This is a genomic window from Sulfurimonas sp. (genome assembly GCF_026991475.1).
In the GTDB taxonomy this organism is placed as follows: domain Bacteria; phylum Campylobacterota; class Campylobacteria; order Campylobacterales; family Sulfurimonadaceae; genus Sulfurimonas.
Genome location: NZ_JALXBK010000107.1, coordinates 1 through 56,985, shown reverse-complemented (window position 1 = coordinate 56,985; position 56,985 = coordinate 1). Strand labels below are relative to the sequence as shown.

Sequence of the window (56,985 nt, the reverse complement as noted above, 5' to 3'; positions counted from 1 at the left end):
ACAGCATCAATTGGAGCAAATGACTCTTCTGTAGTTTCAATTTTATTAAGAGTATTAGAGTTAGAGATTTGCACGGCAATATCTTCTAGTGAACCTCTATTATTTTGTGTATACTCTTCAATCGCCAAACTAATAATAAAGTGCCAAACATCAACAACTTCTATTTGATGATTTTCCCAATCTGGCTCTGCCGTAATTGCCTTCCAGTGCTTCCAAGGAAAGCTGTCTACCATCTCTGCACACTCCATATAAATACAACGACGCCAATCAATTTTCTTGCCATTTTTTGTTATACCTTTTGTCCACTCTTTACCATTTGTCGCATCATTGAGTCCATTTTGTAGCTCAATCATCATTAATATTTTATTATTCATCTATTTTTATCCTGTAAAAATTATTTTTACTAATTTTACCTAATAATGTTAAAATAAATCATGAAAAGAATTAATTGTAGAAAATGTGAATACTATTTTGTCACTTGGGAGCCGAAACAGCCTCATGGATGCAGGGCCTATGGCTTTAAATCAGCACAAATTCCATCTATGGTTGTATTGAGAAGTAGTGGGAGTGAATGCTCACTATTTAAAGAGAGGTGTACTCATAAATAATCTTTTTGCCAAATCCAAGTCTGTTATCTGTCAATTTAAATCGGCTTACCTCTATTTGCCATAATTTTGGAAGAAGTGCTAAAGCATAAGGAAATCTTTTAAAGTAAGATTTTTTCAGCCTTTCATCTTCTAAAGCTTGCATCTTAGCAAAAAACTGTAAACCTTGAATTTTCCCAATCTCTTTGGTCTCAAGTAAAATATTTCCTGCTACATTTTTATTTACCTTTACCTGTTTTATATGTAAAGTCTCTTCACTACTAGCAATAACAAACGAGTGACTTTGAGCATCATAAATATAAAAAGCAGAACAGACACTCGGCAAATTATCGAGTGATGTTGCTAAACTTAAAACATGATGCTGTTCTATAAACGCAGTGATTTTTTCTAAATCATTACCCATTACTAAGCCTTAATAATGAAGTTTCCAATCTATTTATGATTTGCAGCATTGTAGTAGAGCTTACTGCAAAATTCAAACGCATATAAGCACTTCCCTCTCTACCAAAAGCAAGCCCAGCATTGAGCCCTAGTTTTGCATCTTTTATAAAAAACTCTCGAAGCTCTTTGTCACGCATTCCCATCCCTCGACAATCTATCCATGCCAAATAGGTCGCTTCAATAGGTGTTATTTTAATAAATGTAGCATATTTATCACTCAAATTTTTTAAAAGCATATAGTTATTGTAGAGATGAATTTTCAACTCACTCAACCACTCCTTACCTTCTGTATAAGCCGCTTCAAACGCAACATGAGAAAGTACACTTCCTTGTGCATAATGCACACTTTCATAAGCTTTTTTAAAGCGTTTTCGCAAGTTTTCATCTTCTATAGCTACACTACTGATAGCAAAGCCTGCCATATTAAATGTTTTTCCAACACCTATGGCAGTAAGTGTGAGTGTTTTAGCCGCTGCGTTTAGCGTAGAAAAAGAGATATGTTTGTTTGGTAAATAGACTAAATCAGAGTGTATTTCATCAGAAAAGACAACAATCTTATGCTCCAAGCAGAGCGCTAAAATTGCTTCAAGTTCTTCCCTTTTCCAAACTCTTCCTACGGGATTATGCGGTGAACATAACAGCAGTAATTTTGTCCTTTTATTAATTTTTGCTCGTAAATCTTCTATATCAAAAGTGTAGCTGCCATCTTCACATCGACGCAAAGGATTTTTGACTACTTTTCGATTTAACTGCGTTACACTATGAAAAAAAGGTGGATAGACAGGAGTTTGCACTATTACACCGTCACCCTCATCTGTAAACGCAGCAATAGCACTCCCCATGGAGGCAACAACAGAGTGAGAATAGAACATATCTTCTCTCTTAAACGCAGTGCCGTGCTCTTGTTGCATCCATTTTATCTGTGCATCAAAAGCAGAATCGGGCATCTCTTCATAGCCGACAATGGGATGATCTAAGCGCTTTTTAACTGCGTTTAGTACAAAATCTGGTGTGTTTATATCCATATCTGCAACCCATGCAGGAAGCACATCTTGTGTACCAAAAAGCTCCTCTCTTAGGGTATACTTTTCAGCATTTGTATCTTCACGATTGGCAGCTGTGATAAAGTCATACTTCATCGCTTTTTCCAAATAGTAACTTGTGAAATAGTATGCTGGTATTTTCGTGCTGTCTCTTTAATGACAAACTCCAGATCTTCTACGCCAAGGAGTTCAAAGTTATTCTCTAAAATTCCTTTTAGAGTATCAAGTGTTCGCACTTCATTACCATGTTCATCCTTATATCCACCAAGCCAGAACTCTTTTTTCGTAGAACTCTCCTGCCAAGTATATGGGGATGTCAGTATCAAAATCCCATCTTTATTAAGCCTTTCAACTACACTCTCTAAAAAGAATTTAGGATTATAAAGCCTGTCAATAAGATTTGTCGCCATTATTAAATCATACGAATTAAAATTTGCCTTGAGATTACAAGCATCTCCTTGCCAAAAAGAGACTCTCTTGCGCAAATTTTCATAACCAAGTTCTTTTATGCTTATCTTTTTATTTTGTGTAATGTCACCCTCAACTCTATCAACAAAGGCTACATATCCTTCATCTTTAAGTTTTGAGCCGACCTGAACAAAACGCACAGAAAAATCTACTCCCTCCACCATGTCAAAAGTTTTTGCAAGTTCATAAGTAGCCCTACCCGTTGCACAGCCTAAATCTAGTGCTTTTTTTGTGTTGATTGCATAACGAGCAGCAAGTTCAGCACAAGAGAGGGAAAAGTTTTTCACACCAAAATGTGTATCTCCATACTGAAATTCACAATACTGCGATATAAGTGCATCACTCTCATAAATATCTTCACTCTTACTCTCATTTGCAGAAATTACATAACGAAAGCCTGCATTTTGAAAAAAGTGTTTACGAAAAGCATAGCGAGAATGTTTCATAATTAAATTTCCACTACTAGCCCACGAAGAACCCAAAATCAAGGAGTGTTTATCATCAAAAGTAGGAGTTGAAAAATCATCATAAGCCTCATGAACTTCAAAGCCTTTAAAGCCTCTTATCGGTGTGCGACTCCACTGCCAAACATTACCGATAACATCATATATGCCATTAAAACTAAACTCATTAACAGGACAAGATGACGCATAATGATAAAAATTAAGATTTGCCCGACTCTCATGCAACTGAGGCACATCTTTAATATTTGAATAATTATAAATTACTCCATACTCTCCCTCACTCGGCAATCTATACTCTAAGCCCTCTTTTTGACTCTTATATCTACAAAAAGCTTCTGCCTCAAGTGCATTCACATCTACTGGCCAATCTTCAGGCATCTCAATAACATTACTTAGTGCTCTGTAGAGAAATTTATTGCCCTCTTTCACCCAAAAATGAGGATATTTTGCACCGCTGCGTTTAAGGAACTCCTCTCCTTCTTCATCCCAGTACTCAAGCTTTTCATACCCTTCATCTTTAACAAATTCCATAAATTCACCATTACTGACAAGGTATTTTGAGACTTTAAACTCTTGAACATTCTCTTCTTGGCGACCATATTCGTTATCCCAACCATAAAGGTGGTGCAATCTCTTTTTTCCAAGTATCACATCTTCACCCGCAATGGCTATCATCTCATTTTTAGGACTTCTTGCCGAGTGAGTACAGAGGTTAAACGCAGCGACCTCTTTTACAAATTCTATAGGCATTTGACGGTGCAGAACCAGAGATGTTTCAATATGTATTCGCTCATGTTCTATACTCATCAGTATTATCCACATCGCAGAACTATCATCTATGGGCAGAGTAAAATCGAGTCTCATAATTAACTCATTTACAAGAGTTCGTACGCTATTTCTATACTCTCGAACTTCTGAAACTTTTGGCCACTCATAATGTGTCTCATTCAAATCATCCCAGCTCATTTCATCAACACCAACAGCAAATATTGACTCAAAAGAGGGGTTTATACGCTTCTCAATTATCTTCATATTGATGAGTTTATTTATAAAAAAAGTCGCAGTATGTCCAAAATAAAATATCATAGGATGACGCGATGGTTCACTCTTTTTATAAAAGACGCTCTCATCTTTTAGGAGTTCAAAAACCTTTTCAAACAAATCAAAAGTGTTATTAAAGTACTCTTTTATCTCTACTCTTTTGTTCTCTACACTCTCACCATCCAAGGTTATTGGATACATACTTAATCTGCTCACAAATACTCTCCATCCATTATGTTATAATCATTATATGAAATTTTATCAAAGTAAATTATTAAATGCATTCTCTGACATCAGACACTGTTACACAACAAAGCATAGTAAAAACCTTGCCTTTCATGTTAATGATAAAATAGAAGAAGTCATTGCCAATCATCAACACTTAGCACAAGAGCTAAAATATGACTGTAAAACAGTCGTTCATATGAAGCAAATTCACTCAAACGCAGTCAAAATCATCGATGAAAATGACAGCTTTGAAACGCCTCCTACTTGTGATGCCCTTGTCACAAATAAAAAGAACATACCTTTAATGGTTATGGTAGCAGACTGCGCACCCCTGCTTTTTTATGATAAAGAGAAAAAAACTATTGGAGTAGCCCACGCAGGTCGTGCAGGTGCATTTTCTAATATAAGTCAAAATGTTGTAGATGTATTTGTAAATAATTTTCACGCAAAACCTGAAAACATCTATGTAAGTATCGGTCCAAATATTCATCAATGTTGTTATGAAGTAGGAGAAGAGATATTTGATGAAACAAAAAAATTAGATCTTGAATATGCCATCCAAAAAAGAGATAATAGCTACTTTTTAAATATTCAAAAAATACTCCAAACGCAACTTTTAAACGCAGGCATACAAAAAGAAAATATAGAAACAGCACCACTTTGCACTGCCTGTAACACCACAAACTTCTACTCCTACCGAGCAGAAAAAGAGACAGGTAGGTTTAGCGGTATTATTTTTCTAAAGGATTGAAGCTTTTACTCGCTGTGCAAGTTGTATAGGGAGCAAAGCAAGAGACTCTTCAATCACTTTTGTATTTCCATGCGTAATAAACGCATCATCATACTCAAAACTCTCCACAGAAACATCCATTATTTTCTCTTTTGCTAAGAACTCTAAAATAGCAGAACCAACACCGCCACTTTTTGCCGTGTCACTAAAAACAAACCATTTTTTCTGTTTTTGTGCAAGAGTTTTCAGCATCTGCTCATCAAGTGGTTTTACAAAACGTAAATCAAGTAGAGCAACTTTTTCATCCAACTCTTTAGCAGTTTCATATGCACGCCCTACTCCATTGCCATATCCTATAAAGAGAATATTGCTATCATTTTCTACAAGCAGTTGTGCTTTTGCAAGCTCAAACGCAGCAGATTCTGGCAAAACACTCTCTATAAAAGAACCTCTTGGATAACGCAAAGAACAAGGATGCTCGTACGTCGCAGCAAACGCCATTGCCTGATGAAAACTTTTTTCATCGCGTGGAGCAAAGAGTGTCATATTTGGAATAGCTCGTAAAAAACTAACATCAAAAACACCCTGATGTGTTTCACCATCTTCTCCAACAATTCCAGCACGATCAAGTGCAAAAACAATTGGCAGATCCATTATACAAGCATCATGAATAACCTGATCATAAGCACGCTGTAAAAATGTAGAGTAAATCGTACAAAATGGTTTAAATCCCTCTTTTGCTAATGCTGACATAGATGTTACCGCATGTTGTTCTGCAATTGCTACATCCCAAAATCTATTAGGATATTTTTCCATAAGAGGAGAAAGCCCTGTACCACTTGGCATTGCCGCTGTTACACCTACGATTTTATCATTATGCTCACACAAATGCAAAAGAGACTCTGTATATATTTGTGTCGCACTTTTGAGAGAAGCTTTTTTAAGAGAGTGTCCATCTTTTATATCAAAAGGACCAACACCATGCCACTTCTCTTCGTGTCCCTCTGCTATTTCATAACCTTTACCTTTGAGTGTTTGCGCATGAATGAGTACAGGTTTTTTCAAGCTCTTTGCCGTCTGCATAATATCAATCAGTTGTGTAAGGTTATGCCCATCCACAGGACCAATATAATCAATTCCCATCTCTTCAAAGAGGACACCAGGAGTAATCAGCTTAAATGACTCTTCCATACGCTTTGCCAAATAACGCGCACTCTCACCAAAATTATCTACAAAACTTTCAGTATTTTTCTTAAAACGCTGGTAAAGTGGCGAAGCCATTGCTGAACTTAAGATTCTACTCATAGCACCTATTGGTTTTGATATACTCATCTCATTATCATTCAAAATGATAATCATAGGGTATTTTCTATCACCTAGCTCATTTAAAGCTTCATAAACCATCCCCGCAGTCATAGAACCATCACCAATAAGTACTACAGGAATCCTAGAATCTTCTTCTCCTTTTAGTGCTATCGCCTTTGCTGCACCAACACCTAAAGAGATAGAAGTAGAACTATGCCCTGCTACAAAATAATCATCACTACTTTCACTTGGCTTTGTGTAGCCGCATATTCCATTAAATTGACGAAGAGTTTCAAACTCATCCCATCTGCCTGTAAGCAATTTATGCGCATAAGACTGATGAGAAACATCAAAGATAAAGGGATCTTTTTGGGAATCAAAAACTTTGTGCATGGCAACTATTATCTCAGTTGCGCCCAAAGTAGAACTTAAATGCCCACCATTTTTACTTACAACTTTTAAAATTTTATCTCTTATATCACTACAAAGTTCTTCTAACTCTGCTGGTGATTTTGTTTTTACATCAACTCTTTTACTCACCTAAAGCTGCCTTTTTTACTCTTTGGAATCGTTTTGATATTTGTGCATCTATATTTCCAGCATCACTCATCACAATAACACCACCCTCACTTACTGCACTATCTGAGAGAACTTTTACATTTTGTAGTGATCCTAAATGTTCTGACACTGATGCATAATCTTTTGGATTTATTTTTAATTCTATTTTTGAAGCTGACTGCAGTTCTTTAATAAGTTCATCAGAGAGAACCTTTGCCACCTCTGCAGAATTTTCACTCAATTCTACCTTGAGAACCTCTTTAGAAATATCAAGTGCTGCAACTACCAACTCATTTTTAATTCCCTCTAAGGCACTCGCAAACTCTTGGGCACTTGTATCTAATTTTTTAATGGAATCTTCTAAAAGAGTCAATTTAACATTGAGATTTTTATCAATATCTTCCATCGCCTTTGCTTCTCCAGCTTTCATACCTTCAGCAAAGGCCTCTTCTTTTGCTTTTTTTAGCTCATTTACATGCTCTTCTTCTTTTGCTTCAAGCTTCATTTGCAGTTTAATAAAATTTGATGACATATCATCAGTCTTTTGCATTAATGACTCAATAAGAGAATCTTTAGAACTTTGTGAAAGTGCACTAGAATCTACATCTGTCACTCTTGCTTTTGGATGATTCTCTGAAGTATATTGTGGACTCTGCTCAGCCTCATCATTTGCACCGAGTGCAATTACCTTAAAATTATACTTATCAACATTGTGTTTTTCGATTGAGTCGCCTGTAATTATAGTTGCCATTTTACTACTCTATCATCTCTTCGGTTGAACCCATTTGGATTGTTCCTGCTTCTGCAAGTTGATTCACAACTTCAACAATTTTTCTTTGTGCCGCTTCAACCTCTTTCATTTTTACAGCACCAAGGAATTGCATCTCTTCAATGAATGCTTCACGTGCTCTCTCACTCATAGCAGAGAAAAATTTCTCTTTCAACTCTTCTGGAGAAGATTTGAGTGCTAACATCAGTTCTGCTTTATCAACAGCTTTAAGCGTCTCTGTAATTGCGGTCTTGTCAAGCGAAACAATATCTTCAAATGTAAACATCATCTCTTTAATTTTCGTCGCCAACTCTTCATCTACCTGCTCTATATTTGCAAGTGTCGCCTTAGAGTTTTTCGCGCCAAGACGATTGAAAATATCTGCAACAGCTCTCGTACCACCAACTTCAACTTTATATGAAGCAAGAGATTCAAGTTTTGATTCAAGAACTGCTGAAACACGCTTAATAACTGAAGGAGATATATCTCCAAGTTTTGCCATACGCATAGCCACTTCACTTCTAAGTTCATCTGGAAAATATTGTAAAGTATCAGCCGCTTCAGTTGGATCCATATGTGCTAGAATAAGCGCAATTGTTTGAGGATGTTCATTCACAATAAAATCTGAAAGTTGTTGTGGCTTAATCTTAGAAAGATAGGCAAAATTTTGTGTATTTTGCATACTTTTTGAGAGTTTGTCCAAAATCTTTTTTGCCTCATCCTGTCCAAGTGTTCTATAAAGTAATTCTCTGGCATACTCCATACCACCAGAAGTAATAAACTGCCCAGATTGAAAAATTGCATGAAACTCTTCAAGAACAGCAGTAGCAATCGCTTTATCTATTGTCGTATTTGTTGCAATATATTTTGATATTTCTGTAATACTATCAACACTCATATTTGAAAAAATAGCAGAAGTCGCATCTTCACCAAGCTGTAAAAGAAGAATAGCAATCTTCTCTGCGATAGACATTTCATCAAATGAAGCTTGCAGTTGTGGGGTCAATGTAGCCATTATTTTTTCTCCGTCTTACTATTTGAAGTAGGAATCTCTGCTTCTTCGCTCAAAAGCGCTTCTAAAAGTGATGCTACCTCTTCAGGAGCTTCTTCTGCCATATTTTTAACTTTTTCCAGTATAACCTCATGTTTGAGACTATCTTCATCAAAATTAGAGTTCATACCTAACTGGTCTTCAACTTTTTTACGCATAGCCTGCACTTTTTCAACCAAATCATCTTCCTCATCATCTTCAATATCTAATGATGGAGCTTGCAGTTCTTCATCTTCTTTGGAGACTTCAAGCATTTTATCTGCAAATGGAGCAATAACTTTTTTATAAAGAATTAAGAGTAAAAGCAAGACAAAAATATACTTAAATAGCTCAGAGAATGGTGCAATATAAGTTTGTGTAAAGGTGAGCGCTTCATCTACACTATTTGGTTTTACACTGTTTCCTCTATCAAACTGTAAATTTTGAACAGTTATTTTATCGCCCCTGGCTTTATCTATACCAATTGATCTACTTGCAAGTGCGGTAAGGGCATCAATATCGGCTTTATCAAGAGGAACATATTCTAACTCACCCGTAGATTTACCATCTTTACCTATTTTTGTTTTATATTTACCATCTACCACCACTGCTGCTGTAATTCTTTTCACACGTGCAAATTGGCTTTTCGTTGTGCTTACTGTTTTACCCACTTCATAGTTTGTAGTGCCTGTACTTTTTGAGTACTTTTGGATACTTTTTTTAGCATTTAGCCCTTGTACTGGACCAATATTACTTACAGTACCAGGAACTCCTCCAACCTGTTTTGGAGAAAAGCCTTCTCTCTTTACCTCACTTGTCTGTTCACTTCTTACAACATTTTCAGGGTCATAACTCTCTGAAGTAGAATTTTTAACAGAAAAATCAAACTCAATACTTACCTGTGCAACAACTTTTTTTCTACCACCAACAAATGGAGCGATAACATCAATAATTTTTTGCTGTTTTTTACGTTCTTCTTTGAGTTTATAATGCTGTTGTACAACAGAGAGTTCATCCATTTGAGAGAGTTCATCATCATCACCTAGTGTCAGACCATCACTACTTACTAACATTACATTTGAAACTGTAAGTCTTGGTACCGAGGCAGCAACAAGATTTTTAATACCACGTATCTGTTTTCTACTCAATGTTCTGTCTTCAACAAGAGTAACCATTACTGAAGCAGTAGGATCAGCTTGTTTTTCAACAAAAAGTGTCTCTTTTGGAAGTGCCAAGTTTACCGTTGCATGTTCAACTGGAGCAAGTGCAGTAATTGTACGAGCAAGTTCACCCTCTAAGGCACGAAGTTTTTTAATATTTTGATCAAAACTCGTTGCCCCAAACTCTTGTTTATTAAAAAGTTCAAAACCGACACCATTATCTTTTGGAATACCTTGTGCTGCAATTGTTATTCTCTCTTTATAAACAACATTTTTAGGTACTTTTATAGTATTATTATCTCCTACCTTATAAGATATACCATCTTTTTCAAGTTGTGCAATAACTTTAGCAGCATCTTTTGAACTTAAAGAATCAAATAAAACTTTATAATTATCATCTGCACTCTTCTTTGCAGTATAAACAACCAAAAAAATCAAAAATGCGACTATACCAACAATAGCAGCAGCTATAATCATTTTTTGTTGTTTCGTAAGCTTTGCATACAAAACTGATAACTGTGAAAAAAGTACTTTAAAATCCATTAATTTCTCATATTAAATTTATAATAATTCAGAGCAAAGGGCAAAAAAGCGATCATTTTGTTCTTTTGTTCCAACTGTTACACGAATAGCATTCATTCCATAGCCTTTAAGATTTCTAACAATCATACCTCGTCTTAAAAGTGCATCAGAAAGTGTAGTAGAGTCTTGGTCTGCATTTAGAAGAAGCGTAACAAAATTTGTATAACTCTCAATTATATCTATTTTTTGCTCTTTTGCAAACTCTTCATAGCGTTTCATCTCCTCAAAACTTAAAGCGATACAATTGTTTACAAATTCTTCATCTTCAAGTGCTATGCTGGCCGCTTCTAATGAAAGTGTTGTAATATTAAAAGGAGGTCGTAATTTGTAAAGTTCTTTAATAATATTTGCACTTGAAATACCATACCCTACACGCATACCACCAAGTCCATACGCCTTAGAGAATGTTCCCAAATAGATAACATTATCAAATTTTTCTATAAGTTCTTTTGGTGAAACACTTTTAGACTCATCTTTAAATGCCCCATATTCCATATAAGCACCATCAACTACTACAAGTGTATCACTGTCAATTTTTTCTAAAAATTCCATCATATCTACTGCGTTTAGGGCATCACCTGTCGGATTATTTGGTGTACATAAAAAGATAATATCTGGATTTTCTTTCTTATAAAGAGTGTAAAATTCATCCAAATTATGCTCTTGTGAAGTTGTACGAATAACCTCTGCACCAACATGTTTTGCATAAATCTCATACATAGCAAAAGTAACACTATTTATAAGTATTTTTGCATTTTCATCTGCTTTTGCATGCATAATAAACTCAATTACTTGATCGCTACCACTTCCAATAATAAGATTTTCATCTAAAATATCATATTTTTTTGTAAGTGCATTTTTCAATTTCATCATAGAGTCATCAGGATAAAGTGCCATATTTTGCACTATATCACCAACAGCTTGCTGTACCTTTATAGAACATCCATAAGGATTCTCATTTGAGGCAAGCTTTACTATATCTTTTGGCTCTATACCAAACTCACGAACTACTAGCTCTATTGGCTTTCCAGCTTCATAAGTCTCAATACTCTCTAATTTTGTATTAAATTTCAATCTTCACCCTTTACATAACTTCCAAGCCAAGTTACTTCCTCAGCATGTTTTTCTACTATTTCTTTTATTCTCTTCTCATCAATATGACCATAAAAATCTATATAAAACCAATATCCAAAACCATTTTTATCTCGAGAAGGTCTCGACTCTATTTTAGATAAATTTATATTTTCTCTATCAAAATCTTGTAAGAAATGCACCAACGAACCAGCCTCAACAGCATCTTTTAAACGCACTAAAATAGAAGTTTTATCTTCACCACTTATCGCATTTTTAAAATCACTTAAAATGACAAAACGGGTTGTATTATCAACCGAGTCTTCTATATTTGCAAAAAGAGTAGGCACACTATAGAGTTTTGCAGCAATATGAGAACAAATTGCTGCTGCGTTTTCATCTTGTGCTGCTAAAATTGCAGCCTTTGCCGTGGACTCTACAGGAATCTGTTCAACATCTACAAAACCATGTTCAGACAAAAACTCTCGACACTGCCCAAATCCTTTGTCTTTAGAATAAATTTTCTTAATATCTTCAAGCTTTTGTGCCTTAGTAGCAAATGAAATATGTATAGGCATATATAATTCTGCTACAATTTTTACAGAACTTTTTGCAAGCAGATCAAGCGTCTCGCCCACAATGCCATCACGGGAATTTTCAATAGGCACTACTGCAAATTTTGCACGCTTTGACTCTAAAGTTTTAAAAACAGATGCAATGGAATTAAGCGAAAGATAATCACTCATAGCACCAAAACGGCTCTCTGCTGCTTGATGGGTAAAACTTCCCTCTGGTCCAAGGTAGGCAATGCGTTCTGGTAGTTCTAAGTTTCTTGCAACAGCAAAAATCTCTAAAAATATCGCTTCAATAGCACTTTTATTTAAAAGACCTTTTTGCTCTTCATTGAGCCTGTTAAGACGCTCAATAATTGCTTTTTCTCGCTCAGGTCTATAAATTGCGCCGCCTGTCTCTTTTTTTATCTCTCCAACACGCTCAACAACACTCATACGCTTGTTTAGCAACTCTAGCATCTCATTATCTAAGGCATCAATAGCTACACGGCATTCATCTAAAGTTTTCATATGCTTACTCCATTTATACTTTGCAAAACATCATACATATCTGTTTTAATCAAATCTGGTTTGAGGGCATCTTCGAGCGAAGGAACTATCTCTTGTGCATTTTTATACTTTCCACTTGTCACAAAAAGAGTTTGCATACCAAGCTCTTTTGCGCCACCTAAATCACCAGTCACATCATCACTAATGATTGTAATTTTCTCAAACGCAGCACCCTTATCTTGAACTCGTAAGCGCCTTAGTGCCTCTTCATAAAAGCTAACGCTTGGCTTGCCAACAACTTCATAAGAACAAGACGTAGCAAATGCAAGCATTTTGAGTATTGCACCTACACCAGGATAGCGTTTGTTGTTTTTTGCATAAATTGATGTCTCATGCATACCAACAAGCTTCGCACCACTAAGTAAAAAATCTATCATCTGCGCATATTCATCAGCACAAAAATCCTCTTTAATTGCAATAAGCACCGTTTTTGGATTTTTATAATCTAAGAGATAGCCCATTTTTTGCAAAGTATTTAAAAATTGCGTTGCACCATAAGCGGCAACTGCCTCTTTTTGGACACGCGATTCAAGTATCATTAAAGGATCAAGATACTTCTCATAAGAGAAATTAAAACCTATAGATTTCAAATACTCATAAAAATCAAGCGACGCACATTTGGTGTTATTTGTAATCACCATATAGGGAATATTTTGAGTATTAAGATACTCAATAAACTCTATACTTCCATGTATTGGAGATTTATCTTCATCGCTGATAAGAGTACCTTGAACATCTATAAAATACAAATTTAATCCTCTAAAAATTCTGTTTCAAGCGCTATGAGGTCTTCAAAATTTTCTCGTCTTCTAATGAGCCTTGCTTGAGAGTTTTCAACTGCGACTTCAGCACTTCTACCACGTGTATTATAGTTGCTTCCCATACCAAAACCATAAGCACCAGCACTTTTAATAACAAGCAGTTCACCACCTTTAAGCGGAGGCAGTGCATAATCTTTTGCAAAAAAGTCTCCACTTTCACAAACAGGTCCAACGATGTCTACCTCTCTTAGCTCCTCTTTTGAATCACTTAACGCTTTTATTTCATGATATGCACCATAAAGAGAGGGACGGAGTAAGTCATTCATTGCGCCATCAACCACTACAAATTTCTTCTCACCATTTTGTTTTTCATATAAAACTTTTGTTACAAAATAGCCTGCATTTGCAGTTAAAAATCTTCCTGGCTCACATAAAATAGTCAAATCAAGTCCAGTAAGTGTTCCTAATATTGCCTGCGCATAATCATAAGGCTCAATGGTCACTTCATCATCATACTTAATACCAAGTCCACCACCAACATCAAAGAATTTTAACTCTATATCAAGAGCTTCAAGTGAACGGATTAAATCTGCCACAATCTCTGCTGCTTCTCGGATTGGTTGGAGCTGTGTAAGCTGCGAACCAATATGAAAATGGATACCTACAGGATCTAAATTTTCAGAATTATTTGCTTGAATATACATTCGTTTTGCAGTTGAGAGATCCACTCCAAATTTATTGTCATGTAATCCTGTAGAGATATAAGGGTGTGTTTGAGGGTCAATATTTGGATTTACACGAATACTTATCCGTGCTTTTGTATCTAACTCTATTGCTATTGCTTCAACTCTTTGAAGTTCTGCATCACTCTCAACATTAATATATAAAATATCTTTCTCAATTGCTTCGCGAATCTCTTCATCACTCTTTCCTACACCAGAAAAAATAATTTTATATGCAGGAATACCTGCCATGAATGCACGACGCACTTCTCCAATAGAGACACAATCTGCCCCACTACCCATCTTTGCAAAGTGCTTGATAACACTAAGGTTTGAATTTGCTTTAACGGCATAGGCAACAATGGATTTTCGTCCACGAAATGCCTCTTTTAATTTTGTGTATTGTGCGCTCATATAGTCAAAATCATAAACATAAAGAGGTGTACCATACTCTTTTGCTAATGCTTTAAAATCAATCATATTAAAATTCCAAATCTTTTTTATTGATTTTAACTAAAATGTGCTTATAAGTGCCTGACTAGGTAGTAGGTTTTCTATGACGATGCCATTGCCATGCAGCCACTAATCCAAGTAAAATTATAGGCAAAATCACTCCTACTTCACTTGGTATTGTTTTATTAATAGAGAGTTCTATTAATGCGAATAATACACCCCAAATTAGCAAAGTGGATAAAATTGCCCCAAAACTAAAGAGTGAAACATTTAAAAATCGAACACTCATTGGAACAAAAAAGAATATAATAATAATCAATAAAGGAGCAAAGAATGGGTAAACAAATATCTTGTAAAGAGCACCTTTAATTGTACTTGTATCAATATTTTGATGATCTAAAAGTAAAATGGCATCAATGGCATTTTTAATTGTAAAATTGACCTTTCCCTCATACACTTGATCAAGCATTTTAGGCCTAAATCCCTTTAATATCTCTAAATTTTTAGCTGCGTTTAGCTTAATTCCATGAGATGAAAAAGTCATATTGTCTGGTTTTGTAATAATATCTGCTTTTTTAATTTGCCAAGCATTTCCCCTATAACTCGCTGATTTTGCTTCCAAAATTGACTTAAGAGAGTTGTTTTTTACACTAAAAACACGAATACCAATTGCCTTTTCCTGCAGTGGTAATAGCTCTTCAAAATAGACATATTTACCTTTATAAGCAAAGAAAAGATCTTTTGTGGGATTAAGATATTGTTGTGTACTTCTAATGTTGTTAGAAAACTCATCTGCTCGTGCAAATTTTGACCAACCATGGAGTGAAATAAAGAGTAAGGTAATTGAAACGGAAACAACAACAAAAGGACGTAAAACATCTACCCTTGAATAACCTAAAGAGTAGAATGAAACAAGCGCATTTGAGCGAATAAGAAATATTTTTGTAGAGATCATTCCAAACACAAGAGCAAGAGGAAGTAACATATCTATGGCAAAAAATGCTTTATAAACAAGATAAATGAGTAAAAGGTTGGCTGAAATCGAGAGTTTTGCACTGTTTCCCATATAATCAAAACCGACAAAAAAGAGTGTCAATGCAAGTAAAATAATAAGAAAATATTTTATATAATGGAGTGCAATATAGTTAAATTCTAACATTGCTAAGAGACCTTAATTGAGTATTTTGCCCGAGTATCTTCTAAGGAGTGTGTAAGTAAAAAGTCCAAAGAGTCACAAGTATGTTCTATTAATGCAGGAAGTTTTTCTAACTGTTCTTGGCTAAATTCACCTAAAACATATGAGACAACTTCACCCTTATGTTCAGGTTTACCAATACCAAGTCGAACACGAATATACTCTTTTGATATATGAGCATCAATAGATTTGAGTCCATTGTGACCACCATGCCCACCACCTTTTTTGAAACGCAGCGTTCCAAATGGAAGATCTAAATCATCATGTATTACAACAACATCTTCAATTTTGTAAAAATTTTTCACTTTTACAACTGATTCACCAGAGAGATTCATATATGTCGATGGTTTTAATAAAAAATGATTTTGAAATTTATAGAGTTCACCTTTAAAAGATGAAGAAGAGAGTTTTATTGCTGCCTTGCGTTTAATAAATGCATCAAGAACCATAAAACCAATATTGTGACGCGTATTTGCATAGTCGGAACCAGGGTTCCCTAGTCCAACTATTAACATATTTAACTACTTAGCTTTAATGATACTTAGTACAGATACACGATCTGAATCTGTAAATGTAACATTTTCAGTTGCATCAATATCACGAATAAGTTTAGAATCTCCAACATCCATATCAGTTACATCAATAGCAATTGTTTTTGGAAGATCTTCAATTTTTGCTTTTACTCTTAATCGTCTTTTTGCAATATTAAGAAGCCCTTTATTTTTAAGTCCAATAGCTTCACCAACAGCTTCAACTGGAACCATATAGTGAGTTGTAAGACCTGGTTGTGCTACCATTAAATCTACATGTAAAAGTTTTCCTGTAACAGCGTGTGACTCATATGATTGAACTACAACATTCATTTCATTTCCATTAATTGAAACTGGAAACGCCAATGTCTCTTTATTACGAACAGCACGGATATACTCATTATCTTTAAACGCAGCATTGATATTTTCAAGCCCTTTTCCGTAAATATTCGCAATTAGATAACCATCACGGCGAAGTGCTTTTGTGCCCTTTTTGCCAATACTCTCTCTAACTATACCTTCTAACATATGAAGTCCTTTGTTTTTTAAAATAGACGCAATATTATCTTAATTTTAATTAATTTCTACTTTAAATCAAAAATATCATTATCATTTATTTCAAGAGTAACATTTTCTGACATTGCTCCACTTGTAAGTCCATTGATTTTAAGCTCCAAATCAGATGCACTTGTAGCATTGTCTAGTGCCTGTTTCCTAGATATAACACCCTCATTATAAAGGTCTAAAATAGCCTGATCAAAACTTTGTGATTTATAATGCTCTTTTCCGGCTTCAATTACATCTCGTATTTCATAATCTCGATTTTCCATAATAAGTTTTTCAATCGTAGGAGTTCGTACAAGTACTTCCATAGCAGCACGTCTCTTTCCATCAACAGTTGGAATAAGCCGCTGAGATATAACACCCTGCAATACACCTGCTAGTGACATACGCACGCGGTTTTGCTCATCCGTTGGGAATTGCGCAATAATACGGTTCACCGTCTCTTTTGCATCAATTGTATGTAAAGTAGAAAAAACCAGATGTCCAGTATCAGCTGCATGCAACGCTAGATTTATCGTCTCTCTATCCCTCATTTCTCCTACAAGAATAATGTCAGGGTCTTCACGAAGTGCAGCACGAAGTGCAGCACCAAATGAGTTCGTATCTTGTCCAACTGAGCGCTGGTTTATAATGCATCCCCTATCTTTATGGACAAATTCAATCGGATCTTCAATGGTAATAATATGCTTTTTACGAGTAAGATTAATAGAATTCACCAAACATGCTAAAGTCGTTGATTTTCCACTTCCTGTTACACCAGTAACAAGAACCAAGCCTCTCTCTTTAAATGCAAAATCTTTTACAACGTCAGGAAGATGCAACTCTTGGGCACTTGGTATTTTAACGGGAATAACACGAAAAACTGCAGAAACCCCTTCCATTTGAAAAAAGATATTAACACGAAAACGGTTATTTTCATCAAAAGGATAAACTAGGTCTAGCTCTTTCTTTTCTACAAATTCAGCAAATCTTCCGCGTAAAAGTTCCTTGGCAAAAGTAAGTGCATCCTCTTTTGAGAGAATACCACCAGAAAACTGTTTTATCTCACCATTTATACGAGCACGGATTACGGAGTTTGCTTTTATATGAAGGTCACTTCCTCCAACTTCAATCATCTTTTTCAGGTGTGCTCTTACCTTTTTCAACTCTTCAAAAGTAAGTTTACTCACATCTACTTCAACATTCATAATGCCTCCAATATTTCCTTAAATGCATCTTTAAATGCCTCTAATCCATCTTCTATCTGCTTATTTAGCACCTCATCTAAATTAATACCTGCTGCTTGTATATTTTTAAAATGAGACTCTATAACTTCAATAGAGATAGGCAGTGCTTTATCTTTTTTTGCATCTTTATCAAATGCTTTTATTGTGGCAATAGGTGCTGTATTTACTGTATTGTACGCTAAAAGTTGTTCCACATAATAGTAAGGAGGTAACGAGTCGTCTTTTACACCTGTACTAGCAAAAAGAGCCCTGCAACGAGGAACTTTTAGTGCTTCTATCGCTTCGTATATCAAGGCAGTGTTATAGATACCAGTAAGTGCCGTTGGTAGACCTTTTTCTTGTAATATTGCATCAATAGCACGGTCAATTCTACTCACAAATATACTTATTACACTATCCACACTTTTACCAGCTTTCGTTATTCCTCTTGTAAACGCAGTGGCACAGCTCAGTGCCTGCTCCTTTTTAAATATAAGCGTTGCGTTTACAGGTATGCCTACAGCGATTAACTCTTCCATTGCAATATAACCAGCATCTGTAGCAGGTACTTTTATCATTACATTTTTTCGCTCAATTGCCTTAAAAAGACGCTTACCCTCTGCCACCGTCGCCACAGCATCATCACAAAGAAAAGGATCCACTTCGATGCTAACATACCCGTCATCACCTTTTTTATATAAAGGTTCAAGAACATCAGCTGCTTTTTGAATATCAAATATAGCGACTGCTTCATATTTTTCTTTTGCAGATAGCGTCGCATCTAAAGAGGACAACTGTTGTTTATATGCAGGTGAACTTAAAATGGCATTTTTAAATATTGCCGGATTTGAAGTAGCTCCATTTACAATTTTTTTCTCTATTAACTCTTTAAATTCATTTTCAAGATAATCTCTTTCAATAAAATCTGCCCAAAGTGAAAACTTCAAATCTTCTATATACATTTATCAATCGTCCTTAATTTTTAATTATTATAACCCAATAAATATAAAACTAAGATAGTGTTTTTGGAACTCTAATTTTAAAGACCGTCGAACCATCCTTAGAAAAAACTTCAATATGGGTATGAAACTGCTTCTGCATTATCATCTGGGACATATAAAGACCTAAACCTGTTCCATTTTTTCCTTTTGTACTAAAATAAGGCTCAAAAATAGATTCAATATTATTTTCATCAATACCACCAGCATTATCATGCACTTCAATAAGAACATTATCTTCCTCATTTAAAATCCGAACAACAACTTTAGGAGTTTGAACTTTCATCGCTATAAACTCATCTATTGCGTTATTTAGAATATTTAGCAGTACCTGAATTATTTCATTTACATATGTTGTAATAATTATTGGTTTTTCTACATCAATTTTTATTTCAATATTCGTATCTTTCACTCTTGGCAAAGTAAAATTAATGACCCTTTTTACTAAATTTATAACATCTATTTTCTTTAGCTCTTTTTGAGGATTAAAATAGGTCTGAAAATCATTTATGGTATCTGAGAGATAGACGGCGGTATCACTTATATTATTTAACACCCTGTCAAGTTCTTCGTCACTCAGCTTTACGTTTAGTGCCCGTTTTACCTGAAAATTTGAGATATTAAGCGTGACACTCGAGAGAGGCTGTCTCCACTGATGCGCTATCATACTTATCATTTCACCCATTACTGCCTGTTTAGACTGAATTGTAAGTAGCTTATCTTTTTGTTTCAACTCCTCAAGTTGTTTTTTTAAAATATTTTGTTGTGACAAAATAGTAGAATGGGCTTCTTCCATTCTTCTTTTATAAAAATAGACAATTATACTCACAATTACCAGAACAAAGGTAAAATAAAAAAGCTGAAAGAATGTATAGTGTATAGCAATAAATGGCTGTAAGGGTGCCAGCAGAATCATAAAAATCAAAAAGAAAAACCAAACAAAGAAAATTTTAATTTTAGGCATATAGAGCATTACAATCGGATAGGTGAAAAACCAGAGAAGCTTCATATCTTCAGGGGTGCTTATATAAACCAATAAAATAAGTAAAATAGAAAATTGAGTTGTTGCCAGTGTAGAAACAAGATTATAAAACTGTTTATCTTTTCGCAATAGAAATAGTAAACAGATATTTATACAAAAAAGAAGAAATTCAAAACTTCCCAATGCATGATTATCTCTTACTAAAAAATTTATAAATACCCCATACAGAACAGCAATTGATGATAAAACAATAGCAATATTCATCATCTGAAATCTATTTTTTAATGCATCATCATCCACGAAGTGCCAACCACTTGTAAAAAAATTCTCTTGAATACTCACTCTACTCTTCCTTATGGCAAATATATTTTATCTAACATCTCTTGATACTCTGATTCTGCGCTACTATCAAGCGTTACACCACCGCCACTTTTGTAAAAAAACTTCTCTTCTCTTTTTTCTATAAAGCGTATCATCACGCCACTATCAAATGATTTTCCATCATAAATACCAAAAACCCCACTAAAAAATTTTCGCTCATACCCTTCAATCTCTTTAATAATTTTGAGCGTACTCTTTTTTGGTGTTCCACTGATACTTCCAGCAGGAAGCAAAGATTTCAAAATATCACCCAAGTGTTCATGCCAATCTTGTGCTAGTTTTGCACTTATTTTAGAACTTACTTGGAGTAGTTTTTTCTCGCCTGCATCTATCTTTGTAATATAGCGAAATTTTTCAACTTGTACCTCTTTTGCAACTATTGAGAGATCATTTCGTAATAAGTCCACTATCATAACATGCTCTGCCATCTCTTTTTCATCTGCTAAAATCTTCTCTTTAGCATTTTTAATAGAAGAGTCAATAGTCCCCTTCATAGGAAAAGTTGCTATTGTATCACCTTGAATATGAATAAACGTTTCAGGAGAGAAGCAGGTAAACTCATCTTTATAGCGTAACTTATAGTGTGCATTTGCAAGTGTGTACATCTCCTTTAAAGAGAGATTCTTCTCAAGTGGTGTCTCTTGGGTGAGATTTAAAAGGTAAGTCTCCCCTGATTTTATTTTTTCAATAACATAATCAAATTTCTTTTTGTACTCTACAAAATCTATAGCTCTTAAACGCAGTCGATGGGGATGCTCAGATACAATATAATTTGCATCAATTGTAAACTCTACATCTTCACTCTCTAACTCATTAAGAGGAATAACTTCAATATTTTTCGCCTCAAAATCACTAATAAATAAAAAAGGCTCTCTTTTTGATGCTAGAGAGTTAATCCGCTCGAAACTCATTGGACTCTTTTAAGCAATAAGCTTTTTTAAAATAGCCATACGAATATTTACACCATTTGTCACTTGTTCTAAAACCTTACATCTTGGATCTTCAAGCATAACATCAGAGATGTCTATATTTCTATGCACTGGCCCAGGATGCAGAAGTATGATGTCTCTGTTGCCCACTAACTCTTCTGTAATACAAAAATCACTCGCATAATCTTTCAAAGAGGCATAACTTTGAGAGGAGTGTCTCTCTGTTTGTGTTCGTAGACTCATAATAGCATCCACTTCATCAATAATATCTTCGATGTAATGTGTAAAACGCAGTGAAGTTTTTGGCAAGAAATGAGGTGGAGCGACAAGAATGACCTCCATTCCAAAACGAGTTAAGAGTTCAATATTAGAGTTTGCAACACGGGAATTTTTTATGTCACCCACTATAGCAATCTTTTTACCACTCACATCTCCAAAATGTTCTTTAAGTGTATATAAATCAAGAAGTGCTTGTGAAGGGTGAGCATGTGCGCCATCTCCTGCGTTTACAATGCTAGCTTTTGTATGTTTTGATAAAATTTTAGGAACACCTGCATTTTGATGACGCACAATAATAGCATGAGGGCCCATAGCATCAAGATTCATCGCGGTATCTACAAGCGTTTCACCTTTTTTGGTTGAACTCTTTGCCACATCAAGATGAACTATTTCTGCACCAAGACGCTTCGCTGCTATTTCAAAAGAGCTTTTTGTACGAGTGGAGTTCTCAAAAAAAAGTGTAATAATAATTTTATCTTGTAAAATTCTTTCAAAATGCCCATCACTAAATCGCTTTGCATCTTCTAAAAGCGCTTCTATCTCTTCTACACTAAAGTCATCTGTACGAATTAAATGCTGCATATCACAATCCTATCAAATATTTTAGAGATTATACAGGACATCACAAATTGTGTCAATGTCCTTATCTACTTTTAAAACTTCTTGTTGCTTTTTTATAAAATAAGGCTCACTTACTTTTGCAAAATTTTCGTCATTATCACGGCAGTTAAACGCAAGTACACTATTAATATTCTTTTGCTCAAGAGCCTGCAGACTTAGCAGTGTATCATTTATACAACCAAGAGAGCAGTGAGTTACAAGAAGCGCAGAAGCATTAAAAAATCCAATAAGATCTATCATCATAAAACTGTAATCAAGAGGAACCAAAAGTCCGCCAGCACCTTCAAGAAGCAAAACATCACAACGCTCCTCCATCTTCTCTATCGCAGATGTAAGCGTATCAAAATCAAGCATAGCAGCACCAGAAGCGATATAGGGTGCAGCAGGGAGTTCATAAGAGAGGGGAACAACATCTGTAATCTCTAAATCTAAACATTCTGCGTTTAGCTCTTTTAAAGTAGATAAAAGCAAATCACCATCAGGGTAAACGCCAGAAACAACACCCGTTTCTACCAGTTTAATAGCCCCAACACGCAAGCCCTTAGAAGCATACTCTCGTAACATTTTGATGGTAGTATATGTTTTGCCTATATCAGTATTTGTAGCAGTTATAAATATTCGCTTTACCATATTTTTCTTTTTTAATAGATTGTAGCACTAATCAAGAGGGGTGATTAAGCCCTCTTTTTTGCTAATAAAGACGAATGCTAAATACAAACATCAAAATTAGCATGATTAGTACCAATTTTTCATACAAAAAGTTTTCCTTGTATTGAAATCCCTCCCAACACAACCCACTAAAAATTTAGCAAAAAAAAAGGGTAACTGAAAAATCCAGCTACCCTTTACATCTCAATAACTGTGGTAATCAATCACAGATACATAAGGAGACCTCTTGTATAAAACAAAATTATACCATAAAAAAACTAATCTTAGTTTTCGTCTTGGTTAACGATTTTATTTGCAGAAATCCATGGCATCATGTCACGAAGTTTTACACCAGTTTGCTCAATAAGTGAAGCACGAGCATTTGTACGCTCTGCGTTCATACGAGGATAACCAGCTTGACCTTCTAAAATGAAGTCTTTTGCAAATCTACCATCTTGAATCTCTTTTAAGATCTCTTTCATAGCAGCTTTTGATTCATCATTAATAACACGTTTACCAGAAACATAGTCGCCATACTCAGCAGTATTTGAGATTGAGTATCTCATATCAGCGATTCCACCCTCAAACATCAAGTCAACAATAAGTTTAAGTTCGTGAAGACACTCAAAATATGCCATTTCAGGAGCATAACCAGCTTCAGTTAATGTTTCAAAACCAGCTTGAACTAAAGAAGATACACCACCACAAAGAACAGCTTGCTCACCAAAAAGATCAGTTTCAGTCTCATCTTTGAAAGTTGTTTCAATGATAGCAGTACGACCACCACCAATAGCAGAAGCGTAAGAGAGAGCTAACTCTTTTGTATTTCCAGAAGGATTATTTCCAACAGCGATAAGGTCAGGAATACCACCACCACGAACAAACTCAGAACGAACAGTATGTCCAGGAGCTTTTGGAGCAATCATAGTAACATTGATGTCAGCAGCAGGAATAATACTTGCATAGTGAATGTTAAAACCATGACCAAATGCAATAGTGTCACCAGCATTTAAGTTTGGCTCAATCTCATTTTTATAGATTTCTGCTTGATTTTCATCAGGAAGAAGAATCATAATAACATTAGCTTTTGCAGTAGCTTCTGCAACTGTTAGTACTTCAAAACCTTTTGCTTCTGCTTTAGCCCAAGATGACCCACCTTTACGAAGACCTACAACAACTTCAACACCACTATCTCTTAAGTTTTCTGCGTGTGCGTGTCCTTGAGAACCAAATCCAATCATTGCTACTTTTTTGCTTCTGATTAGGTCTAAACTTGTATCTTTATCATAGTAAACATTTAATGCCATTTCATTTCCTTGAGCTTTAGAGGTTTTTCCTCTAAAAAATTTGTCGCATTATACTAAAGTTTTGGTAAAATTATTATTAGAGTAAGCTTAGAAGTTTTTAGAAATCTCTTCGCTTAATTTCATTCTCTGTATAATATGGAAAAAATTCGAGGCAATCATGAAAAAATTCAACCTGTTTAAAGAGATTATTACTGTAAATAGACAAGAACTGCTAAACGCAATCAACACAACAAAAGAGTTTGCAATTAATATTAAAGGTAAAATAAAATTTGCACCCTTTGCAGACAAAGAGATTTTAATCTACAAAGGAGCGCATACTCCCCAAGCTACTAATGCACTGACTCCAACTAAACCAAAAACTCTTAACGAAATTTTAGGAGACAACTATCAAGTTGTAGAAGATGATGATAGAGTTCTACTTAAAGCATTTTCAAACTGGCAAGAGCTAATAAAAGTAAATACACCTCGTGCATCTTATGATGACACGACAGGCGATGGGGTCGATAAGTTTGCAAACGCAGCGCTTGAAGATATTGGATGGAATGCAACAGAATTTGATATAAGTTACAGAAATTTAGTGGAAATACTCGAAACAGAGTGTAGTGGCACGCTTTTATGTATTGAACAAGAAGAACCGTACCAGTTTAGTGGTCTTGGTTTTTTAGCTGATGATGAAGAGGCACAAAAAGTTCTCTTTACTTACTGCCACGAAAAAATTAAAAAGATGATACAAGAGAATCCTCTCTACTCAAAAGATAATCTAAGCGATGATGAAGAAGAGGCTGCAGAGTTTTTTAAATGTCTATAAATAGACAAAAAATTTCAATAGAGTACCGATACAGAGGCTCTATTGAATTTCCAGATACCACTGAAGCTAAAGATATTTTTTTTCGAGTTAAACAAGCCTACGCAAACCATGAAAAAATGAGCATAGCCCTTCTTTTTACAAAATCAAAATTATTAAAACTAAGGAACTATCAAAAAGGTGCATCACAAAAAGAGTTGTTGAATTTGGATTTTTATATAGAACTCGGGGAAATACTAGGGTTTAATACCAACGATGCACAGAAGCTCAAACGCGCAATATTACTAATAAATGACACAGCCTACAGTAGCTTTAACATCACAAAACGCCTTAAACTTATCAATAAAAAGCATAAATCTAAAACAGATAAAAATTATCTTTTTTGGGATATAGAAAATTTTTCCAACATCGCTTCTATTTTTAATGATATTATAGAACCCTACGAAATCGATGATGCACATATCTATCTTGCAGCAAATCCAGATTCGCTATACCTCAAAAAAGCAGAATGGGAAGCAAATCTTTATGACTATTCAAAAACGCTGCACTCTTTTAATTTTACAAAATGTGAACATGGAAAAAATGTAGCAGATGACATTTTACTACAGACATTTGAAGAGTTAGCACTTAAAAATGCAAATGTCTTTTTACTGACTTATGATAGAGAACTCAAAGAGAGATTTACTCAGGCTACTGCAAAAAGCAATAACCTCTTTATTTTGGGAAAATAGTCAATATCTATCATCTTTACAATTTCAACAAACAATCTTTTTTTGTTGTAAAAATCGTTGTAAGATGACCATAGCAGAGATGGAATCCACACGTCCATCACGAATGTACTTTATTTCGCCTTTCATCATATTTTCAGCTTCAAGAGAACTACCTGCCTCATCTTGGTAAAAGACTTCGCCTTTGAAATCCACAAGATTCATAAAGTGTGCAATGCGTCTTCGCATCTCATCTTCACTACTTCCGCCTAACGGTATACCCACGACTACAACATCCACTTCCCATTCATCTATGACTTTTTTCACCTCACTTGAAGCTTGATTACGGTTTTTTCGTATCACTGCGTTTAGGGGAGTTACTATATCTTTATGTGCTGAATATGCAAGACCAATGCGTTTAAGTCCCAAGTCTATTGCAATATATTTCAACACTATTTTCCCAGACAAAAAGAGCCGAACATTTTATCCAGCATCTCATCATTTTCAAAAGGTCTTGTAATACTTGCCATCTCTTTTACAGCCTCATTAAGATGAAAAGAGAAAATTTCCAACTCCTGAAATTCAAGCGGTTCATACGCCTCTTCAATGTTTTTCATTGTTGCTTCTACAGCTGCAATTTGACGTTCAGAAATAAGCATAATTTCATCACTACCATTACTTTTGTCCATAATATCTTCTAGTTTTTCTACAAGCATACTAACATCATCTTTTGAGTTAAGTTCCAAATCAAAATTGAGAGTATCACAAGAAAATGTTTGTGGTAAGTCTATCTTGTTTTTAATCACAATAAGTTCTTTGTTTTGTCCATTTTCTTCTAAAAGCCTGATGATTTTTCTATCTTCATCATCAATCTCTCGAGAAGCATCAAAGAGCGCTACAACAATATCACTCTCTTGTATTGCGGCTAAACTCCTCTGTATTCCTATTCTCTCTATCTCATCATTTGCTTCTCGAATACCTGCGGTATCTACTATTTTAATAAGATGTGTTCCAATTTTTACCTGCTCTTCTATGGTATCACGAGTTGTTCCAGCTATCTCACTCACTATGGCACGATTGTAATTTAACAGGGCATTTAGCAGAGAGCTTTTTCCTACATTTGGCTTTCCAATAATTGCGACACGAAAACCTTGCATTAAGCCTTGACGAGATTTTGAAGCAATAAGTGTCTTTTTCAAAAGAGCATACAGCTCATCAAGTTTTGCTTGAATTTGTTCGACCAAATCTTGAGGTAAATCCTCTTCAGCATAGTCAATAGTCACTTCACTGTAAGCTAAAATATGGATAATAGCATCACGCACTTCTTCAATAAATTCTTTAAGAGAGCCTTTCATCTGTTTTGCAAGAATCTTCGCGGCATCCTCACTTTTGGCTTCAATAAGCTGGGCAATTGCCTCTGCTTCACTCAAATCAATACGCCCATTAAAAAAAGCACGCTTTGAAAACTCTCCTGCATTTGCAAGTCTAGCTCCTGCATCAAGAGTGGCTTTAAGTATACTTTGCGCAACAATAAAACCACCATGGCACTGGATCTCTACAACATCTTCAGCTGTAAAAGAGTTTGGTCCTTTGAAGTAGATAATAATAGTCTCGTCAATAAGTCGATTTTCTTTATCGTAAATAGTGCTAAGTGTTGCATAGCGTGGAGAGAAGTTTTGGCGTTTGCTCAGAATTTTGGCAATTTGAAGTGCTCTATCACCGCTAATACGGATAATAGAGATGGAGCCAATGCCATTTGCCGTAGCAATGGCAGAGATTGTATCAGTCATAATTAGTTGTTATGATAATCGTTAACGATTATATATTTTAGTCCATCTTTTGTAGAGCGTATAACTACATACTTTTGAGGGTATTTTTCTCGAAGCTCTTTAAGCGCTATTTGCACAAGGACTCCATCTAAAATTTTTGTCTGTGCTCTTCCATCTCTATCTATGCTTTCATAAACACCTTCAAGATATCTCGATACTGACTCTTCCTGATTTTTCAAAAACTCTGCTATTTCCAAACGCAACTGCACATCATATTTTGAATTTATCCAGTTAAATATCATGTAAGAGAGTGCTTTATATCTATAGCCCTCTTTTCCTATTAAAAGAGCTGCATCTTCGCCCTTAAATTCAATAAGAATTGTCTCTTTATCATATGCACTAACTTCTATATGCTCAATTTCAAAACAGATAAGTCTAAAGAGTTTATTTATCTCACTTCTAACTTCTAAAGCTATTTCGTCAATATTTTGGTTAATAGAGAGGTGTTCTTCGCGTTCATCAACACTTTCATCATATTCATCATCATAATCTGCAGTATATTCTAAACCACTTGCAAGATCTTCATCCTGCTCATCTTGATCACTTACAAAAGATGCAGGCATAATTGTATCGTTCAAAATATTGTGCGTAGATATTTTTTCTTCTTCATTTTCCACTGAGACACTATTACTCTTTACAACTTCTGTTGCGTTTAGCATCTCACTTTCTCTCTCTACTGGAACATCTTTTTTGACAGTTGCAACAATAATGGCATTCTTTTTAAAAAAGCCCATAAAACCACTGCTTGGAACTTGTACAACTTCAATAGCAAGCTCTGTAACAGAACACTTTAAAGAAGTTGCAGCATCATTAAACGCATCCTCTAGGGTTACTGCTTCTATCTTAATCATTTTTAACTCTCACTCTTTTTTTCAATAGCTTCTTTTAAATCTTCTGCGTTTTTAAATTGCTGATTTACCATATATTGCTGTGCTATTGAGAACATATTATTTGTCAACCAGTAAAGTACCAATCCTGAAGGGAATGTTATAAAGAAAAATGTAAATATAACCGGTAAATACTTAAATACTTTCTCTTGCATTGGATCAGTAAAGTTATTTGGTGTCATATGTTGCTGTGCAAACATTGAAGCACCCATTAAAATTGGAAGAATATAGTATGGATCCATAAGAGAAAGATTATGTATCCATAAAATCCATGGAGCACCCTGCAATTCAACTGAATTTAAAATAGTACGATAGAGTGCAAAAAATACTGGAATTTGTAATACCATAGGCAGACACCCACCAAGTGGATTTGCTCCATGTTTTTTATACATTTCCATTGTAGCTGCGTTTAGTTTTTGTGGATCTTTTTTATGTTTTTCTTTTAACTCTTTAAGTTTTGGTGCAAGCATTTTCATTTTTTGCATGCTTATCATACCTTTGTAAGTCAAAGGATAAAGCACAATTCTAATAAGTGCCGTAAGTGCAATAATAGACCATCCCCAGTTACCAAAAATACTATGTAACCATGAAAGAATTGCAAAAAGAGGTTTTGCTGCGAATGTAAACCATCCATATTCTATAGCATTTGTAAGTACAGGGTCTATCGCCTTAAGTACCTTATGCTCTTTTGGACCAATATAACCATGAAGATTTAGATTTTGATTTGCTTCAACATATATAACTGGATTATCATCTTTTCCTCTTTCTAAGACAACATTTTCATCTTTTTTAAAGCCATATAAGATAATTGCAGTATATTGATCAAAAGAGGAGACAAGTTTTACATTTTGAAATACTTTACGCCCTTCAGCTTTTCCATCTTCAATAATATGAGCAACATCATCGCCTGTGTAAATCATATCACCAGCAACGGCCATCAATTTTTTAGAAACATGAGGTCTATCACCAAGATAGACAAAATAACGAATATCTTTTGAAGTTATTATATGTATATCATAATGACCATCAGGATAAAAAGTAAGTTTTTTTGTTATGGTTACCTGTGGTAATTTTTGAGTAAGAGTTACAGTAACTGGTTTATTATCAAGTTCCACAAGATTACTACTTGCTACATAAGGTACCTTAGATGCTGCATCATTTATGGCATCATTTGCAAATCTAATATAGAGCGGTTTTGTACCATGTGCAGGAATAAGTTGTGCATTAACATGATCACTATTTTGGAATTTACTTTCAAGCATCTCTTTTGATGCTATACGACCTAAAGTGTCTATTTTAAGTATAAACTTCTTATTTTTAACAGTAACAATATCACTGGAAATAGTTTTTTCCATCTTCTCTTGTTCTGCTATAGCATGTCCTGAGGCTTCTTCTACTTTTTTAGCAACACTTGTATGTTCTTTTGTTGTTACAATGTTGTTCGCTTTAGCTACTTTTGCAGCAGCACTCTCTTTTGGTGGAAATATCGCAGTGTATCCTACGAAAAAAATTACAGCTAATAGTACAGCAACTATTAATCTTTGATTTGGTGACATTTTGTCTAACACAAATTACCCTTTATATGAAAAATTTTTTATAATGTAATAACGGTTTTTTTTATTGGGAACCAGCCAATATTTTATAGAATCAACATCAAGATTTTTTGGCTTTAATAAGAGCTTGTCTAAGAGAGGATACTCTATACCACCATCAAAAAGTTGATTGCAACGTAGTATTCTAGTAAAAGAGTGGTAAAATGCACTTGAAATTGAGTTATTTTCAAAATGAATACGTGCATATTCACTACAAGTTGGGTAATAACGACACGAACCGTAACCAATAAGAGTAAAAAACTTCTGGTAAAACCATAAAATTTTAAGTAAAACTTTTCGCACGTGTGAGTACCTTTTGAAAATCATGTTGGAACTCTTCATAAGAGCGTTCAAACAATCCCGTTTTTGCAACAAATATATATGTACCATCTTTGAGAGAATCGGAATGTTCACGAAAGAGTGCACGCATGCGACGCTTCGCACGGTTGCGTTTAACTGCATTACCAAGTTTTTTGGTGGCAGTAAAACCTACTTTGTGAATTCCTTGTTGAGGAAGAAAAAAGAGAACAACACTCAATGAGTGCTGGGTTTTTCCTTTATTATAAACATACTGAAACTCTTTATGGAGTTTTAGTGTCTGAAATCCGCCTATACTGACAATTTTTTACGACCTTTAGCACGACGACGATTAATAAGATTACGACCATTTTTAGTAGCCATTCTTGCTCTAAAACCATGTGTTCTTTTTCTAGGTGTGTTATGAGGTTGGTATGTTCTTTTCATATTGACATATCCTTTTTTAAATTAAGTCCGCAATTTTATTGAAACTTTGCTTAAGATGTGGTTAAAAGTTAAAACCTCTTAAGAGATTTTAACTTCAACTTCACCATTTACCACGCCAAATTCTACACGAGAACCTTCACTAACGCGACCCTCTAAAATAAGATCAGCCAAACGATCTTCTACAATCTCATAAAGAGCTCTTTTTAGAGGACGCGCACCATAAACAGGGTCAAATCCAGCTTCAGCAATATACTCTTTTGCATCTTCTGAGAGGACAAGTTCAATATCACGCTCTTTTACTTTATTTTTAATATCATTAAAGAATATCTCTACAATTCCTTTAATTTGCTCTTGACCTAGTGCATTAAAAATAACCACATCATCAAGTCTATTTAAAAATTCAGGTTTAAAGGCCTGTTTTAACTCAGCCATTACCATATCATCAAGCTCTTTTCCTTGCGGATTATTGATGATTTTATCACTCGCAATATTTGATGTTAATATAATAATAGTATTTGTAAAATCTACTGTTACACCTTTATTATCTGTCAAACGACCATCATCAAGGACTTGTAAAAGGATATTAAAAACATCTGGATGTGCTTTTTCTACCTCATCAAACAAAATTACGCTATATGGTTTTCTTCTGACCGCTTCAGTAAGCTGTCCACCCTCTTCATATCCAACATATCCTGGTGCTGCACCAACCAAACGAGAGACTGCATGTTTTTCCATATACTCACTCATATCTATTCTAATCATAGCATCTTCAGAGTCAAAGAGAAATTTCGCCAAAGTTTTAGCAGTTTGTGTTTTACCTACACCTGTTGGCCCAAGAAATAAAAAGCTTCCGATTGGTCTATTTTTATCACTAAGTCCCGCTTTGTTGCGTTTAATAGCACGAGATACTGCGTGAGTCGCTCTTCCTTGACCTATTACAGTTTTATTTAGCTCCTCTTCCACATTTAAGATTTTATCTTTCTCACTTTGCAACATTTTTGTTACAGCAATACCTGTCCATCTACTTACAATAGAAGCAATAGACTCTTCATCTACAGAGTTTTTAAGCAGTGTTCCTGCCTCTTGCATTCTATCCCATTTGTCATTGAGTGCTTTTTCTTCATCAATAAGTTTAGGAATTTCACCATACTCAATCTCTGCTGCACGGTTAAAATCAGACTGCGCTTTTGCAAGTTCTGCTTCACGGCGTTTAGCTTCTATTTCCACTTTTATAGAAGATATTTTTTCAAATACCTCTTTTTCTCCATGAAACTGAGTCTCTAAACTTCTTACTTTTTCTTCTACATCAGCAAGCTCTTTTTCTATCTCTTCGAGGCGTTTCTCATTCGCTGGAGTTTTCTCCATTTTAAGTGCCTCTTTTTCGACCATAAGCTCTGAGAGTTTGCGTTTAGCCGCACTTAGTTCATTTGGCTCAGACTCTATTTGCATTTTTAACTCTGCAGCTGCCTCATCAATTAAATCAATCGCTTTATCTGGTAAAAATCTATCTGCAATATATCTATCAGACAACTTAGCAGCAGCAACCAATGCACTATCTGTAATGTTTACATTATGATGCGCTTCAAGTCTCTCTTTAATTCCACGAAGAATTTGCAAAGACTGATTTACCGTCGGTTCATCCACAGAAATTGGCAAGAAACGGCGTTGCAATGCTGCATCTTTTTCAAAATATTTTCTATACTCTTTAAGCGTTGTCGCACCAATAGTATGCAATTCACCACGAGCAAGAGCTGGTTTTAAGATGTTCGCCGCATCCATAGAACCCTCAGATGCACCTGCACCAACAATAGTATGAATCTCATCAATAAAGAGAATAATATTTCCACTCTCTTTTACTTCATCAATAACTGCTTTAAGTCTATCTTCAAATTCACCACGATACTTAGCACCAGCAATAAGTGCAGACATATCAAGTGCTATCAGCTTTTTATTTTGTAATGATGTTGGAACATCTCCACTGTGAATTCTTTGTGCAAGACCTTCAACAAGTGCAGTTTTACCAACCCCTGGTTCACCCAGTAACATTGGATTGTTTTTTGTTTTACGAATTAAAATCTGCATAGTACGAGCAATCTCTTCATCTCGACCAATAACAGGAGAGAGTTTTCCCTCTGCTGCCTCTTTTGTCAAGTCAATACCATATTTTGCAAGAGATTCTAAAGTCTCATCTGCACTTTGAGAGTCAATTTTTGCTCCACCACGCGCAGCTTCTATCTCTTTTGCCAAATCCATTGTATTTACATATTTTGGCAATATTTCAGAGAATGGTGCACTCTGTAAATTTGCAAGAAGATAAGTGTCAACAGCAAGATAAGAGTCCCCATTTTTTGCCATTAAACCCTCTGCATTTTGCAAAGTTTTTACAAATTCATGAGAGAGTTTTATGCTCTCTTTTGTAACATTTGAAGATTTTGGAAGCTTCTCAGCCATACTTTTAATGTCAAGCTCCATCGCAACTTTCTCAATCCCCATTTTATTAAACATCTGATTTAGCAGTGAATCAGAATTTGTTAAAAGTGCCCATAAGAAGTGTATAGGTGTCACTTCCTGATTTTTATTATGGAGCGCCAAAGAGACAGAACTCTCAATTGACTCACTCATATTATGTGTTAGTTTTTCAAATATATTATTCATTGTAAAATCCTTATAAATTATTTTTTCTGCTGGTATTATACATACTTCATTCACAAACTTTTGCGACTTAAGTTGCACTAACAAATTATAATCTTCATAACCTTTTATCTATATATAATTGCTCATTATGTATAATTCTATAAAAAATTTAGGACTGCTAATGCCATCTGTTATAGAAGCTTTACAAAATCGTTCATCAAAAAGAGCATATTTACCAAAACCAGTTGAAGCAGAGATTCAAGAAAAGATTCTACAAGCTGCTGCAATGACTCCAAGCGGTGCAAATATGCAACCATGGGTAACCTATGCAGTATCAAACAAAGAAGTGCTTAAAAAAGTTGGCGATGCAGTCATTGAAAAGATGGATGAAGGTATTACACATGACCAATTTATTCAATACTATCCTGTAAATTGGGTAAATCCTTATAAAAAACGCCGTATTGTCACAGGTGCAGGACTCTATAAACTTATGGAAGTTGATAGAAAAGACAATGAAACACGCATAGAGATGTGGAAAGATAATTTTAGATGGTTTGGCGCACAAACTGTATTTTTTGTTTTTACAGAAAAAGAGAATATTAATGAAGCACAAGGGGTACTTATAGATTGTGGTGCTTATATGCAAAGCATTATGCTTGCAGCACATGAGTTTGGCGTAGCTACTTGTCCGCAAGGCTCTACTACAGAGTTTGGGCGCGTTATTGCCAAAGAGCTTGAGGTTCCTGAAAATCTTGCCCTTTTATACAGCGTAGTTTTAGGATATGAAGATAAAGATGCAAAAATCAACGCCTACCAACCTAAAAGAGTTCCCCTCACAGAGAACATTACTTTTATAAACTAACTCCACCCTTTTTGAGAGTAGCGCGCAAGCATGCTCTCATTACCACTTACTCCTCCACTGTGAATATATAAAATTTTTTCATTCGTTTGCTCTAAAAGAGCTTCAAACATTGAAGGAGCATAAAGCAGGTCAAACTCCACACCACTTTTTAAAAGTTTTTTATATATCTCTAAAAATTCTTTATAAGGCTTTGCAAAATGGTATTTCTTTTTTGGAGGAAGAATAATCAGATTTTTGGGTAATTCTGCAAGAGCACTCATCTGCTCTTTTAAATAAGCAACATCTCCAATACACGGCGTTGTATAAACTTTATACTCAGGAAGGGCAAGAGCCAAAAAAAGTGCTGTCGTTCCCGTACCAGAAGGTGTAGAAAGAGAGTAAATATCACTCTCTATAGCTCCACTCTTTTTTTGTGCTATTATCTCCTGCGCTAAAACTTCAAGCCCTACTTTTGCTTCACCAATGGCCCCGCCCTGATCTACTATAAAAGTTCTACTATCAGCAGTCAAACGCAGCGAAGCAATATACTCTCTATAGAGTGCATCTTCAAGTTCAATATGCTCCATACCAAGAGCTAAAGCATGTGCGAAATTGCCACTAAGCTGCTTACGCTGCGTTTGGGAGAGTTGTTTTGTATAGTAAGTAAAATTCCACTCTTTTTTTTGTGCCATTGCTGCTATTGCCAACATTGCGTTTGATTGGGTGCCACCATAAGAGACAATAGTATCGTAGGTCGAAGAGGGAGTTTGTAAAAGAGTGTAAAGTTTTCGGTATTTATTCCCTGCTAAATGAGGGTCAATAAGATCATCACGCTTGACAAAAAGCACCCTCCCCTCTAAAGTAATTTTAGAGATAGAAGAGTATTGCATTATCTATTTAATAACTGCACTTTTTTGTAATTCATCCATTTTTTGTTTGAAAACTTTTTTGAATTTTTCCATTTTTAGGCGTTGTTCAATAAAAGTTTTTACTTCATTAAATGTTTTGGTCATAGCAGGTTTTTTATCTTCTAAGTAGATTACATGGTAACCAAACTCAGTTTTTACAGGTGTTAATGTTATAGTACCTTTTTTCATAGAAAATACTCTAGAGTTAAACGCAGGTACCATTTGACCTTGTGCAAAATAACCTAAATCTCCACCTTTTGGTCCGCTAGGGCCTGTAGAGTCTTTCTTCGCTAGTTCAATGAATTTTTCTTTAAGTTTTTGACCACTTAAGCCTTTTAATTCAGAGATAATTTTCTCTGCTTGAGCTTTTGTTTTTACTAAAATATGACGAGCATGAACTGACTCTTTTTCATTAAATTCATCTTTGTTTTTGTTATAGTAATCTTTTAACTCTTTGTTAGAAATTTTAATACTACCTAAAAGTTTTTTCTGCCAAACTTGAATAGCTAACTCTTTTTTCATTCTGTTTAAGAGTTTATTGTATTCATTTTTATATTCTGGAGAGTTTAGAATACCCGATTTTTTTGCATCATCAAAAATAATCTCTTTACCTATAAGTTGTTGAAGAACTTGTTTTTTAAACATTGCAAGTCTAGCAGGCGGTATCTGGTTTACTCTACCTTGTGTAGCACTCATTAGCTCTGTATTTACATCTGCCTGTGTAATCGCTTGTCCATTAACTGTGACTAATGTTTTTGCAGATGCCATTGATCCAGTCAATAACAAAGCAGATAGTAACATTGTAACTTTATTCATTCTAGTTCCTTATGTTTTATTACAAGAAGTTTAATAGGAATAAATAAATAGATATTAAACAAACGCAGTTTCGACGCCTCTTGATTTAATTATAATCTATAAGACGATAAACTATCATCATGAAAAAAGCAACAAGAAAAGAGATACAAGAGATACACAAAAGATTTGTCGAGCGCTATAGTGACGCAGTTACTGAACTTAAATATAAAAATGCGTATGAACTAGTTATAGCAGTAGCACTCTCTGCACAATGTACAGATAAAAGAGTAAATATAATTGCACCTCCACTTTTTGAAAAGTACCCAAGTACGAAAGAACTCGCCGTAGCTGAGTTGGATGATGTAAAAAAGCTTATTAACAGTTGTTCATTTTTTAATAATAAAGCAAAAAACATTATAAAAATGGCACAACGTGTAGAAGAGGTCTATGGCGGAGAGATTCCGATGGATGAAAAAGAGCTTCAAACACTCGCAGGAGTGGGACAGAAAACTGCTCATGTTGTAATGATAGAATATTTAGGAGCAAATCTTATGGCTGTCGATACCCATGTATTTCGCGTAGCACATAGGCTAGGACTCAGTGATGACAAAACTGCCATTGCAACAGAAGCGACACTTGTTAAAAAGTTTAAAAACGACCTCCACGCTCTACATCAGGGAATGGTACTTTTTGGACGCTATATCTGTACAGCAAAAAATCCAAAATGCGATGAATGTTTTTTAACAGACTTGTGTAAAAGCAAAGAGGGTTTCAAGGTTTAGGTACAAAAAATGCTACGCTCAAACATGATAAAACTTATACTATTACTTCTTTTTACAATCTTTGCAACAGGCTGTGTCAACAAGCACGGCATCTCTGCAAAATACTACAGTGACTGCAAAGAGTACTATGACCTACAGGGTTACTACCATAAAAAATGTGGAGATGATGACATCATCACCTACAAAGAGATGAAAAATGCGCTCAAGAAAAAAGATACAAAGCCAAAAGGCAATGTCTGGTAAGCTTTAAGTGCCTAACTACTTTATAGCAATAAATGTCGCAAAGTTCGCCCAGCGAAAAATCACTTCACAATGTGAAAAACCAGCATTTTTTGCCATTTGAATATTTTCTTCTTCACTGTAAGGTACTAAAACATTCTCTAAAGCCTCTCGTTTTTGAATGATTTCATACTCAGAGTACCCCTGCTCTTTTTTAAAATCATAATAGCACTCTATAAGCTCTTTATTGAGTGTTGGTTGATGAGAAATCACCTTTTCACTAAAAATAAAAACACCTGCCTCATTCAAAGACGATGCTATTTTCTTGACCAACTCTTCACGAACTAACGGACGAATAAACTGCAAAGTATAGTTACTTATAAATACATCTGCCTTTTTATATCTATACTCTAAAATATCTGCACTGCAGAGTGTAACATCAGCACCATATGCCTCACACTTGCGTTTAGCTCGTGCTAACATTGCCTCGGAGTTGTCAAGCCCTATAAGCACTGCGTTTAGCTCAAGTTTTCTGTGAATATTGAGCAAAAGAGTTCCTGTAGAACAGCCAAGATCATAGAGAGTACCATCTTCTTTAAGATTTTTTAGTGCAAAAAACTCTGTAATTTTTTGACTCTCTTTATAAAATGGAACACTTCGTTCAAGCATATCATCAAAGACAGCCGCAACCTCTTCATCAAATTCAAACTGCTTTTTTATTGGTTTTGTAAATACTTTATCATTCATAAATGAAATTTTATCAAAATAAGCCTATAATTGAGATAATTTAACTAAAAGGTCGCGTTAATGGAACTAAGTACTTCAACATGGATGATGATAGCATTTATAGTAGGAATGATTTTAAGTATGTGGAAAATATACCCGTTTTTGGTAAATAGGACACTTGAAGATGATGACAGTGGCGAGGATACACACACACTGCTTATAGATATAATGTATGAAGTTTTAAAAGAGTTAAAAGCAGTACCAACTACAAATGAGTTGCACGATGCCATGAAAGCACATGAAAAATTTGATGAAAAAAAATTGTGGCGTTTTAATCCAAATAAACTAAATCAACTACTCAACAAGCACTATTTACAAAACGAACATCTCAGTAGCATAGAAGACATACACCACGAGGCACAGTCAAAGTAAAGGAACATTTTATTTATTATTGCCAAATTCTTCCAATTAACACACAAAGTGTTCTGTTATTTACATATTTCTGTATAAAAACACACTTCAATTTTAAGAATAGTAGTCTAAATTATCCAATTTTCATAAAATTATTGTAATTTGTCATATTTTATAAATATAATTAAGAAATAACACTTATTTTTAGTCTGTGTTATTTTTCTATATCAAAAAAGAGGTTTTTTATGAAATTTGAGTATGATGACAATAAAAGTAAGATTAACAAAGAAAAGCATGACATTGATTTTGTCGAAGCTCAAAATTTATGACAAAATGAAATCTATCGCATAATAAGTGTTAAAAGATATAGAAAAAACGAGGAAAGAAATTATGAAAACAATAACAGCTAAAGAATTTGATAAGAAGTTTGACAATGGTGAAGATGTATCAGAGTATTTAGATTTTTCAAATGCTATAAAATTAAAAGATGTCAAAGGATTAAAGACAGAAACAAAAAAAGTAAATGTTGATTTTCCAGAATGGATAATAGAATATTTAGATCAAGAAGCCAAAAAGATAGGTGTTACAAGACAGTCTATTATCAAAGTTTGGATTGCTGAAAGATTAAAAGAAGAGACTGGATGTTTAAAAGCAAGTTAAATCTAGAAAAGTAAGAAGTATAACAGGAATAAGGAGAACAATAATCCACCCTAACGGAAAAATTATTGTTCATGCTTGCACAGTCTATGCCCTTAATTCCTATTCATTGCGTTTAAGTCTTCAAATGCTTGAAGCACACGCGAGACTAGACCCTCTTGACCAGCACGGAGCCATTTTCTTGGGTCGTAGTATTTTTTGTTTGGCTTGTCTTCACCCTCTGGGTTACCTATTTGAGATTGCAAGTAGTCATGATTTTTAGCGACATATTCACGAACTCCATTCCAAGTTGCCCATTGTGTATCAGTATCTATATTCATTTTTATAGCACCGTATGAAATAGCTTCACGAATCTCTGAAGGAAGAGAACCTGAACCGCCATGAAAAACAAAATTTACAGGTTTTTCAGCTGTTTTAAATTCTTGGGCAATATATTTTTGTGAATTATCTAAGATTTTAGGTGTAAGCTGTACATTTCCTGGTTTGTAAACACCATGTACATTTCCAAAAGAAGCAGCTATTGTAAAGTTTGGAGAAACTTCACTAAGCTCTTTATATGCAAGTGCTACCTCTTGAGGCTGTGTATAAAGAAGTGCGTTGTCAATGTTTGTGTTATCTACACCATCTTCCTCGCCACCTGTTACACCAAGCTCTATCTCAATACTCATACCGATTTTTGCCATACGCTCTAAGTATGCTTTACAAACACCAATGTTCTCTTCAATAGGCTCTTCAGACAAATCAAGCATATGTGATGAAAAGAGTGGTTTTCCTTGAGTTTTAAAGTAACTCTCACCAGTCTCTAAAAGTGCGTTTATCCAAGGAAGCAGTTTTTTTGCAGCGTGATCAGTATGTAAAATGACAGCAACACCATAGGCTTCAGCCATCATATGTGTGTGAATAGCTCCAGCAACTGCACCAATAATCGCAGCCTTTTCATTGTCATTGCTCAGACCTTTTCCTGCATAAAAAGATGCACCACCATTACTAAACTGAATGATAACAGGAGAATTTGCTTTTGCTGCAGCTTCTAATACGCCATTGATTGACTCTGTATTTACAACATTTACAGCAGGAATAGCAAATCCAACTTCTTTAGCATGTTCATAAACTTTACGAACATCATCACCGAACAAAACACCTGGTTTAACAATATCTAAAACACCTTTACTCATAGCAAATCCCCGAAAAAATTAAATTTATGAATTATATTATATAGTTCATTTAAAAGAACTTTATGATAAAATAAACCCAAATTACTTCTACGAAGGATATATATGCGATTGACAATTGATGAGTACTCAAAACATTTTAAAATGTCAAAGGAGATGATTCACTCAAAACTGCGTAAAAAGCAGCTTAGCTCTATTGTTGAAAATGGTGTAACATACATTATTACTGCAGAGACAAAAGAGAAGTCAACTATTTCTGCTGTACCCGCACCAAAAAGAAGAAAAACTACTGTTGCTATGGTTTTATCACTCTATCAAAAAGAGAACCAACAACTCAAAGAGAAGATACTGCAGCTTGAAGAAAAAATAGATAAACTCATAGATGATAAAGAGCAGATGCTTCGAGATGAAATGAGTAAAATCGAGCAGGTTTATAGCGCAAAAGATGATCAACTTAAAACCATTTTAGAACTTGTAAATACAAAGCTTTTAGTAGAGCAAAGCAATGCTAATACTGTTCATGAAGTTGAATCCATTCCTTCAGATAAGAACAAAGATGCCAAAGATATAGAACTTGTAGATGAAATAGTCGAACTTAAAGATTACCTCAAAAAACTTGAGCTTAAGCCTTATCAAAGAAAAATCATCAAAAAAAGATTTCTCGCGGTCTACAATAGCGACATTCGTGTAATTAAACAAAATGGAAAACTCTATCTTAACTTTTCAAAATATGACTACAGTGACCTCTTAGATTACTAACTCTCTCTCCACCCAAAAAACCCTATATTTTTTTTATAAATGAGCTTCTATGCTCATTCTAACTCTTCCTAAACGCAGCACTACTTTTTTGTAAATTTTACACGATATACCGTGTATTTAATTATATATATTTTATATATCATATCCTATAGTTTGTATTATACAATTTTTAATGTATTATAAATACAATTTAATAGATATTAATAGTATTTATATGTATCTTTAAGTATATTATTCGTATAATACCATTATGAAAATCGATGATTTGTTTAATATCCTTCACAATGCAGTAGAATCACAGAACAATGGCAAAAAAATATCTCTCAAAGATATGGCTAAAGGTCTTGGAATATCTATGCGTACTTATCAAGACTGGAAGCTTGGGCGTGCTAAACCACAAGCAGCAGCCATAGTTATGAAAATGTTGGGAAAATTGGATGATGATGAGATTATTAGAACTGTGAGAAAAATCAACAGATTAGAGGATTAAAAGTATGGGTGCTTTAACAAAAAATGAAAGAGATGGACTTGAAGATGTGTTTTTATCTATACATTCAAGGGAAGATAAATATGACAAAATGAAAAATTTAGCAACTTTACTGATGTCACATGATTCAGCAAAAAACTTCTCAAAACTATGTAATCATGTTAAACTTGGACTAAAAGAAACAAAATTATCACATTTCATTCATCAATATACAAAAAAGAAGAAAAATTTAAGCAAATAAACTATAAAGTATCTGTAGCTGAATTATTTCATGGACTTCTATGTGGCATGAACGTTCGGGAAAATTTAATCTAAAAGGTAAATCTATGAATAAAGCGCAATTCGTTGAGTTAGTACAAGCACAAGGCGACTATAAAACTAAAGTTGAAGCAGAGGCAGCAATCAAAGCTTTTACAGATGCAGTTTCTGAAGCACTTGTAAAAGGTGAAGATGTTTCTTTAGTTGGTTTTGGTAGCTTCACAGCTGTATTACAAAAAGGTAAAACTGGTAAAGTTCCAGGAACTGATAAAACATACACAACTCAAGATAAAATGGCTCCTAAATTCAAAGCTGGTAAAGGTCTTAAAGACCGCGTAGCAGCTGGTAAATAATTCCTCTAAGTACCCTCTTTTTACAAGATGGTACTTCTTCTAAATAATGAATAAAAACTTCCTCTTTTCACTCTTTGGCAAATCACCTCAAACGCAAGAGGAACACAATCTTCTCATTGATAAAATATACTCTCTAAAAAAGCATACAAATCTCATAATTTATGATAATGTAGATATTTTTCTGCATAAACGCAGACAAACTATACCATTAATGATCTATGATGAGTATAGAGCTCTTTTTCTTTTTGAAATTAAAGAGTGGTCTTATGAAGATTTAAAAAACGCATCACTTATAAAAATACAAAAAGCAAAACAGGCACAAAACACACTAAGCTACACTATTATGCATGAAGCTGTAACAAATAAGCTTGATGAAATTATTCACAATAGCGATGTTCCTATCCACAACTATCTTTTAATGACCCATCTAAGCTCTTATGAGTATCAGAATTTAGATGATTCATTGAAAAAGATACTTTTAAAAGAAAAAATTATTTTTAATGATTTAGATGCAGATGCTATTCTAAACAAATTGCAAAAAGAGCCACAAAATCAAAACTCATATGGCAGCCCACAAAAAATAGTTGGTTCACTCCTCACCCAATATACACTCGTAGATAAAGACAATGAACTTTTTTTAGCAAATACAGAACAAAAAGCATTTATAGATGCCCCATTAGAGAATTTTACAAATATTCAAGCAGCACCTAAAAGTGGACTTAGTTCTACTTTACTGCTCAAAGCCATATTTGAAATTTTGAAAAATCCTTCTCTTAAAATCACTATTATAAAACCGACAAAACTTGCAAAAGATATTCTGCATAGACAATTTTTAGAGATTATAGAACACGCAATTATAGAGTTTGACATCTTAAGTGTGAGTATTTTAACACCAGATGAAATAGACATAAAAAAGAACTCTGCACTAGGAAATATAATAATGTGCGATGATGGAATGCTGATGCAAGAAGAGTTTATAGCACATCTTAAAAGTTTGCAAGCTAAGCACAAAATTGTGCTCACTAATGATACAGCAGATAAAGTCACATTCTCATTTAAAGAGAGTTATCTGCTTAAAGAGAAAGATATTTTATTTTATGAGACAAATCCACATGCCAAAGCCCTCCAGCTTATAGCCCAGCTACTCAAACAAAAAGATTCAAAAGAGTTACTCATAGTATCTAACAGCGATAATAGAACAAAATTGGTTGATGACTTAAAATTCTTTATAGAAGAGGAAGTAAAAGCATTTGACAGCTCTGTTAGTCTTACATTTCAAGAGTTAGAAACATTAAAACTAGCAACCTATACTGATCTCAATGAACTTATATATAATGATGCAATACTTTTGGATATAGACGAAGCAACAAATCATGAGCTTGAGTATGCAATTAATCATGCTCAAGAATCTGTACATATACTCTATGCAGAGGATTCACAGAACTTACAACAACTAAAGGAAATATATGCAAGTAAATAAAACTGAGCAAGAGTGGAAAGAGCAGCTCACAGATGAAGAGTTTTATGTTTGTCGCCAACATGGAACAGAAGCTCCATTTTCTGGTAAATACTATAACAATAAAGAGAGTGGCACATATAACTGTATCTGCTGTAATGCTCCCCTTTTTCAATCAAGCACAAAATTTGATTCAGGAACAGGCTGGCCTAGCTATTACGAAAGTATAGAAGATGCGGTAAAAGAGATAAAAGACATTTCTCACGGTATGCTACGAACAGAAGTAAGATGTAGCAACTGTGATGCGCACTTAGGGCATCTGTTTCCTGATGGACCAGAACCAACAGGGCAAAGATACTGTATAAATTCAGTCTGTTTAGACTTTCAAGAGGAGAAATAATATGAAAAAAATAGCTTTAGCACTTTTGGTGCTTTTTAACATCACACTTTTTGCAAAAGAGGCAAATCCACATGTCATTTTAGAGACAAATCAAGGGAAAATTGAACTACAACTATACCCTAAAGTAGCACCATTAGCCGTTGAGAACTTCGTGACACATGTCAAAAAGGGTTACTACAATGGTATTGCGTTTCATAGAATTATTCACAACTTTATGATTCAAGGAGGCGATCCAACCGAAACAGGACGCGGTGGAGAGAGTATCTGGCATAAAGATTTTAAAGATGAGTTTGGTGCAAATCTTGTATTTGACAAACCTGGAATTTTAGCAATGGCAAACCGTGGACCAAATACAAATGGCAGCCAGTTTTTCATTACTACAGCACCTGCACCATGGCTCAATGGTGGCTACACTATTTTTGGAAAAATAGTAGGTCAAGAATCACTAAAAACAATTATGAAACTTAATGATGTCCCAACTATGGGAAGAAGCGGTGGAGACAGACCACTAGAGCGTCAAGAGATTATAAAAGCTTACATAAAGAAGTAAGCTTTTAAAGTAGTGCTTTTTGTACTTCTAATGCCTGTTTATGTGCATAAACATCATGAACTCGTAGCATTGCAGCACCATTTCTAAATGCCTCAAGATGCAGTGCTAGAGTTCCTGAGAGTCTCTGCTCTACTGATGAGGGAAAAATTTTATCTATCATAGATTTTCTTGAAGCACCTACTAAAAGTTTTTTCTCTAATGTTAAAAAATGCTCTAAATTTTTTATGAGAGAGATGTTATCTTCTAAACTCTTTCCAAATCCTATTCCTACATCTAAAACAATATCTTTTATACCAAAATGTTCTGCTTTTTCAATACGCTCACTAAAAAAAGAGTAAACATCATCTAAAACAGAGTTATAAGCAGGACTGTTTTGCATAGTTTGTGGAGTTCCTTGCATATGCATGATAACTGCCGTCGCCTCGTACGATGCGCATAACTCACATACAGCATCATTTTCAAGCCCTGTAATGTCATTGACAATAGTAAAACCAGCATCAAGTGCCTTTTGAATTACTAAGGGCTCATAACTGTCAATACTAAGGCGTACATTTTGCGCTATATTTTTCTCTTTTATCAACTCTAAAATTGGGGTAATTCTTTCTAACTCTTCTGTAGCACTTACAATCGCTGCGTTTGGACGAGAAGAGACTGCCCCAATATCAATAATATCTGCACCCTCTTCTATCATCTGCTCAATCATAACAACAGCATCACGCTCTAAAAATCTACTGCCACTAAAAAAACTGTCATCATTGGCATTAATAACACCCATAATCTCGCACTCTTTTGGCTTTTTCACTTTTGCTATTTTTTTAAGTTTAAGTGCAAGTTCTTTAAGTCCAAAAGGTTGTGCGAGTTCCTTTCTAGCAAGAATCTCAAGCTCTTTTGTAGTTGCAATAAGCAGAGCATTTACTCTTTTTTGTGCTGCTATTACAGTCCCTTTTGGCACTGCCAAATCTGCTCCTACAGATAGAGCATCCTGCTTTAAAATATTTGCACCACCGACATGTAAATCTTTAATAGCTACAAGATGCATCTCTGCTTTTGCAGCTAAAATATTTACACCGCCACCATCGACACCAAGCAGTTTCAAATAATTTTTTATATTTAACTCATTTGATAAAACCTCTACAACCATTAACGCTCCCTTGCAAAACTCATAACGAGCATGGCAAGTACACTCTGCGCTCTTGCGTTTAAATCAATCAGTCTATATGCTTTATCAAATATTTCAAGCTGATTTTCATTTAAAATCAATCTATCTACAACTGTGGCTCTATAAAAAAGAGCTTCTACAAGCGCTTTTGCTTCATTTTTTGATATACGGCTATTTTGTTTTAAAAAGTCAAACACCTCTTTATAGTCCATTTTTGCAAGGTTAATAGTAAGCTCTTGTATATGGGCGTGTGTTTCACTTTTTATAACAGGTAAACGGGAGCGTACTGTTGTTAAAAGATTTGATTTTGTTGGTGAGATTATTATAAATTCTATATTTTTTGGAGGCTCTTCAAGTAGCTTTAAAAGTGAGTTTTGCGCAACTGCTGTAAACTCTTTTGCTGCAATTATAAGATATTTTGTCTGCATTTCACTTATATATGCCTCAGCAGTCACAAGTTTTGCATGCTCTATTTTGAAGTTCTCTTCAACAAATGCAACAACACGAAAACCATGCAGCTGCTCTTTGAAATTCTCAACTGCCTCTTCAATATCGCTAGCAATAAGAATATGACTACGAACTTGCATCAACTTCACCAAACATTGTAGCATTAAGCGATGCATTAAAGAGTTTAAAGAGCTGTAAAAGCTTTATATCTAAAGATGGGTCATATGATTTAAGTGTAAATGCATTGTTAAAATCTTCATCAAAAATCCAAAAATAACTCTCATCTTTTCTTTTTGCAATATCGCTGCGTTTATCATCGCCCTTACCAATGTACCAATAAAAACAATCATCTTTATAGGCTTGAGAAATCATATCTTCAACAAAGTCTATCATCTCCCCACCGCTTAGATTGTTATAATGAGAGTAGAGACTGTCAATGCTTACAATAGGAACAAGTGGTCTATCTAACTCTACACTATTTATGGAGGTTAAAATATACTGCTCTAGCCATTTTCGCTTCTCATCTGTAATGATAATAACCGTTTTACCAGTGAGAATTTGGCTCAGTGCATACGCAGTTGTTTTTGACCACTCAAAACGGTCTTCTTCGAGCCAAGAGAGACTACCGCCCTCTTCTCTTATGGCATCTAAACTCCATTGTGCAAAGTCTGGCATAGCCGCTCTTACTTCTCTAACTCATACGCATCATGAAGACTTCTTACTGCCAACTCTGCGTACTTTTCATCTATAACCATTGAAATTTTAATTTCAGAAGTTGAAATCATATTGATGTTAATGTTCTCATTTGCCATCACAGAAAATGCTTTTGCAGCAACACCCGCATGAGATTTCATACCAACACCAACCACAGAGACTTTACAAATATCTTCATTATAAGAATCAGATTGAATTTCGCCCTTTTTGACAAAAACATCTACAACCACTTTGGCATCAAGCAGCTCTCCAACAGGAACAGTAAAGTCAATATTTGTACTCTCATCAACCGACTTAGTTTGAATTATCATGTCCACATTTACATCAGCATCTGCAAGACTATTAAAGATGTCTGATGCAATTCCTGGTCTGTCTTTAACACCGCACAAAGAGACACGAGCCTGATTTCTATCTAATGCTATTCCACTTACTAATGGTTTTTCCATAATATTTTCTTCCTTTGTAATTAATGTTCCCTCTTCATCTGAGAAACTGCTTCTTGTAACAAGATTTACATTGAGTTTTTTTGCCATCTCTACGGAACGGTTCTGCAGGACTTTTGCCCCTAAACTTGCAAATTCAAGCATCTCATCATAAGAGATTTTTTCAAGTTTTTTTGCCTTTGGTTCTATGCGTGGGTCAGTTGTATAAATACCTTTTACATCAGTATATATTTCACATAAATCAGCCCCAAGCGCGCCAGCAATAGCCACAGCAGAGAGGTCACTCCCACCACGCCCAAGAGTCGTAATATCACCATTTTCATCAACACCTTGAAAACCAGCTACAACAACAACTTTTCCCTCTTTTACAAGGTTTTGCATAGTTTTAGGGTCTATCTCTTGGATTCTCGCTTTTGTATGAATGTTATCAGTCAAAATACCAGCCTTACGCCCACTCATAGCAGTCGCAGCAACACCCATCTCTTGAAGTGCAATAGAGAGAAGTGAAGCAGTCACTCTCTCACCCGAGCTAAGAAGCATATCCATCTCAGCGCGAGCAGGATTTTTTGAAAAGTGCTCTGCATATCCAACGAGTTTATTCGTCTCACCACTCATAGCAGAGACAACAACTACAACATCATTGCCCTCTTTTTTCGTTTTTGCTACACGCTTTGCTACATTTTCAATACGCTCTAAATCACCGACACTTGTTCCGCCGAATTTTTGAACTATTAACATCTATAACAGCCCCTCCTTCACAAAATATTTTATAACTTTTTCATAGACAGGTTTTTTAAAATACGCTGTAAGATTTAACACATCATCTACAGTTACAAATTTATAATCTGAAAACTCAGGATGCTTCGTATGTATATCTATTTTTGCATCTTTAGAGAGTTTCACCAAGTAGTATTTTTGTATCTGCCCTTTATATGGCTTCATCTTTTTTAAAATTTTAGGTGGAAAATCATAAGAGATCCATTCAGGATACGCAGCAACAATTTCAGCTGCGTTTGTTCCTATCTCCTCTTCCATTTCACGAAAAAGAGCATCTTCTACCTCTTCTCCTTCATCAATTCCACCTTGTGGAAACTGCCAAATATCTGTCAAATCATTTCTTTGAGCAATAAAAATTTCTTTTTTTTGTGGATAGTTATGTGAAACTAATATCATTGCAACGTTCGGACGGTATTTCTCTGTACTTTTCATAATATATATACCTAAATTAAATTACGCGATTATACTAAAAAGCTTTTAAGCAATGGCTTAAGGGTAAGGTAAAAATTTCGCTATACTTTCAAAATGTTACTATATATACACATTCCATTTTGCGATTCCAAATGCTCTTACTGCGCTTTTAACTCTTATGTAGATAAATTTCATCTCAAAGAGGAGTATATGCAGGCACTTTTAGCACAACTTAGCTATGAACTTAAAAGATTTTCTACAACAAAAGAGTCTATTGAAACACTTTTTATTGGAGGTGGCACACCCTCAACAGTTGCACCATCTCTCTATGCTCCAATTTTTGAACTCCTTAGACCTTATCTCAAAAAAGATGCCGAAATAACAAGTGAAGCAAATCCCAATAGTGCTACTTATGAGTGGCTTGAGGGGATGAAAAAACTTGGAGTAAACCGCATTAGTTTTGGTGTACAGAGCTTTAACAAAGACAAACTCAAACTACTAAACCGTGCTCATACCCCAGAGATGGCAAAAGAAGCACTCTTAAACGCAGAAAAAATTGGCTATGAGAACCTCTCTCTTGATCTTATTTACGCAACTCTTGGCGACACAAAAGAGCTGCTACAAAAAGACATTGAGACTGCGTTTAGTCTTCCAATAAACCATCTCAGTGCTTATGCGCTTACCATTGAAGAGGGTACTGCGTTTCAAGCGCGTCCTGAAATGTCATCAGAGCAGTTAGAAATCACACAATGGATTTTTGCTCAAATACAAAAACAAAACTTTACACAATATGAAATTAGTAATTTCGGCACCTACCATTCAGAGCATAACTTAGGCTACTGGAAATATAAAGATTACATAGGTGCAGGTGCAGGTGCAGTTGGCAAGCTTGGCACAAAACGCTACTATCCTACCCCATCCATTGAAGCCTACATTCAAAATCCTCTCTCTATAAATGAGGAGAGTTTAACACAGGAAGATATACGCTTAGAAAAGATATTTTTAGGCTTTCGTTCTTGTGTTGGAGTACAAAAAGAGATTTTAACCGATGAAGAAAAAAATAGAGCTTCCCTTTTAGTTCAGGAGAAGAAACTGCTCCTAAAAAATGCTACTTTTTTTAACCCTGACTATCTTTTAGCAGACGAGATTGCTCTGTATTTAACTTCTTGAAGATTATTTAATCATACTTTAGATAAAATCATAAAAAACTTTGAAGGCGTAACATGTTTGGTATGGGTTTTACTGAGATACTTCTCATAGCAGTTATAGCTATCCTTTTTCTAGGTCCTGAAAAACTTCCTAGTACAATGATAGAAATTGCTAAATTTTTTAGAAATGTTAAAAATACGGTCGGAAGCGTAAAAGATTCCATAGAAGATGAGCTGCATATCTCTGATATTAAAAAAGAGGCACTTGCTTATAAGAAAGAGCTTTTAAACGCGAGTGAACAGGTAAATAAAGTTGCAAATATGCCTTCGCAAGCAACAGCATCTCTAAATGTTTATGCAGACCATCTTTTAAAAGATGATGTAGATGAAATACCACCAGAGATTGTCAAAGCACAAGCACCTGTAGAAGAGAAGAGCCAAACGCAAGAAGTCACTTTCAAAAAGAAAAAAAAGAAAACTCCTAAAAAAGAAGAAGATAATATAGATGTTTGATGAATTAATACCCCACTTAGCCGAACTTAGAAAGAGATTGGCTATCTCTGCTGCTAGTCTTATAGTTATGTTTTTTGTAATGTTTTACTTCCATGAATTTCTTTTAAACTGGATGGTTGCACCGCTGAACCAAGCCCTTATTGCCGTTGGAAAAGTTTCTATTCATGCAGCAAATGGAATGGTAACAACTTCACAAGTTGGTGGTGCATTTTTCGTAGCACTTAAGGTCTCCTTTTTTGCGGCCATCATTGCCGCACTTCCTGTTATACTCTCACAGATTTGGCTCTTCATTGCACCAGGGCTCTATTCTCATGAGAAAAAGATGATTATTCCTTTTATTCTTGGAGGGACAATAATGTTTATAGTAGGTGTTTTATTTGCTTACTATGTTGTTACTCCTTTTGGTTTTGATTTCCTTATTACCTTTGGTAGTTTTAGATTTACGCCACTCATAAATATAGAAGATTATGTTGGTTTTTTTACAAAAATTATGTTTGGCTTTGGAATTGCCTTTGAACTGCCTGTCTTTGCCTACTTCTTAGCACTTCTTGGTCTTGTAAACGACAAACAAATGATGGCATTTTTCAAATATGCAATCGTCATTATATTTATAGTAGCTGCACTTCTTACTCCACCAGATGTTTTAACGCAACTTCTTATGGCTGGTCCATTACTTGTCTTGTATGGAGCATCTATTCTTATTGTAAAAATGGTGAACCCTGCAGAAGATGAAGATGAAGATGAAGAAGATAATGAAGAAGACGAGAACCAAGAACAAGAGAGTGAAGAGATAACTAAAAAAAATGAAATAGACGAAAAAGCTCAAGATGACGATATAGATGAGAAAAAAAGTGAGTAACCCAGAGTTACTCACAAGCAGCTATGATTTTCATCTGCCAGATGAACTTATAGCTGCTTACCCTGCAAATCCTCGTGACCATGCAAAACTCTTAGTTTATAATAGAGAGACAGACACCATTACTCATGCACACTTTTATGATTTAGAGCAGTTTATTCCAAAAGACTGTGCCTTAATATTTAATGACACAAAAGTCATAAAAGCACGCCTTTTTGGGCATAAACCAAGTGGTGGTAAAATAGAACTGCTTATAAACAGACCTCTAAATGCAGTCGATATAAATGTCTATATTCGTGGACGAGTAAAAGCAGGGACCCAACTATTGTTTGATGAAAATTTACAAGCAAAAGTAATAAGCTGTAATGACGATGGCAGTCGCGAAGTTAATTTTTTCAAAGATAAAAAACTGCTGCGTTTTGAAGAGCTGTTGCCAATAGTAGATAAAATTGGACATATTCCTCTCCCACCTTATATACAAAGAGAAGATGAAACAGCCGATGCCAATGAGTACCAGAGTGTCTTTGCAAAAGAAGAGGGAGCCGTTGCTGCACCTACTGCTTCACTACACTTCACACCAGAACAACACGAACGCATTTGTAAAAATCACAAACATGCTTATGTCACACTTCATGTTGGCAGTGGCACGTTTAAACCAGTAGAGGCAGACATTATTACAGAGCATCCAATGCATGCCGAATACTATGCTATTTCAAACGCAGCAAAAGAGTTACTTGACTCAAAGACTCCCATACTCAGTGTAGGAACAACCTCTACACGAACCATTGAATTTTATGCAAAACATGGCAAAATTCAAAGTGGAGAAGCAAATCTTTTTTTACATCCAAACAACAAACCAAGTAGAGTAAACTACCTACTTACAAATTTTCATCTGCCAAAATCGACACTCTTAATGCTTGTTGCCTCTTTTGTTGGGCTTGAAAAGACACAGGAGCTCTACGCTACTGCCATAAAAGAGAACTACCGTTTTTACTCTTATGGTGATGCAATGCTTATTATTTAAGCACTTAAGCTAAATAGACTTTCCCATTTTTCACAACTACGTCACCGCTTAATTCTGCTTCAAAAAGTCTTGAGGGGAATCTCTTTAATGCCTCTTCATAAGTAGGACTAGATTTGCAATAGTCTAAAAATTCATCCTCTTTTATTGGCGCTATATCAAACGCGGTGAACCTTTTTACAAAACTGTCAATATCATAAATAGCTTCTGCCTTTGTCTCACTTAGAAGTCTGTTCGTAGCTTCACTCTCACCAATTCTATGGGCTAAAACATATATCTTTTTTCCCATTTTCAGAGCATACTCCACACTTCGCATCGTTCCTGAGTTTAAATCTGCATAGCTTACAATAAGAACATCACCAAGTGCAACTACAAGCTCATTTCTTAGTACAAAGTTGTATCTTGTAGAGGGTGTCCCTTCTGTAAACTGACTCAGAACCAAGCCCTCATTCTCCATACTTTGTATCAATTTCGCATTTATTGCAGGGTAGCGTTTATCTAAACCTGTTGCTGCTACCATTATAGTATTTTTACTACCTGCTGCTTTATGTGCAATTGCATCCACACCAATAGCGCCACCACTAACAATACAAACACCCGCGTTTGCAAGTTTTGAAGCTAAAATATGGGTCATCTCTCTTGCGTATTGATTTGGTTTTCTACTGCCCACTATTGCCATTTTTGGTCTCTTTAAAAGCTCAAGGTTTCCTTTAAAACAGAGCTCTTTTGGATATTTTTTCATTGCATCTAAAGCATCAATATGAAAATTTACTCTTTTTTGCATTCTCCTAGTAGACCTTATAAACTTGCACTAAATCCACATCTTTAAAGAGCTTTTTTGACTCTCTTATAGCTTCAAGTGTCTCTTTGTGAGGATGTCCAATTGCTATGGCATGTCCATGAGCTTTTGCAACCTTTATGGCAATTTTGATCTGTTTTAAAACATATGCTTTATCCATATGATGGTCTAAAAAAACATCTCGAGCAACATATTTCAATCCGTACGCTTTTTCTACTTGAGGTACTTTTGTTTTTGCTGTTGTTCTACTGTCTATAAAGTGAATATGATTTTTATTTAAAGCATAAATCAATCTATTTACCGCTCTCTCATTTGCAGTAAATTTACTTCCAGTATGATTATTTATATAGCGTACCCTTGGAAACTCTTTTTTTATAAAAGCAATGCGTTGTGAAATCTGTTCTTGTGAGTCACTCACTTTCAAAGTATCTGGTTCTGCAGCGCTAAAATGCATCGCTTGCATAGGAAGATGTACCATATAAAATTTCTCATGAGCAGCAAGTTTTGCTGAGTTTGGCCGTGCTGCACGCGGAGGTAAAAATGACATAGTAAGCGGTAAATGCAAACTTTTTATGGCTTTTACCTGCCGTGCAGTTTGTACATCATCTATAATAATAACAAGCATAGGTTTATGCTCATAAATTACACGCTTTTTCTCTTTTACTTTTGGAGGATTGGCAAGTTTTTCATCTTCTATTTCATGTGCAGCAGAGATGTAAGTCTGCTGCCCTTTTTTCAAAACTTCTTTAAGCTGCGTTTCTACTTTAGTTACTGCTATTTTTGGAAGTTTTTCTTCTCTGTTTGCTCTTTTCGTTTGCTTTGTTTGTTTAGGTGTTAGAGTCTGCCTCGCATCTTTAATGCCAAAATAATATCCAATACTTAGAGCAATCAGCATAAGCGCTACAATTGCCAAGAACCATGCTATATACGCTAAATATTTTGAACTTTTATCTACTTTTTTTGTACTTCTTTTTCGTTTCGCCATTTTCTGCCAAATATATAAATTTTCATAACTATAGCAAAATAAATTAAATTTTCTGTTTTTATTGCAAATTGTCAAATAAATAGCATTTGCTAATTTTAAGCAAATTTTCTGTACAATTGCGCGTTCCTTTCTCTTTGTAATGTCCATAAGTGACACTATATTTAGATCCGAAAGGGAAACAAAAGCCGTGAGGCACATACCAAGAGGAGATCATACTATATGAGACACTACGAAAACTTAGTAATCGTAAAACCTACACTTACTGCAGAAGAAATTCAAGCTAGCCTAAAAGCTATCGAAGAAGTTATTACTTCAAACGGTGGCGAAATAGCTGCTACAAACGCAATGGGAATGAGAAAATTAGCATACCCAATCAATAAAAATGAACGTGGATATTACCAAGTAATATACTACTCAGCAGCTCCATCTGCTATTTCTGAGATTGAAAGACGTTTCCGTATCAACGAAGAACTTTTACGTTTTGTAACTATTAAATACGATACAAACCGTGAAATCAAAGCGTGGAATGGACTTGTTGAAAAAGCAAACAAAAAAGCAGAACTAGCAGAAGCGGCAGCAGCAACTCCAGCTCCTGAAGCAGCAACAGAAGCTCCAGTAGTTGAAGAAGCTCCAGCAACAGAAGCACCGACAGAAGAAGCTCCAGTAGCGACAGAAGCAGCAGCTGAGTAATAGCAATAGCTATAATTTGAAGGAAGACAAATGTTCAATAAAATAATTTTAGTTGGTAACTTAACACGCGATATCGAGCTTAGATACTCTCAAGCGGGAATGGGCATTGCAAAAACTGCAATCGCTACAAGCCGTAAATTCACTAGTAATGGTGAGAAAAAAGAGGAAGTATGTTTTGTGGATATTACATTCTTTGGAAGAAGTGCAGAAGTTGCAAACCAATACCTTAGAAAAGGAAGCAAAATCCTAGTTGAGGGAAGATTAAATTTTGAACAATGGGTTGACCAAAATGGACAAAAAAGATCAAAACACTCTGTTATTGTAGAGACTATGCAAATGCTAGACTCAAAAGGTGATAACCAGCAAGGCGGCGGCTACAATGCTCCTGCTCAAAACGGTGGATACAATGCTCCGCAACAAGGTCAAGCTCAAAGCTATCAACAACCGATGCAACAGCAACAACCTCAAACGCAGCAACAGCCACAGCAAAGTTATCAACAACCTAGCTACAATAATAATCAAGCACAGGCTCAAAGTCGCGAAATGCCAAGCGCAGCAGCGATTCCTGAGATTGATATAGATGAAGATGAAATTCCATTTTAGACAAAAAAAGATATAAAAGGTAATAACATGTCAGAAAAAAGAAAATACAAAAAAAGATATTGTAAATACTGTGAAGCAAAAGTTGACTTCATGGATTATAAAGAAGTAGCAAGCCTACGTTTCTCACTTTCAGAGAGATATAAAATTATGCCACGTCGTTTGACTGGTAACTGTAAACGTCACCAAGATATGATTACAGTAGTTATTAAACGTGCTCGTGCAGCAGCTTTAGTTCCATATACTGTAACTCGTAAGCAAGTTGTAACTGCACCATTTGAAAACTTAAGATAGTTTTCTCTTTTTTACTCCCTTTTTTGGGAGTATTTCCCTCTCTCTCTTATTCTTTAAAAAATAGGAATATTTCTTGCTATAACTCTAGTAAAAAGCGATACTATGAAACTAGCACTTTTTCTCTCTCTACTTATTTTCACTTCCCTAAACGCAGTGGCTACAGATTTTTCTTTAATTATTCACAAACCATTTGACTCAGCCCTTTTTGATGTTACTGAGGATTATGACCGTACTATAAGTGCAGTTGGGTTTACAAAAAACTACAAACAAACAAAACAAAATCATTCTACTTACACTAATACTTTTGATTATCTTTCATCTGTTTCAAATAAATATGGTTATCAAATGCACCTTATGAAAATAAATGAACAGGCAAAAATACTTCTTAGCAAAAATGCCGCACTTAGAGAGTTTAATACAGCAGTAGCTGTGCAAAAAACACCAACAAATGGCTACTTTATCGGCGGATACACCATGAATGGCAAGCTACTTCTTGTCAAACTTGACACAAATGGAAATCTTCTGTATTTCAAAAAATTTGGTACAAAAAACTTCGATAAAATGAATACACTAACTCAACTAAGAGATGGAGGTGTACTAGCAGTTGGCTTTTCAGTAACCTCGCGAGATGCTCAGGACAATATGTTTAGAACTGGTTTAGGCGGCGATGACATTTTCATAACACGCTTTACAAAAGATGGACAAATGCTCTGGAGTAAAAAGTATGGAACAATTCATGATGACAGAGGAGTCAGTGCAGTAGAGGCAAACGATGGTTCAATCCTTGTTTTAGCCACAACAGAGTATGATAACAATAGAGATATTACGCTTATGCGTTTAAGTGAAAATGGAAATAGAATTTGGTTAAAACATTTTAATGGCACAAAACTTATCCGAGCACATAAAATCATAAAACTCAAAGATGGTAATTTTATTATATCTTTGGCTATGTACAATAGTTTTGGTAAGGCGCAGGTTCGTCTTATTAAGTTTGATTTATATAAAAATATCATTCATGATGAAACAATTTTTACGAGATACTCAAGTGTTTTAAACGACATTGCAGAGTTCTCAAATGGTAAAATTATTGGTGTTGGGTATGTCAAAGATAAATTTAATACAGATGGACTGGCAATGATTTTTGACTCTGATTTAAAGCTACTCAAGCAAGAACACTATGGAGATAAAAACTATGATACTTTTAACGCACTACATATCTTGCACAATTCGCAAGTAGCCGCAGTCGGAGTCTATACAGACAACAATTCTCAAGAAGAGAACATGTGGATAGTAAAGTTAAACAAAGATGCAACTATGGCACAAATATCACTCTCAAACAGCAGTTTTTACAAAGAGCTATGCAGCCTTTTTAAAGATGAGATAAAAGCAAAAAAGCTTTCAATAAAAGAAGATTTAACCATTACTTTCACAGATAAAAATCTCTACTTTAAAGCAGGTGCTTATAAACTGACACAAGCACAAAAAAACTTTTTAGACATCTTTAGTAAAAAACTTCTCCCTTTCCTAAAATCACATCAAAACAGCGTAGCACTTTTGGAGATAAATGGGCATACTTCAAGTGAATGGCAAAAAAGTAATTTTGAGGAGCGTTACATTAACAATGAAGATCTTTCACTTAAACGCGCTTATGAAACACTGAAATTTATTTTCATGCAACAAGGCGCTCAAACGCAGCACTATCTCACAACTATTTTAAAAGGGAGTGGGACAAGCTACAAAGATAAGATTATGCTAAACGCAGTAGAAGATAAAGCAAAATCAAGAAGAGTAAGTTTTAAAATCCTACTCAAATAACTGCTGTGTTTGACGAAATGCAAGGGACCGTTCAAAAATCTGTGTCAATCGGGTAAAATAACAAATACCCAAGGAAAGACACATGAAGATAGAAGTAGATGTTGAGCAATTTGCTCAAGATATTAAAGCAGGTAAAGGAATTGGTGGTGC

General features: G+C 35.0%; 64 protein-coding genes (1 of these 64 only partly in view). 23 read left to right on the top strand and 41 right to left on the bottom strand.

All coding sequences use genetic code 11. The features are described from left to right. From MV589_RS09400 to ovoA, 4 genes are all read right to left on the bottom strand, one after another. A protein-coding gene (locus MV589_RS09400) for a dUTP diphosphatase (protein WP_297434227.1) crosses the window boundary here: on the bottom strand, positions 1–374 show its 5' portion. 316 nt of this gene lie to the left of the window's left edge; 374 of the gene's 690 nt are visible here — the first part of the coding sequence; it begins with the start codon at positions 372–374; the stop codon falls past the left edge of the window. Positions 375–582: 208 nt separating this feature from the next. Next, a complete protein-coding gene (locus tag MV589_RS09395; protein ID WP_297434225.1) occupies positions 583–1,008 on the bottom strand; it encodes a pyridoxamine 5'-phosphate oxidase family protein in 426 nt (141 codons plus the stop codon). Beyond that, positions 1,001–2,185: a PatB family C-S lyase gene (locus MV589_RS09390; protein ID WP_297434223.1), complete on the bottom strand. Its 1,185-nt coding sequence runs from the start codon at positions 2,183–2,185 to the stop codon at positions 1,001–1,003. The genes MV589_RS09395 and MV589_RS09390 overlap by 8 nt, the downstream gene beginning before the upstream one ends. Continuing rightward, positions 2,182–4,278 (bottom strand): 5-histidylcysteine sulfoxide synthase, encoded by a 2,097-nt coding sequence (gene ovoA, locus MV589_RS09385; RefSeq protein WP_297434220.1) that lies wholly within the window; start codon positions 4,276–4,278, stop codon positions 2,182–2,184. Before ovoA ends, MV589_RS09390 begins: the two co-directional genes overlap by 4 nt. 34 nt (positions 4,279–4,312) lie before the next feature. Between ovoA and pgeF the strand changes: the two genes are divergently transcribed. Next, positions 4,313–5,041, top strand: a complete 729-nt coding sequence (pgeF, locus tag MV589_RS09380) for a peptidoglycan editing factor PgeF (RefSeq protein WP_297434219.1) — start codon at positions 4,313–4,315, stop codon at positions 5,039–5,041. Here the strand turns inward: pgeF and dxs are convergent. The 18 genes from dxs to ilvC all read right to left on the bottom strand — a co-directional run bounded on the left by dxs (position 5,030) and on the right by ilvC (position 24,191). Next, positions 5,030–6,865 carry a 1-deoxy-D-xylulose-5-phosphate synthase gene (gene dxs / locus MV589_RS09375; RefSeq protein ID WP_297434217.1) on the bottom strand — a complete coding sequence of 612 codons (1,836 nt, stop codon included), beginning with the start codon at positions 6,863–6,865 and terminating at the stop codon, positions 5,030–5,032. The two genes, pgeF and dxs, sit on opposite strands and share 12 nt — an antisense overlap. After that, positions 6,858–7,634 carry a flagellar assembly protein FliH gene (fliH, locus tag MV589_RS09370; protein WP_297434214.1) on the bottom strand — a complete coding sequence of 259 codons (777 nt, stop codon included), beginning with the start codon at positions 7,632–7,634 and terminating at the stop codon, positions 6,858–6,860. Before fliH ends, dxs begins: the two co-directional genes overlap by 8 nt. Before the next feature lie 4 nt (positions 7,635–7,638). Continuing rightward, positions 7,639–8,667 carry a flagellar motor switch protein FliG gene (gene fliG / locus MV589_RS09365; protein WP_297434212.1) on the bottom strand — a complete coding sequence of 343 codons (1,029 nt, stop codon included), beginning with the start codon at positions 8,665–8,667 and terminating at the stop codon, positions 7,639–7,641. Then, positions 8,667–10,385 carry a flagellar basal-body MS-ring/collar protein FliF gene (fliF, locus tag MV589_RS09360; RefSeq protein WP_297434210.1) on the bottom strand — a complete coding sequence of 573 codons (1,719 nt, stop codon included), beginning with the start codon at positions 10,383–10,385 and terminating at the stop codon, positions 8,667–8,669. Before fliF ends, fliG begins: the two co-directional genes overlap by 1 nt. 18 nt (positions 10,386–10,403) lie before the next feature. Next, positions 10,404–11,498 carry a histidinol-phosphate transaminase gene (gene hisC / locus MV589_RS09355; RefSeq protein WP_297434208.1) on the bottom strand — a complete coding sequence of 365 codons (1,095 nt, stop codon included), beginning with the start codon at positions 11,496–11,498 and terminating at the stop codon, positions 10,404–10,406. After that, complete coding sequence (gene pheA / locus MV589_RS09350; RefSeq protein ID WP_297434206.1) at positions 11,495–12,577, bottom strand: prephenate dehydratase; 1,083 nt, start codon at positions 12,575–12,577, stop codon at positions 11,495–11,497. The genes hisC and pheA overlap by 4 nt, the downstream gene beginning before the upstream one ends. After that, positions 12,574–13,365: an HAD-IIA family hydrolase gene (locus tag MV589_RS09345; protein ID WP_297434204.1), complete on the bottom strand. Its 792-nt coding sequence runs from the start codon at positions 13,363–13,365 to the stop codon at positions 12,574–12,576. Before MV589_RS09345 ends, pheA begins: the two co-directional genes overlap by 4 nt. Positions 13,366–13,367: 2 nt before the next feature. Then, a complete protein-coding gene (lysA, locus tag MV589_RS09340; RefSeq protein WP_297434202.1) occupies positions 13,368–14,579 on the bottom strand; it encodes a diaminopimelate decarboxylase in 1,212 nt (403 codons plus the stop codon). A 58-nt stretch (positions 14,580–14,637) separates the two neighbouring features. After that, complete coding sequence (locus MV589_RS09335; RefSeq protein ID WP_297434200.1) at positions 14,638–15,711, bottom strand: LptF/LptG family permease; 1,074 nt, start codon at positions 15,709–15,711, stop codon at positions 14,638–14,640. Positions 15,712–15,713: 2 nt separating this feature from the next. After that, on the bottom strand, positions 15,714–16,262 hold the full coding sequence (gene pth, locus MV589_RS09330) for an aminoacyl-tRNA hydrolase (RefSeq protein WP_297434197.1): 549 nt from the start codon (positions 16,260–16,262) through the stop codon (positions 15,714–15,716). A 6-nt stretch (positions 16,263–16,268) separates the two neighbouring features. Further along, a complete protein-coding gene (locus MV589_RS09325; protein WP_297434195.1) occupies positions 16,269–16,805 on the bottom strand; it encodes a 50S ribosomal protein L25/general stress protein Ctc in 537 nt (178 codons plus the stop codon). A 56-nt stretch (positions 16,806–16,861) separates the two neighbouring features. Next, complete coding sequence (locus tag MV589_RS09320; protein WP_297434194.1) at positions 16,862–18,028, bottom strand: type IV pilus twitching motility protein PilT; 1,167 nt, start codon at positions 18,026–18,028, stop codon at positions 16,862–16,864. After that, positions 18,025–19,008 carry a transaldolase gene (locus tag MV589_RS09315; protein WP_297434193.1) on the bottom strand — a complete coding sequence of 328 codons (984 nt, stop codon included), beginning with the start codon at positions 19,006–19,008 and terminating at the stop codon, positions 18,025–18,027. Before MV589_RS09315 ends, MV589_RS09320 begins: the two co-directional genes overlap by 4 nt. A 49-nt stretch (positions 19,009–19,057) precedes the next feature. After that, complete coding sequence (locus MV589_RS09310) at positions 19,058–20,368, bottom strand: sensor histidine kinase (protein WP_297434192.1); 1,311 nt, start codon at positions 20,366–20,368, stop codon at positions 19,058–19,060. An 11-nt stretch (positions 20,369–20,379) separates the two neighbouring features. Then, a complete protein-coding gene (locus tag MV589_RS09305; RefSeq protein ID WP_297434189.1) occupies positions 20,380–21,318 on the bottom strand; it encodes an aminodeoxychorismate synthase component I in 939 nt (312 codons plus the stop codon). A gap of 9 nt (positions 21,319–21,327) precedes the next feature. Beyond that, positions 21,328–22,197 carry an aspartate carbamoyltransferase catalytic subunit gene (locus MV589_RS09300; protein WP_297434187.1) on the bottom strand — a complete coding sequence of 290 codons (870 nt, stop codon included), beginning with the start codon at positions 22,195–22,197 and terminating at the stop codon, positions 21,328–21,330. Positions 22,198–22,218: 21 nt separating this feature from the next. Next, on the bottom strand, positions 22,219–22,866 hold the full coding sequence (gene bioD, locus MV589_RS09295; RefSeq protein ID WP_297434185.1) for a dethiobiotin synthase: 648 nt from the start codon (positions 22,864–22,866) through the stop codon (positions 22,219–22,221). Positions 22,867–23,168: 302 nt separating this feature from the next. Further along, on the bottom strand, positions 23,169–24,191 hold the full coding sequence (gene ilvC / locus MV589_RS09290) for a ketol-acid reductoisomerase (protein ID WP_297434183.1): 1,023 nt from the start codon (positions 24,189–24,191) through the stop codon (positions 23,169–23,171). A 157-nt stretch (positions 24,192–24,348) separates the two neighbouring features. Between ilvC and MV589_RS09285 the strand changes: the two genes are divergently transcribed. Both MV589_RS09285 and MV589_RS09280 read left to right on the top strand, forming a co-directional pair. Continuing rightward, a complete protein-coding gene (locus tag MV589_RS09285) occupies positions 24,349–24,999 on the top strand; it encodes a hypothetical protein (RefSeq protein ID WP_297434181.1) in 651 nt (216 codons plus the stop codon). Then, positions 24,990–25,727, top strand: a complete 738-nt coding sequence (locus MV589_RS09280; RefSeq protein WP_297434180.1) for a hypothetical protein — start codon at positions 24,990–24,992, stop codon at positions 25,725–25,727. Before MV589_RS09285 ends, MV589_RS09280 begins: the two co-directional genes overlap by 10 nt. A gap of 24 nt (positions 25,728–25,751) precedes the next feature. On the opposite strand, the gene ruvX is transcribed toward MV589_RS09280, so the two are convergent. The 8 genes from ruvX to MV589_RS09240 form a co-directional block, all read right to left on the bottom strand. Next, complete coding sequence (gene ruvX / locus MV589_RS09275; RefSeq protein ID WP_297434178.1) at positions 25,752–26,153, bottom strand: Holliday junction resolvase RuvX; 402 nt, start codon at positions 26,151–26,153, stop codon at positions 25,752–25,754. Between the two features lie 2 nt (positions 26,154–26,155). After that, on the bottom strand, positions 26,156–27,493 hold the full coding sequence (mnmE, locus tag MV589_RS09270) for a tRNA uridine-5-carboxymethylaminomethyl(34) synthesis GTPase MnmE (RefSeq protein WP_297434176.1): 1,338 nt from the start codon (positions 27,491–27,493) through the stop codon (positions 26,156–26,158). 2 nt (positions 27,494–27,495) lie between these two features. After that, entirely contained in the window at positions 27,496–28,383 is an 888-nt protein-coding gene (locus tag MV589_RS09265; RefSeq protein WP_297434174.1) for a Jag N-terminal domain-containing protein, read from the bottom strand. A 2-nt stretch (positions 28,384–28,385) separates the two neighbouring features. Beyond that, positions 28,386–29,987, bottom strand: a complete 1,602-nt coding sequence (yidC, locus tag MV589_RS09260; protein ID WP_297434173.1) for a membrane protein insertase YidC — start codon at positions 29,985–29,987, stop codon at positions 28,386–28,388. A gap of 3 nt (positions 29,988–29,990) precedes the next feature. Next, a complete protein-coding gene (yidD, locus tag MV589_RS09255; RefSeq protein WP_297434170.1) occupies positions 29,991–30,314 on the bottom strand; it encodes a membrane protein insertion efficiency factor YidD in 324 nt (107 codons plus the stop codon). Continuing rightward, entirely contained in the window at positions 30,295–30,624 is a 330-nt protein-coding gene (rnpA, locus tag MV589_RS09250) for a ribonuclease P protein component (RefSeq protein ID WP_297434335.1), read from the bottom strand. The genes yidD and rnpA overlap by 20 nt, the downstream gene beginning before the upstream one ends. Then, positions 30,621–30,755, bottom strand: a complete 135-nt coding sequence (rpmH, locus tag MV589_RS09245; RefSeq protein WP_297434168.1) for a 50S ribosomal protein L34 — start codon at positions 30,753–30,755, stop codon at positions 30,621–30,623. The genes rnpA and rpmH overlap by 4 nt, the downstream gene beginning before the upstream one ends. Before the next feature lie 78 nt (positions 30,756–30,833). Continuing rightward, entirely contained in the window at positions 30,834–33,410 is a 2,577-nt protein-coding gene (locus MV589_RS09240) for an ATP-dependent Clp protease ATP-binding subunit (protein WP_297434166.1), read from the bottom strand. A 160-nt stretch (positions 33,411–33,570) separates the two neighbouring features. On the opposite strand from MV589_RS09240, the gene MV589_RS09235 reads away from it, so the two are divergent. Next, entirely contained in the window at positions 33,571–34,251 is a 681-nt protein-coding gene (locus MV589_RS09235) for a nitroreductase (RefSeq protein WP_297434163.1), read from the top strand. Here the strand turns inward: MV589_RS09235 and MV589_RS09230 are convergent. Continuing rightward, complete coding sequence (locus MV589_RS09230; protein ID WP_297434161.1) at positions 34,248–35,120, bottom strand: 1-aminocyclopropane-1-carboxylate deaminase; 873 nt, start codon at positions 35,118–35,120, stop codon at positions 34,248–34,250. The genes MV589_RS09235 and MV589_RS09230 overlap by 4 nt on opposite strands. Before the next feature lie 3 nt (positions 35,121–35,123). Continuing rightward, positions 35,124–35,954: a peptidylprolyl isomerase gene (locus MV589_RS09225; protein ID WP_297434159.1), complete on the bottom strand. Its 831-nt coding sequence runs from the start codon at positions 35,952–35,954 to the stop codon at positions 35,124–35,126. A gap of 119 nt (positions 35,955–36,073) precedes the next feature. Here MV589_RS09225 and nth point away from each other — a divergent pair, with 119 nt between their 5' ends. Both nth and MV589_RS09215 read left to right on the top strand, forming a co-directional pair. After that, complete coding sequence (gene nth, locus MV589_RS09220) at positions 36,074–36,715, top strand: endonuclease III (RefSeq protein WP_297434157.1); 642 nt, start codon at positions 36,074–36,076, stop codon at positions 36,713–36,715. Between the two features lie 9 nt (positions 36,716–36,724). Then, a complete protein-coding gene (locus MV589_RS09215) occupies positions 36,725–36,958 on the top strand; it encodes a hypothetical protein (RefSeq protein WP_297434155.1) in 234 nt (77 codons plus the stop codon). A gap of 15 nt (positions 36,959–36,973) precedes the next feature. On the opposite strand, the gene cmoA is transcribed toward MV589_RS09215, so the two are convergent. After that, complete coding sequence (cmoA, locus tag MV589_RS09210) at positions 36,974–37,681, bottom strand: carboxy-S-adenosyl-L-methionine synthase CmoA (RefSeq protein WP_297434153.1); 708 nt, start codon at positions 37,679–37,681, stop codon at positions 36,974–36,976. Positions 37,682–37,741: 60 nt separating this feature from the next. On the opposite strand from cmoA, the gene MV589_RS09205 reads away from it, so the two are divergent. Together MV589_RS09205 and brnA are read left to right on the top strand one after the other, a co-directional pair. After that, positions 37,742–38,092: a hypothetical protein gene (locus tag MV589_RS09205; protein WP_297434151.1), complete on the top strand. Its 351-nt coding sequence runs from the start codon at positions 37,742–37,744 to the stop codon at positions 38,090–38,092. A 369-nt stretch (positions 38,093–38,461) separates the two neighbouring features. Next, on the top strand, positions 38,462–38,731 hold the full coding sequence (brnA, locus tag MV589_RS09200) for a type II toxin-antitoxin system BrnA family antitoxin (protein WP_297434149.1): 270 nt from the start codon (positions 38,462–38,464) through the stop codon (positions 38,729–38,731). A 92-nt stretch (positions 38,732–38,823) separates the two neighbouring features. On the opposite strand, the gene fbaA is transcribed toward brnA, so the two are convergent. Beyond that, positions 38,824–39,903, bottom strand: a complete 1,080-nt coding sequence (gene fbaA, locus MV589_RS09195; RefSeq protein ID WP_297434147.1) for a class II fructose-bisphosphate aldolase — start codon at positions 39,901–39,903, stop codon at positions 38,824–38,826. A 102-nt stretch (positions 39,904–40,005) separates the two neighbouring features. Here fbaA and MV589_RS09190 point away from each other — a divergent pair, with 102 nt between their 5' ends. The 7 genes from MV589_RS09190 (at position 40,006) to MV589_RS09160 (ending at position 44,163) form a co-directional block, all read left to right on the top strand. After that, positions 40,006–40,659, top strand: a complete 654-nt coding sequence (locus MV589_RS09190; protein WP_297434145.1) for a hypothetical protein — start codon at positions 40,006–40,008, stop codon at positions 40,657–40,659. Between the two features lie 250 nt (positions 40,660–40,909). After that, the gene (locus tag MV589_RS09185) at positions 40,910–41,149 is read left to right on the top strand and encodes a helix-turn-helix domain-containing protein (protein ID WP_297434143.1); all 240 of its coding nucleotides are present in this window, start codon (positions 40,910–40,912) and stop codon (positions 41,147–41,149) included. 4 nt (positions 41,150–41,153) lie between these two features. Continuing rightward, the gene (locus MV589_RS09180; RefSeq protein WP_297434141.1) at positions 41,154–41,387 is read left to right on the top strand and encodes a hypothetical protein; all 234 of its coding nucleotides are present in this window, start codon (positions 41,154–41,156) and stop codon (positions 41,385–41,387) included. A gap of 85 nt (positions 41,388–41,472) precedes the next feature. Then, complete coding sequence (locus MV589_RS09175) at positions 41,473–41,757, top strand: HU family DNA-binding protein (RefSeq protein WP_297434139.1); 285 nt, start codon at positions 41,473–41,475, stop codon at positions 41,755–41,757. 46 nt (positions 41,758–41,803) lie between these two features. Next, positions 41,804–43,237, top strand: coding sequence for a PH domain-containing protein (locus MV589_RS09170; RefSeq protein WP_297434130.1), 1,434 nt, complete (start codon positions 41,804–41,806; stop codon positions 43,235–43,237). Then, on the top strand, positions 43,224–43,613 hold the full coding sequence (gene msrB, locus MV589_RS09165; protein WP_297434128.1) for a peptide-methionine (R)-S-oxide reductase MsrB: 390 nt from the start codon (positions 43,224–43,226) through the stop codon (positions 43,611–43,613). The genes MV589_RS09170 and msrB overlap by 14 nt, the downstream gene beginning before the upstream one ends. Before the next feature lies 1 nt (position 43,614). Next, the gene (locus MV589_RS09160; RefSeq protein WP_297434126.1) at positions 43,615–44,163 is read left to right on the top strand and encodes a peptidylprolyl isomerase; all 549 of its coding nucleotides are present in this window, start codon (positions 43,615–43,617) and stop codon (positions 44,161–44,163) included. 4 nt (positions 44,164–44,167) lie between these two features. Here MV589_RS09160 and folP read toward each other — a convergent pair whose 3' ends face one another. The 5 genes from folP to MV589_RS09135 are packed head-to-tail and all read right to left on the bottom strand — an operon-like array spanning position 44,168 to position 48,135. Further along, positions 44,168–45,304 carry a dihydropteroate synthase gene (gene folP, locus MV589_RS09155; RefSeq protein ID WP_297434125.1) on the bottom strand — a complete coding sequence of 379 codons (1,137 nt, stop codon included), beginning with the start codon at positions 45,302–45,304 and terminating at the stop codon, positions 44,168–44,170. Beyond that, positions 45,304–45,909 carry a DNA polymerase III subunit delta' gene (locus MV589_RS09150; protein ID WP_297434123.1) on the bottom strand — a complete coding sequence of 202 codons (606 nt, stop codon included), beginning with the start codon at positions 45,907–45,909 and terminating at the stop codon, positions 45,304–45,306. Before MV589_RS09150 ends, folP begins: the two co-directional genes overlap by 1 nt. Next, a complete protein-coding gene (locus MV589_RS09145) occupies positions 45,896–46,444 on the bottom strand; it encodes a HobA family DNA replication regulator (RefSeq protein ID WP_297434121.1) in 549 nt (182 codons plus the stop codon). Before MV589_RS09145 ends, MV589_RS09150 begins: the two co-directional genes overlap by 14 nt. Positions 46,445–46,452: 8 nt before the next feature. After that, positions 46,453–47,664 (bottom strand): aspartate kinase, encoded by a 1,212-nt coding sequence (locus tag MV589_RS09140; protein WP_297434119.1) that lies wholly within the window; start codon positions 47,662–47,664, stop codon positions 46,453–46,455. Continuing rightward, positions 47,665–48,135, bottom strand: a complete 471-nt coding sequence (locus MV589_RS09135) for an RNA pyrophosphohydrolase (protein WP_297434117.1) — start codon at positions 48,133–48,135, stop codon at positions 47,665–47,667. A 93-nt stretch (positions 48,136–48,228) separates the two neighbouring features. On the opposite strand from MV589_RS09135, the gene hemW reads away from it, so the two are divergent. The 4 genes from hemW to queA are packed head-to-tail and all read left to right on the top strand — an operon-like array spanning position 48,229 to position 51,655. Further along, the gene (gene hemW, locus MV589_RS09130; RefSeq protein ID WP_297434115.1) at positions 48,229–49,284 is read left to right on the top strand and encodes a radical SAM family heme chaperone HemW; all 1,056 of its coding nucleotides are present in this window, start codon (positions 48,229–48,231) and stop codon (positions 49,282–49,284) included. A 53-nt stretch (positions 49,285–49,337) separates the two neighbouring features. Then, positions 49,338–49,775: a Sec-independent protein translocase protein TatB gene (tatB, locus tag MV589_RS09125; protein ID WP_297434114.1), complete on the top strand. Its 438-nt coding sequence runs from the start codon at positions 49,338–49,340 to the stop codon at positions 49,773–49,775. After that, positions 49,768–50,634, top strand: coding sequence for a twin-arginine translocase subunit TatC (tatC, locus tag MV589_RS09120; RefSeq protein ID WP_297434113.1), 867 nt, complete (start codon positions 49,768–49,770; stop codon positions 50,632–50,634). Before tatB ends, tatC begins: the two co-directional genes overlap by 8 nt. Continuing rightward, positions 50,615–51,655, top strand: coding sequence for a tRNA preQ1(34) S-adenosylmethionine ribosyltransferase-isomerase QueA (gene queA / locus MV589_RS09115; protein WP_521966175.1), 1,041 nt, complete (start codon positions 50,615–50,617; stop codon positions 51,653–51,655). The genes tatC and queA overlap by 20 nt, the downstream gene beginning before the upstream one ends. A gap of 4 nt (positions 51,656–51,659) precedes the next feature. On the opposite strand, the gene MV589_RS09110 is transcribed toward queA, so the two are convergent. Together MV589_RS09110 and MV589_RS09105 are read right to left on the bottom strand one after the other, a co-directional pair. Beyond that, the gene (locus tag MV589_RS09110; RefSeq protein WP_297434111.1) at positions 51,660–52,436 is read right to left on the bottom strand and encodes a DNA-processing protein DprA; all 777 of its coding nucleotides are present in this window, start codon (positions 52,434–52,436) and stop codon (positions 51,660–51,662) included. Between the two features lie 4 nt (positions 52,437–52,440). Beyond that, a complete protein-coding gene (locus MV589_RS09105; RefSeq protein WP_297434109.1) occupies positions 52,441–53,436 on the bottom strand; it encodes a divergent polysaccharide deacetylase family protein in 996 nt (331 codons plus the stop codon). Between the two features lie 219 nt (positions 53,437–53,655). On the opposite strand from MV589_RS09105, the gene rpsF reads away from it, so the two are divergent. The 4 genes from rpsF to MV589_RS09085 all read left to right on the top strand — a co-directional run bounded on the left by rpsF (position 53,656) and on the right by MV589_RS09085 (position 56,835). Further along, positions 53,656–54,126, top strand: coding sequence for a 30S ribosomal protein S6 (gene rpsF / locus MV589_RS09100; protein WP_297434107.1), 471 nt, complete (start codon positions 53,656–53,658; stop codon positions 54,124–54,126). Between the two features lie 30 nt (positions 54,127–54,156). Beyond that, a complete protein-coding gene (locus tag MV589_RS09095) occupies positions 54,157–54,729 on the top strand; it encodes a single-stranded DNA-binding protein (RefSeq protein WP_297434105.1) in 573 nt (190 codons plus the stop codon). Positions 54,730–54,756: 27 nt separating this feature from the next. Continuing rightward, a complete protein-coding gene (rpsR, locus tag MV589_RS09090) occupies positions 54,757–55,020 on the top strand; it encodes a 30S ribosomal protein S18 (protein WP_297434102.1) in 264 nt (87 codons plus the stop codon). A 102-nt stretch (positions 55,021–55,122) separates the two neighbouring features. Next, a complete protein-coding gene (locus MV589_RS09085; RefSeq protein ID WP_297434100.1) occupies positions 55,123–56,835 on the top strand; it encodes a flagellar motor protein MotB in 1,713 nt (570 codons plus the stop codon). Positions 56,836–56,985 lie beyond the last annotated feature (150 nt).

Excerpts from the sequence above, each read along its gene's own strand:
- MV589_RS09395 (WP_297434225.1), bottom strand. The coding sequence starts at position 1,008 with ATGGGTAATGATTTAGAAAAAATCACTGCGTTTATAGAACAGCATCAT.
- MV589_RS09390 (WP_297434223.1), bottom strand. The coding sequence starts at position 2,185 with ATGAAGTATGACTTTATCACAGCTGCCAATCGTGAAGATACAAATGCT.
- pgeF (WP_297434219.1), top strand. The coding sequence starts at position 4,313 with ATGAAATTTTATCAAAGTAAATTATTAAATGCATTCTCTGACATCAGA.
- fliH (WP_297434214.1), bottom strand. The coding sequence starts at position 7,634 with ATGGCAACTATAATTACAGGCGACTCAATCGAAAAACACAATGTTGAT.
- fliG (WP_297434212.1), bottom strand. The coding sequence starts at position 8,667 with ATGGCTACATTGACCCCACAACTGCAAGCTTCATTTGATGAAATGTCT.
- fliF (WP_297434210.1), bottom strand. The coding sequence starts at position 10,385 with ATGGATTTTAAAGTACTTTTTTCACAGTTATCAGTTTTGTATGCAAAG.
- pheA (WP_297434206.1), bottom strand. The coding sequence starts at position 12,577 with ATGAAAACTTTAGATGAATGCCGTGTAGCTATTGATGCCTTAGATAAT.
- lysA (WP_297434202.1), bottom strand. The coding sequence starts at position 14,579 with ATGATTGATTTTAAAGCATTAGCAAAAGAGTATGGTACACCTCTTTAT.
- MV589_RS09335 (WP_297434200.1), bottom strand. The coding sequence starts at position 15,711 with ATGTTAGAATTTAACTATATTGCACTCCATTATATAAAATATTTTCTT.
- pth (WP_297434197.1), bottom strand. The coding sequence starts at position 16,262 with ATGTTAATAGTTGGACTAGGGAACCCTGGTTCCGACTATGCAAATACG.
- MV589_RS09325 (WP_297434195.1), bottom strand. The coding sequence starts at position 16,805 with ATGTTAGAAGGTATAGTTAGAGAGAGTATTGGCAAAAAGGGCACAAAA.
- MV589_RS09320 (WP_297434194.1), bottom strand. The coding sequence starts at position 18,028 with ATGAATGTTGAAGTAGATGTGAGTAAACTTACTTTTGAAGAGTTGAAA.
- MV589_RS09315 (WP_297434193.1), bottom strand. The coding sequence starts at position 19,008 with ATGTATATAGAAGATTTGAAGTTTTCACTTTGGGCAGATTTTATTGAA.
- MV589_RS09305 (WP_297434189.1), bottom strand. The coding sequence starts at position 21,318 with ATGAGTTTCGAGCGGATTAACTCTCTAGCATCAAAAAGAGAGCCTTTT.
- MV589_RS09300 (WP_297434187.1), bottom strand. The coding sequence starts at position 22,197 with ATGCAGCATTTAATTCGTACAGATGACTTTAGTGTAGAAGAGATAGAA.
- bioD (WP_297434185.1), bottom strand. The coding sequence starts at position 22,866 with ATGGTAAAGCGAATATTTATAACTGCTACAAATACTGATATAGGCAAA.
- ilvC (WP_297434183.1), bottom strand. The coding sequence starts at position 24,191 with ATGGCATTAAATGTTTACTATGATAAAGATACAAGTTTAGACCTAATC.
- MV589_RS09285 (WP_297434181.1), top strand. The coding sequence starts at position 24,349 with ATGAAAAAATTCAACCTGTTTAAAGAGATTATTACTGTAAATAGACAA.
- MV589_RS09280 (WP_297434180.1), top strand. The coding sequence starts at position 24,990 with ATGTCTATAAATAGACAAAAAATTTCAATAGAGTACCGATACAGAGGC.
- mnmE (WP_297434176.1), bottom strand. The coding sequence starts at position 27,493 with ATGACTGATACAATCTCTGCCATTGCTACGGCAAATGGCATTGGCTCC.
- MV589_RS09265 (WP_297434174.1), bottom strand. The coding sequence starts at position 28,383 with ATGATTAAGATAGAAGCAGTAACCCTAGAGGATGCGTTTAATGATGCT.
- rpmH (WP_297434168.1), bottom strand. The coding sequence starts at position 30,755 with ATGAAAAGAACATACCAACCTCATAACACACCTAGAAAAAGAACACAT.
- MV589_RS09240 (WP_297434166.1), bottom strand. The coding sequence starts at position 33,410 with ATGAATAATATATTTGAAAAACTAACACATAATATGAGTGAGTCAATT.
- MV589_RS09235 (WP_297434163.1), top strand. The coding sequence starts at position 33,571 with ATGCCATCTGTTATAGAAGCTTTACAAAATCGTTCATCAAAAAGAGCA.
- MV589_RS09230 (WP_297434161.1), bottom strand. The coding sequence starts at position 35,120 with ATGCAATACTCTTCTATCTCTAAAATTACTTTAGAGGGGAGGGTGCTT.
- MV589_RS09225 (WP_297434159.1), bottom strand. The coding sequence starts at position 35,954 with ATGAATAAAGTTACAATGTTACTATCTGCTTTGTTATTGACTGGATCA.
- nth (WP_297434157.1), top strand. The coding sequence starts at position 36,074 with ATGAAAAAAGCAACAAGAAAAGAGATACAAGAGATACACAAAAGATTT.
- MV589_RS09215 (WP_297434155.1), top strand. The coding sequence starts at position 36,725 with ATGCTACGCTCAAACATGATAAAACTTATACTATTACTTCTTTTTACA.
- cmoA (WP_297434153.1), bottom strand. The coding sequence starts at position 37,681 with ATGAATGATAAAGTATTTACAAAACCAATAAAAAAGCAGTTTGAATTT.
- MV589_RS09205 (WP_297434151.1), top strand. The coding sequence starts at position 37,742 with ATGGAACTAAGTACTTCAACATGGATGATGATAGCATTTATAGTAGGA.
- brnA (WP_297434149.1), top strand. The coding sequence starts at position 38,462 with ATGAAAACAATAACAGCTAAAGAATTTGATAAGAAGTTTGACAATGGT.
- fbaA (WP_297434147.1), bottom strand. The coding sequence starts at position 39,903 with ATGAGTAAAGGTGTTTTAGATATTGTTAAACCAGGTGTTTTGTTCGGT.
- MV589_RS09190 (WP_297434145.1), top strand. The coding sequence starts at position 40,006 with ATGCGATTGACAATTGATGAGTACTCAAAACATTTTAAAATGTCAAAG.
- MV589_RS09185 (WP_297434143.1), top strand. The coding sequence starts at position 40,910 with ATGAAAATCGATGATTTGTTTAATATCCTTCACAATGCAGTAGAATCA.
- MV589_RS09180 (WP_297434141.1), top strand. The coding sequence starts at position 41,154 with ATGGGTGCTTTAACAAAAAATGAAAGAGATGGACTTGAAGATGTGTTT.
- MV589_RS09175 (WP_297434139.1), top strand. The coding sequence starts at position 41,473 with ATGAATAAAGCGCAATTCGTTGAGTTAGTACAAGCACAAGGCGACTAT.
- MV589_RS09170 (WP_297434130.1), top strand. The coding sequence starts at position 41,804 with ATGAATAAAAACTTCCTCTTTTCACTCTTTGGCAAATCACCTCAAACG.
- msrB (WP_297434128.1), top strand. The coding sequence starts at position 43,224 with ATGCAAGTAAATAAAACTGAGCAAGAGTGGAAAGAGCAGCTCACAGAT.
- MV589_RS09160 (WP_297434126.1), top strand. The coding sequence starts at position 43,615 with ATGAAAAAAATAGCTTTAGCACTTTTGGTGCTTTTTAACATCACACTT.
- folP (WP_297434125.1), bottom strand. The coding sequence starts at position 45,304 with ATGGTTGTAGAGGTTTTATCAAATGAGTTAAATATAAAAAATTATTTG.
- MV589_RS09150 (WP_297434123.1), bottom strand. The coding sequence starts at position 45,909 with ATGCAAGTTCGTAGTCATATTCTTATTGCTAGCGATATTGAAGAGGCA.
- MV589_RS09145 (WP_297434121.1), bottom strand. The coding sequence starts at position 46,444 with ATGCCAGACTTTGCACAATGGAGTTTAGATGCCATAAGAGAAGAGGGC.
- MV589_RS09140 (WP_297434119.1), bottom strand. The coding sequence starts at position 47,664 with ATGTTAATAGTTCAAAAATTCGGCGGAACAAGTGTCGGTGATTTAGAG.
- MV589_RS09135 (WP_297434117.1), bottom strand. The coding sequence starts at position 48,135 with ATGAAAAGTACAGAGAAATACCGTCCGAACGTTGCAATGATATTAGTT.
- hemW (WP_297434115.1), top strand. The coding sequence starts at position 48,229 with ATGTTACTATATATACACATTCCATTTTGCGATTCCAAATGCTCTTAC.
- tatB (WP_297434114.1), top strand. The coding sequence starts at position 49,338 with ATGTTTGGTATGGGTTTTACTGAGATACTTCTCATAGCAGTTATAGCT.
- tatC (WP_297434113.1), top strand. The coding sequence starts at position 49,768 with ATGTTTGATGAATTAATACCCCACTTAGCCGAACTTAGAAAGAGATTG.
- queA (WP_521966175.1), top strand. The coding sequence starts at position 50,615 with ATGAGAAAAAAAGTGAGTAACCCAGAGTTACTCACAAGCAGCTATGAT.
- MV589_RS09110 (WP_297434111.1), bottom strand. The coding sequence starts at position 52,436 with ATGCAAAAAAGAGTAAATTTTCATATTGATGCTTTAGATGCAATGAAA.
- MV589_RS09105 (WP_297434109.1), bottom strand. The coding sequence starts at position 53,436 with ATGGCGAAACGAAAAAGAAGTACAAAAAAAGTAGATAAAAGTTCAAAA.
- rpsF (WP_297434107.1), top strand. The coding sequence starts at position 53,656 with ATGAGACACTACGAAAACTTAGTAATCGTAAAACCTACACTTACTGCA.
- MV589_RS09095 (WP_297434105.1), top strand. The coding sequence starts at position 54,157 with ATGTTCAATAAAATAATTTTAGTTGGTAACTTAACACGCGATATCGAG.
- rpsR (WP_297434102.1), top strand. The coding sequence starts at position 54,757 with ATGTCAGAAAAAAGAAAATACAAAAAAAGATATTGTAAATACTGTGAA.
- MV589_RS09085 (WP_297434100.1), top strand. The coding sequence starts at position 55,123 with ATGAAACTAGCACTTTTTCTCTCTCTACTTATTTTCACTTCCCTAAAC.